We start from the raw sequence: 45,725 nt of genomic DNA, 5'->3' as shown, positions 1-45,725 counted from the left end.
CGGAACACCATCCGCGACCAGTCGCCGGATCAACGCCCAATCCTCCACCGAGATCACCCACCCAATCTGTCTGGGTGGCCTCGTTTTCGCCCGTCGCTAATGCATCAGATTCGCCCGTCGCCGACAGCGAGAACAATCATCGGTGCGCGGTAAGAATCCTGGTGACATCCCGCACACATTCCCCAAGCGAGCGCACACTCGGTTGTACGCCTCACACCACAAACGGGCACTGCCCGGCGAGGGATCCGCTTACTGACCTGCGTCTCGCCCTGGCGGTCACAGACAGCGCCACGGAGCCATCACAATCATGGGACTGGGCCGGTCGGCTGGCAGCACGGCAGCCGTGCAGCACGGCAACCGGCGAGCACATCAGGTCGGAATCCGGGCGGCGAACTCCGTGATCGCCCCCGCGAGCACGTCCGGAGCGGAGTCATTCGCCCCGTGAGCCTGGCCCATCAGGTCGGTCTGCCTGGGTGGTCTGGGTAGGACAGCGGCGAGCTGGGCGCTTCGATCGCGCAGATGACGGGGGCTTTTCTCCCCGGTGATCAGCAGTACCGGCAGCTGGACTCCCGCGAACCGCTGGAGCCCGACCGGCAAGGCATCGAGCATCTCATTGTCGGCGATCTGCCCCTCGGCGAAGTCCGCGAACAGGCGCCGAGCAGGAGGGATCGCTAGGAGAAGTGTGGTGAGCGGTCTGGGCATCCCGACGAGGTCCGTCAGATGAATCCGCATGGCGCGCACCGGATGACCGTCGTCGAGCGCCGTCCGGGCACGCTGGAGCGCTGCGGCGCCCTTCACGCTGTGGGTGACGTCCAGGGGCGGCTCGTAGAGGACGAGCGCGGAGAAGGGACTGGGATCAGCAAGCGCCGCCTCGATCGCCACCACAGCTCCCGACGAGTGGCCCACGAGCACGACCGGCTCGCGGGCCGATGTCGCCACCGCGCGTGCTTCGGCCACCTCGATCTCCACCGCGGCGGCGCCCCGTGCCGGGGGCGTCAGCCGGTACGTCGGGCGTGTGTAGCGCAGCACGCTGAAGGACGCGGCCAAATGGTCCGCTACGCCCTCCCACGTGCGATTGCCGGTACCGCCATGCACGATGACGATCCGGCGACCAGTTCCCTGTGTCACGACCTCGATGTCGCCGGCCGGACCGGGCACGCGCGACAGAGTCTCGAGGGGCGCGTCCACCCGGGCGCGGGCGACGGGACATTCGTCGATCCGAGGTCGGCTGCACGTCATCGTCTGCCACGCGCCGAGTGTAGCCGCGCGAGGAACACGTCCGCCCGGCCGAACGGCGCACGCCTCCTACCCCCTACGCGCGCTGCCCGGATGGGGATCCTCGACCCGGGTAATCCTTCCGCTGTCTGTTGTGTGTGTGCTGATCGCTTATCCCTCCGCTCCCCGCACCCGCGAATGCGACCGGACGCTTCGTTAGCGGATTTGGCGGGTTCGTCCGTCGGCTGAGGCTCGGAACGTACCCGGGTTACACGTCGGGCACGTCCAGCGGGCGGGACTATCGTCAGCTTTGAGCCCGTGCCGGCGCCCGAGCCGGAGCAGGGCGCAAGGAGCAGCTCATGACGACGAGTGTCCAGCTCTCGAATGGCCGGCTGATGCCTCAGATCGGTTTCGGCGTGTATCTCGTGTCCGATGTCGCGGTCTGCGAGGCGAGCGTGAAGACGGCGCTCGAGGAGGGATACCGGCTGATCGACACGGCGATCCTGTACCGCAACGAGCGTGCCGTCGGCCGCGGCATCCGCGCGTCCGGCGTGCCTCGTGACGAGATCCTTCTCACGACGAAGATCTGGCCGAACGACTACCGATACGACAAGGCCCGCGGGGCGATCGCGGGCTGCCTGGAACGCCTCGACGCCGGCTACATCGACCTGCTCCTCCTGCACCAGCCCGTGGGCGACGTGCGCGGAGCCTGGAACGCCCTTGAGGAAGCCGTCGATGAGGGAACCGTCCGAGCCGTCGGCGTGAGCAACTTCACCGCGGCGGATGTCGAGAAGCTCCTCGGTTACGCGCGCATCGCGCCGGTCGTGAATCAGGTGGAGCTGCATCCGCACTGGCAGCAGCCCGACCTGCTCCCGACTCTCGCGAAGCACGGAATCGTGGCCGAGGCGTGGTACCCCCTCGGCCACGGGTCGAAATCGCTCCTCGCCGAGCCCGCGATCGTGGCGGCGGCGACCGCACACGGAAAGTCCCCCGTGCAGGCGATCCTGCGGTGGCACGTGCAGCGCGGGTTCGTCGCGATCCCCAAGTCGACGAACCCGGCTCACATCAAAGCGAACCTCGAGGTATTCGACTTCGAGCTCAGCGACGCCGAGATGGACGGCGTCGACGCGCTCGGCAAGACCAACCCCATGTTCCGCATGCCACGGTGGGCGATGGCCACCGCCATGCCGCTCATGCGATCCCGCGCCTTGGAATAGCGCTCAGGAACTTCGCGCCCACGCTGGACCGCTCAAGACGTCGACCGGCCCCGCGGCTCTCGCGGCGCAGCAATCGGACGGTCATCAAGTCAGCGGCGGGGTCTGCTCCGCTGCAGCGCTCGCGGCCGCGCCACTTCCGCGCATTGCCCGGACATGGATGGCAGATGGACGTACTCTGAGCCGCACGCGGCGTACCTCCATCGGGCATTGCCCGTTTACGGATCCTCGTCGCACAGTGCGGGGGACAACTCGCCCACCGGCAAGTCCGAATCTGAGCAGACGGATGAGAGAGTGCTCGCATGGATCAGGCGCCCACGGGCCAATTCTCTGGAGCGGGGGCGTTGACCACGCGTGTTGCGGTTACCCACACCGGTGGCTGAGGATGGGAAAGCCGCTGGCAGCTGGTCACGAAGTACCTATCGCGTCTGAAAGAGTTGTACGACGGCGCGCAGATGGACTCCAACACGGACCTCTGGGCCATCGTGAACAGCTTCATGATCGATTGCTTTCACCTCACTGAAGCCTTTTCGCATGGGGCGGGCCTCACCGCACAAGCCAACGCGGCCGCAGATGCCAGCTCAGAGATACATCTCTGCCGCGACTACGCGAACACCTGGAAACACTTCTACCGGAATCGCAACGTTCGCGTCGTATACATCTGGAAAACGGGCGACTCCGAGAGCGGGGGCCAATTCGTCGAGATTGGTTACAGACTGCGTGATGAGCCAGATTCAAGTCAGACGATCGTCGATGCCTACATCCTTGCGCGAACCGCCTGGGACCACTGGCGCACGTTCATGTCGCAAGACGGCCTCCCAGAGCCGACCGGCCTCACTCAGCCATACCTGGACAAACTGCTCGCGCCGTGACTAGCGGCAGCTCGCGTCTTAGCCTCGCCCGTCGCATTCGGTTGCGGAAGTCACGACGTGCACCCAAGCAGCTCGCAACAGTGCGCACCCGACATCCCTCACACGCGGTGCTCGCATACGGGTGACTGATGCACGAAATGGACAAGCGGGCGCACGGACCCGTCCCACCTTCGTGCAGTGCCCGCATGCGGATCGGTCGAGTGCAGGGGCGAAACGGGGCGGCCCGCTCGATCACGAGGGGACCGCCCCCAGCCCTAATCGCTCGTCTCGTGACCGTCCTCGGCACCCACCACAACGTCGTCATCCTCAGGCGCCGCCTCGTCGTGCGCGTCGCTGTTGCTCTCCGGGCCCTTCTTGCCTGTGACCAATTGTTCGACGTTACTGAGGTCGTAGCCCCACCCGGCGAGTCGAGCCAGGTAGTCCGCGTCGCGAGCGCTGGGTCGTCGCCAGGTGTCGCGGCTGGTAGAGGATTCGATCCCGCCGAGGATGATCGCGAGCGTGACGTGCTGCGCCCGCGTCGGATGCTGAACGAGCAGGACGCCGATGTTGTCCTCGCCGCAGTATGGCACGGACGGTTCAAGGCACAGGAGTTCGTGGGCAAGTGTGTTTCCCGCGCTGATCGCTGAGCCGATCGTGTCGATGGTAGGTGAGCGCGTGCGCGACCCAGGCGGCGGCATCCTTCGGGAGGGTCTTGCGTGACAGGAAGGTCGCGAGCCATTCGCGTCGCACGGTCTCGGCGGATGCCCAGGCCTTGTTGTTCGCGATCAGGGTGCGGCGTTCCTCCTTCTGCTCCTTGGTCATCGGACCAGAGCCAGATCCTGTGCCGGTGGCCTTCTTGAAGCCGGCCGCCTTCGGATCGGCGACGAAGTAGGTCACCTGGGCGTCTCCGTCCCACCCAACCCGCACATACGCTGCGCGACCGTCCACGTCGGCGATGTGCTCCACGGTGGCTGACTCACCCTCGCCGGTGGTGAGGTCGGTGATGCGGGTGTACTCACCCTCATAGAACCAGTCCTTCTCGAGGATCACGAACCCGCGTGCAGTGAGGTCCTCCTCCGCAGCGGCCTTGGCCGTCGCGCGGGCCCTGTCGTCGCGGGCGCGCTGCGCGGTGTGCGCGAACTGGGCAGGGTCGCTGGTGGCGACCTCGATCAGCCGCGCCCGCGCGTCCGCGTCGTCGTCGAACTCGATGAGCACCGCGGCCTGGTCAAGGGTGAGCGCGTGCTGCTGCACGGCGGATGCCGCGACCGGGTTCTCAGCGACGGCGAGGCCGGTCTTGACCTCGGCCTGCTTGGTGCCGGTTCGCTTGGCGATCGTGGCGACCCCGAGACCTTCGAACACGAGCTGCTGGAACGCGGCGGCGCGGTCGGCAGCGCTGAGGGACTCGCGGTGGTCGTTCTCGACCATCTGCTGGATGATGCGCTCCGCTGTCGCGTCGTCGGCGTCGACCACGTAGACCGGGATGACCTCGATGGCGGCGTCGATTGCGGCCAGGGTCCGGCGCTGGCCAGCTCGGACGATCACCTGGTCATCGACACGGCGAGCGAGGACCGGGGTGAGGACACCGTTCTCACGGATGCTCTGCACGAACTCCTTGGTCAGCGGGGCGCTGGGCCGCACGTTCTCTTCGATCACCAGGGACTCGGGTCGAGGTGCTCGATGGTGCCCCGGAGGGTGGCTGTGGTGGACATCTGTGTCTCTCCGTTCAACTCTTCTTGTTCGCCTGACTGGCAGGTGGATCGAGAGTGAGCGGACGCTGCGCAGTGCCGGGTCATGGAATACCGGACTGAGCGCAGCGACCCTTCTATGTCTCGCGTCAAGACCCCTTGCCAGTTGGTTGCCGTTTTCGGCAGTGGCATCAAGAGCGGGCGGGAGCGGTGGAGTGCAGGGTCGTGGAATACCGGACGGAGCGAAGCGGAGGAGGTTATGCCGCGAAAGCCCGGAATGGAGCCGTGGACGGCCGCTACGATGGCGCAGCCGAGAACGGCAGCGTTGGGCTTGCCTCGACTATGGGCGTTTGCGTGATCTGGGTTGATGACGCACCATCGGCGGCGTGCGCTATGACGCTCTCGGCAGGTTCTCGACCGACGGTGTGGACCGCATCGTGGTGGTCAGCTCGCGGTAGATCTGTCTGGCGATGTAACGCTTGAGGGATCGGCGGATGTCTCTGGTGGTCTTTCCTTCCGCGAGGCGGCGGTCCCGATACGCGCGTGTCTGCGGGTCTTTCGCGATGCGGACCCGAGTGACGACGTCCAGTGCCCGATTCAGCTGGCGATCGCCGGAGCGATTGAGTCGATGACGTTTGGTGTTGCCGCTGGACGCCTCGAGAGGAGAAACGCCGCCCAGTGAAGCAAAGGCAGCCTCGCTGCGCACCCGGCCGGGGTGTGAGTAGACGGTGACGAACACGGCAGCTGTGACCGGGCCGATGCCGCAGTTCTGCAACAGGGTGGGTGCGAGTTCGGTGACGCGCAGTTCGAGGGCGTCGCGGTTCTCCTTCATCCGAACGGTCAGAACGAGCACGTCACGCGCGAGACGTACGGCCTCTCCGCGGGCCGTTGCCTCCTCGATGTCATCGGACGGACGTGCACGCCACGACGCGATGAGCGACACCTGCTTGTCCGTGAGCGGCTTGCGCGCATCCAGGCCAAGGTCAACGACTCTCAGCAGCGCGGTCAGAGTGTTCCGGGACGCGGTGCGCTGCGTGTCCATCGATCTGCGAGCCGCGAGAAGAACGCGCAGTGCGCTGCGCACCTTTCCCGCCCGCGGATGGAGAAGCCTGGTGACTTCGCGGCCGAGGACGCTCTGCGTGGCAGCCTCAGCGTCGATCGAATCGGACTTGCCGCGACCACTGCGAGCCGCAGTTCTCGGCGGCTTCGCCTCCACGACAGGGATCGAGACAGCGGTTAGCGCGGCGACGAGACCCGCACCGTACGAACCGGTGCCCTCAACGGAGGCAAGCAAGGCACCGCCGCCAGCGCGGCGACGTGCCCAGTCAACAGCACGCGCCAGCCCCGCGGGGCTGGTCGGGAACTCGTCCGTAGCAATCAACCTCCCCGTGGCCGCCTCAACTATCGCGAGGGTGTGCGTCCTCGCATGTGTGTCGACTCCCACAACGTAGGAGTACTCGTCAGCAACTGTGCACACCGCATATTCCCTTCCTGGATCTATCGGGGCACGCGGCGGGTGATCGATGCGGGGCAGCTCTCTAACGAGTCACGACTCTTCGGCCGGACAACCTTCAGCCATCGCAGCGGACTACCGGTGCCGGCCCCACACGGTGGACGAGTCGCTGCCAAGTCACCGACCACGCGGGACAGAGGGAGGAAGAGTCACGTCGTGCAGAACCGGCCCCAGCCTGTCAGCCGGCCGCGGGCCAGCCGACTCTCATTAGAGAGGGAGGATATGCCGTGAAAGCCCGGCACGGAGCCGCGGCAGCGAACTACGATCGGCCGGACAGGCAGACGAACCCCGGCGTTCCTCACCGATCGCCGCAAAGGCCGCATGTCAGCGAAAACGCCCGCTCGGTAGACTTCGACCGAGGAGGCTTGGTGGCAGTCAGGTCGGCATGGCGCGCGAACGATATCGTCGCGTACGACCGACTGCGAGCGACTGCGAATGTAGCTATCGCGTTGCTCTTCCAACTCGTCGATGACGGCGCGATGACTGCATCAGCCGCGAGCGCTCAGGCCGCGGAGGTTCGGAATGAAGTCCTCCGTGTCGACGGATTCAACCGCGCTGCAGTCGACGCCGCTCAAACCGGCCTCGACACGCGCATCGGTGCGCTCGGCGGCACTCGGTGATCACCGAAGCGCTGTCACAGACCGAACTCGAGGGAGTCTTCGAGCGCAGAATCGTACCTGTTGTGTTCTCACAACCACCGAGCCGCAAAAACCCTGAACTCGTCATCGTGAGTGGGCAGCCGGGTTCTGGCACGGCAGCCGTTGCCGCACGGCTCCAGTCTGAGTCGCCAAGCGGAATGGCTACCGTGAACGCCGACGACCTCCGGGCGTTTCACCCGGGCTTCTTGGAACTTGCGGCCAGCCGATCACCGGACGCCGCGTCGGCCCTGGCAGAGAGTGCCGCGGAGTGGATTCGCCTGTCCCTCGCACACGCTCGAACGAATGGCCATCCGATTGTGCTCGACGGAAGCCTGACCTCGCCGCGCGCGGTACTCGGCCTCGCAGAGCTGTTCAAGGATCACGGGTTCCAATCGCTCGTCGTGATCACCGCTACGCCGCGATCGGAGAGTCTGCTCTCATCGATGTCGCGGTTCCTCCTCGATGCGCGATCGAACACGCGGTCCCCGCTCGTCGACGTCGCCCGTCACGATGCGGCGCTGGAGGGAACGCGGGAGCTCGCGCAGGCGTTGGAGGAATCGGGTGGGGTCGATCGACTGTCTGTCGTGACAGGCCGCGGTGATGTCATCTTCGAGGCTGCCGAAGGAGATTCTCTTACTAGCGCAAGAGAAGCGGTTCTCCGTGGGCAAAGTGTCAGCATGTCGAACGCGGAAGCGATGCGATGGCTCGCGGAGCTGCGCGCGATGACAGACCTCGTCGTCCGCGCGGGCCGCGTCTCGCCGGCGATCGGTGAGGTACTCCTCGAGCTTCACGACGCCGCACTCCAAGATGTACTCCCGCGAATCACACTCCCTCAGGACTCACAAGCGGGCCCCGCCACCGTAGAGAGTCTTGGACGCCAACGCGACGCGTTGCGATCTGTGATGGCGCAGAAGGCACCCGTGATCCGCGAAGATCTTGCGGCTCCGACCATCGCGCCGGACAGCTCAGGGCCGTCGATCGGCCGTTAGAACCTGCGCGAGGCGGTGCGCTAGGACAGCAATCCAGTCGGTCCTTCGCCGGCGACCTGCCCTATTGAGGCCCCAATCAGTGTGCCTGCAATCGTCACGACTAGGAGCAGCACCGCCCATTCGATGGCGCGGACCATTCGAAGTTGAAACAACGACGCGCCAACGCCGACGATGCCCATGACAACCCCTAGCCCGCAAAGCGCGATGAGAACTATCGAAACGGAAAGCAACGCGCCGCTCATCCCGCCCCTCCAGCGTCTTGAACCAGGCGATTGAGAGTGCCGATGAACCCTCGACGGTCGGCCAAGGGATCGGTGATCAGATTCCGGATGGTGTCTCGAACTTCCGTTAGCAGTTCAGCCGGCAGATCAATCAGTGGAGCGGAGCACCAGGCGACATCTGCATCGAGAACGTAGCCGGGGTCACTGGCCTCCTTCCCGGGGTAGTACGTGAACGCGGAGACCGCCGTGCGGTAGACGACCTCCTCAGCGTTGGCTCTGTCGATCATCCCAAGCTCCCTTCTTTCGATCATTCTCAACGGTTGAGTCCTTGCTGACTCGAGAGCTGCCACAACACCGAAAGAGGTGTCGGGGGGTTCACACCGTGATCTCGCCGGGGAGGAGCCACTCGACGCAATCGTTCATTCACTTCGCGCGCTATGGCATCCATGCGCGCGTTCTCGGCGTCCACAGCCGCCTGCTCGCCCATGGCAGCGCGAACTCGCTCCTGCAGTTTGGGATTCTGCGACCAGTGATGCGCCGCTCTCGCCCGATCACAGTCACGCCAAAACTCCGCGAGCAAACCATCCGGAGTGGGAGGGCCGAGCCGCATAGTGCGGATCTCGCCGCGGGTGTACTTCTTGGCGAAGAAGCTGTCCGCCGCAAACCGATTCACTGCCCGCTCCTTGGCGGTCGTGCGGTGCAGCTTCCACGTCGGCAGGCCGTTCGCCCGACGCCAACGGTCCTTCCTCCGCCACCGTTCCTGATACTCTCGGCGCTTCTCAGGGTGCTCCGCGAAGAACGCCTTCTGTGCCGCAAGGCGGTCTTGGGCGTGCCGGCGATAATAGTTCCGGGATCGCTCGCGGGGGCCCGAAGGATCGTCGGCATCGCGAGCCCGGTTGGCGGCGAGGACCTGCTCCCCGTGCGCGGCTCTCCACGCACGCATCCGCTCCCTCTCCGCTGCGCGGTATCCCATAGGGTCAGCGGCAAGTCGTTTGGCGCGCCACTCGCGCATCCGTGCGCGAAGGTGCTCAGGGTTCGCGGCGTAGTACGCGCGGCCGCGCTCCCTCTTGCGCTCAATCGCGCGTTGCCGCTTCTTGCGACGACGCTCCGACTCGCGGTTGTGTTCACGAGCAGCTTCGCGATGTTCTTGCTTCCACAGCCTGTTGTACGCGACGACGTGCTCCTTGTTGCGTTCGCGCCAGGCACGCGTCGACTCTCGCTTGCGATCTGCCGGCGAAGGCGTCGATTCGCCGGCACCGGAGCGAGGCTCGGTCACCGCGGCACCTCTTGAGATGTCGTTGATCGCTCGTGCGTCAGCATCTCGATCAGGTCAGGACGGAACCCCGACCAGTGATTTTCCGGGTCGTCGTCGACCAGGACCACAGGCGCCTCGGTGTATCCGAGATCCTCGGTGATCCAGAGGCGCATCGCCGCGCTCCGCTCTTCACGCAGGTCCACAAGATCGAACCGGATGCCGGCAGCCGTGAGGCACCGGCATGTCAGCGTGCATCGCATGCACTGGGGTCCGGTGGTGCACACCGTTACGTGTGGCGCGGCCTGGGGCTGGGATGACGTATCCCGGTCGCAGTTGGTCACAGTTGCCATCGTCCGCTCCGCTCTGTCTATCCAGAAAGAGGTTCTACACAAGTGAAGCACTAAGTAATACCGTCAGCAAGAGAGCATGCGAAAGTGCAGTGCGGTTAGACACAATGAGGGGGTGAAGGTCGACGTGAAGACAATCGACGAACGCGAGATGACATACGAGTCAGCGACGCAGCAAGTCGGTTCCGCGCTGCGCATTGCTCCGGCATTCATCGCACGACGCGACGACGACGCAATCGGCGTGCGAACGGAACTCCGATGCGAGTACATCGCGTGGGAGGGGCGCTACGTCATTCGACGCGTCACTAACGAAGCGCTCCAGGAGTCAGCGGAACTGAATCACAGCCTCGTTGCGAAGGTTCGTATGCAGGCGATCGTGCAAGCCGCAGCTCCCCATTGCATCTTCCTCACACTCGACGAGGAGTCAGATCCGGATGCCAGGTGGATCAGTGCGGACGCGCTCTCCAGCGCGGAAGGCAGACTTCTTCCTCCCGCGCTCGCGCAGGCGGTCGTTCGCCGCGGCGGGACTGAAGCGCGGATGGAGGCGATCGAGATGCTTTATGGAACCGCGGCGCTCTCCAGCCAGCCGCCCGCCAAGCTGATCCAGAAGGAACTCGGCATCCCCCACCGCACCGCTTCGCAGTGGATCATCGATGCCCGCAAAGCGGGACGCCTCGAGGGCATGAACTACAACGCGGCTCGACCGGCAGGTGCGTAGCGAGCGCAGCGCGGTTTCACCGACCTGCGGTGTCGACCTCCGCGGTGATGCCGAATTCGCCGTGGTACGGGATGCACTTAGCGTTCATGCCCGCCCGATCGCGACGTCGACCTCATGCAGTAGTCACCACGCGCACTCGCGCTGTTCGGAAAGGAACTCCTATGACCATTGAGCAGTTGACCGCCGAGCTTGTGTACGGCGAGCCGCACGAGTCGTATCTCACGCGGCGGGAGGCAGCGACCCGGTGCAAGGTGCCGCTGTCGACGTTCGATAGCCTCCGCCGGCAGAATCGCGTCCCGTTCCCAGACGCCGAAATGGGCAAGCATATGCTGTGGCGCGAGTCCACCATCGACGCGTTCCTCGATGCGGGCGGGACACGTGCCAGCTGACCAGGATCGAGGAGATCGGCGCGACCCGAAGACCGGCCGGCTCCTTCCGGACGGCATTCGCTACCGACGCGACCGCAACAGGTATCAGGTGCGCGTGTGGGCCACCGGCCTCAACGGCGAGCAAAAGGAGCGCTCGTTCTACACTCCGACGCTTGCAGAAGCCAAACGCATTCGAGCGGAAAGCACGGCGCGCCAGCACCCGGACGGGAGCATGACCCTCAATGAGTGGCAGCGCCGATACTGGAGCGTCATCGAGACAACCGTTCGTCCGTCCACCGTGCGTGCGTACGAACGAGGGTGGCGGTTGCGCGTGAAGCCGTGGCTCGGGCACAAGAAGCTCGAGAAGATCACAGCTGGGGACGTGGAAGAAGCGATGACCGGTTGGACCGGCAAGACCTCAACGCGCATCGATGCGCTGTCGGTGCTGAGCCGACTTCTCGACGGAGCAGTGAACGCACGTCTCGTTCCGCTGAATGTGGCTCGACTGGCGAGGCGACCTCGGATGGACCCCGCCGGCAACCCCCGCTCACGCGCTCTCTCTCAGGACGAAGTTGCCGTGGTCCTGGAGTCCATCGAGAGCATCCCGCACCGCCGATACATCGCAGCCCTCGTCTTCACGGGGATGCGAGCGAACGAGGCGGCGGCGTTGCGCACCCAGGATGTGGACCTCGACTATGGCATCATCCGAGTCTCGCGCAATGCCAGTGTCGGACTCGACGGCCAACCTGTTGACTTGACCCCCAAGAGCCACAAGGAGCGCACCGTGCCGATCGCCGCCGCCCTGGCGCCGCACCTGGAGGCGGCCCTCGCTGGGAAGAAGCGCGGGGACCTCGTTTTCACCGGCGTGAAGGGTGGCAAGCTCAATCCTTCAAACGTGAAGCGCGCCGTGAAATGGTCCGCCGTCCGCGACCTTCTTGACAGGTCGGATCTGAAGCTTCACGACCTGCGTCACACGTTCGCAACGCTGCTGTTCGACGCGGGGATGTCGGCCAACGACATCCAGGCCATCCTCGGGCACGCGAGCCTGCAGACGACAGAGATGTACAGCCGCGCACGTGACCACGCAGCACAACGAGCGGTGACCGCCCTCGACTCACTCTTCGGCGCACATCCGGCGCATCAGCTCTCACCACCTCAAACACTGCGAGCTCTCGAGGCACTCCCCCGCAACCATGACAAAGACGCCGCCGAAGCGACTGGCGATACGGGCCACCGAACGGCCGACGAAATCACCAAACCGGCCCAAAACCGGCCCAAACGGCCTCCGCGGAGCGATTCATAGGAAACCCAGAGACAAGAAAACCCCCGCTGGCCGGGGGTTTGATCTTGTAGCAGGAGCGGGGCTTGAACCCGCGACCTCACGATTATGAGTCGTGCGCTCTCACCAACTGAGCTACCCTGCCGCACGGCATCCGGTCGCAAGAAATGGATGCTGCGAGCCCCGAGTCAGGATTGAACTGACGACCCCTTCCTTACCATGGAAGTGCTCTACCACTGAGCTATCGGGGCGTGCCACCCGCGTGCGGGCAACTAGAAGAGGATACCAGAGCGGAGCCTCGCGGCTGAATCGGCGTCAGCCTCCGGCGTGCGCGCGCAGCCACGGGATCGGGTCGATCGCCGTGGTGCCGCCGAGCAGGATCTCGAAGTGCGTGTGCGCCCCGTAGGAGCGTCCGGTGTTGCCGGTGCGGCCGATGACCGTGCCGACGGTCACGTGCTGGCCGGCCGCGACTTGGAGCGAGCCGTACTGCATGTGCGCGTAGCGGCTCGAGACGAGCTGTCCGTCGATGTGGTGGTCGATGACGACCGTCACGCCGTAGGCACCACCCGAGTTGGTCGCGATGCGGACGACTCCATCGGCGATCGCCTGGATCGGGGATCCGGCGCCGGGCGTGAAGTCGACGCCCTCGTGCATGCGACCTGAGCGCATGCCGAATCCGTAGCTGATCGGCACGCCGACCGCGAACGGCCACTGGATGGGCGAGTTCGGGTTGTTGACGAAGAAGTTCGAGAAATTGTGGATGCCGGATTGCTGGGCGAGCTGGGCCGTCGTGACCGTCGCGTAGTTCTCGGTGCGATTCAGCTGCACGTCTTCGGCTGTCGCCGGGGCGACGTAGGCCTGGATCGCATCGGGATCGATGTTGGGGCCCGCGTCGCCGGGAGCGACAACCACGGTGGAGTTGTCGCTGCCGCTCGCGACGGCGACAGCCTCTGCAGGAGTCGTCATGCCGACCGTGAGCAGGCCGACGATGCTCATGACGCCGACCGAGAACGACGCGGCCGTGATGCGCTTGAACGCGGCTCCATTGCTCGGCCGCACGGCTCGCGGTGCCACGCGCGGCTTGCCGGCGGTGGGACGCGAGTGCCGGTGCCCGGTGTGGGGGGCGGTGGGGATCGCCTCGGACTCGGCGTCGGCCTGGATCGGCGTCTCGCCCGTGAACGAGAAGAGGCGTGCCGCGGCTTCGAATTCGTCGACATCGGATGCCGCGTGCCGCTGCTCTTCGGTGGGCTCGGTGACGGGCTGGTCGACCGTGACGGGTTCGGTGACGACGACCGGTTCGAGAAGCTCGAAGGGATCGGCCGGAGTGAGAACCGCATCAGGCAGCGGGGGCGCGACCGTCTCGACCGGCTCAGGCATCTCGCCGGCACTCGGTGCGAACTGATCCGGCTCGTTGACCGGCCGCGGAGCGCGGCGGGCGCGGCGGCTGAGCGGCGGGACGATGAGCGGCTCTGCGGGGACGGCGGGCGCGGGGCTGTCCACAGCGAGCGGCTGGACACTGATCGGCTCGCTCGCGATCGGCTCAACCGCGATCGGCCCAACCGCGATCGGCTCAACCGCGATCGGCTCAACCGCGATCGGCTCGACCGTGATCGCGCTCATGCCGGCGGCGACAGCCGCGACCGCGGTGGCGGCCAATTCGGGCGTCGTCGGCGGGGTGGTCTCCCCCGCGATGGGCGTGTGGTCAGCGTCAGCGAGGGCCGCCGGGGCGGGGATGCCCGAGTCGGCCACCTCAACAGGAGAGGCCGGGATCGCGGCATCCATCGCCATCATCGCCGCGGCGCGGCCCCACACGACTGCCGGACGCTCGGGCGCAGACGCACCGGCGAGCCGCCTCAACTCGGCGCGGGAAGCCCGCTGGGTCTCCGCCGACGCCTGGACCGGCGTGGTGGAGGTGCGGCTGGCGCGCCGTGTGGGCGCAGATTCAGCCAGGGGGGCGTCGAAAGACAAGCGGAAGGGCTCTCGGTCGTGTCGCTTCGGGGGCAACGGTACGGTCGTCGGGCTCTGATCACCTCGCCGTTCGGGCGACGAAGGTAACGATCGGGTAAACACTATCGTGGCCGCCCTGGGAATGCCATGTGCGAGTCGGTTTTCGCCGGTTTTCGACGAGAACCCTCACGAAACTCTCACATTCAGGCTCCCAGAGCCGCCGTCAGCAGTCTCTCGAACAGCGCCGCACCGCTCGCGACCAACAGGTCGCTGTTCGGTCTGCCACCCGCGCCGGCTCCGCCGATCATGCCGCCTGCTTCAGTCACCAGAAGGGCCCCAGCGGCGTGATCCCAGGGATTCAGGCCTCGCTCGAAGTAGCCGTCCAGCCGTCCGGCAGCGACGAAGGCGAGATCCAGGGATGCCGCGCCGATGCGCCGCAGGTCACGTGCCAGCGGCATGACCCGAGCCACACGCGCGAGGTCGCCGGCATGGGTCGCCGGGTCGTAGCCGAACCCCGTGGCGAGCAGCGCACCCGCCGGAGTCGCGGCGTTGACCGTGAGCCGCGCGCCGGCGAGCCACGCCCCGCCCCCCCGCGCGGCGTGGAACAGCTCGCCGTTCGCCGGGCTGAAGACGACGCCGGCGAGCGCCTCCCAGGCGTCGGGGCGCGGGTCGCCTGCCACCGCCGCGATGCTCACAGCCCAGGCGGGGATGCCGTACGCGTAGTTGACCGTGCCGTCGATCGGGTCGACGACCCACGTGACATCGGTGTCGCTGGTGGCGGCGCCGGACTCCTCACCCAGGAACCCGTCGCCAGGGCGTTCCGCCGCCAGCCTCGCGCGGATCAGCGCCTCGACCTCTCGATCGGCCTCCGTGACGATATCGGCCACCGCGGATTTAGTCGCAGCGATCGCGACCCCGTCGAGGCGTCGGCGCCGCGCGAGGTCTCCGGCCTCTCTGGCGATGTCGATCGCAAGGGCACGGAGGTCTTCGGCGAGCGGCATGCGACCACGGTATCGCCGCACGGCGGGTTAGCGTGGGGGGATGCCCCGCGCAGCATCCCCCCACAAGCACGATGTCGTGATCGTCGGAGGCGGCCACAACGCCCTCGCAGCCGCCGCCTACCTCGGCCGGGCCGGCCTCTCCGTCGTCGTGCTGGAGCGTCTCGATCACGTGGGAGGGGCGGCCGTCTCCGAGCGGCCATGGGCCGGAGTCGATGCCCGCCTGTCGCGGTATTCGTACCTCGTGAGCCTGCTGCCCCGGCAGATCATCGACGAACTCGGGTTGCGAGTCGACCTGCGCCGGCGCCGGTATTCGTCGTACACGCCGGATCCTGCGAACCCCTCGCGCGGCATTCTCGTCGACACGGCGGATGCCGCAGCCACGGCACGATCCTTCGCCCGAACGACAGACGATCCGAATGAGGCCACGCGATTCGCCCGCTTTTACGAGCGACTCGGCCCGGCCGCCCGCGCGCTCTTTCCGACGACGACCGAGCCGCTGATGCGCCGGAGTGCGGTGCGCCGGCAGCTTGCCGACGACGAGCTGTGGGCCGACCTCGCGGAGCGGCCGCTCGGCGGAATGATGCGCTCATCGCTCGAGACGGACATCGCCCGGGGAATCGCCCTCACCGACGGACTGATCGGCACATTCTCGTCGGGGGACGATCCGAGCCTGCGCCAGAACCGCTGCTTCCTGTACCACGTCATCGGCGGCGGAACCGGGGACTGGGACGTACCGGTCGGCGGCATGGGCCGCGTCACCGCAGAGCTCGAGCGCGCCGCCCGGGAGGCGGGCGCCGAACTGCGCACCGACGCCGAAGTCACCGCCGTCGCTCCGGACGGCGAGGTGACGCTCGCCGGAGGAGCGACGCTGAACGGCCGGCTCGTGCTGAGCGGCGTCGGACCTGCCGTGCTGGCCCGACTGCTCGCGTCCGCCGGTGCCGATGGTCCTGACGGGCAGGCTCCCGAGGGCGCGCAGGTCAAGGTCAACATGCTGCTGCGACGGCTCCCCCGCGTGCGCGACGACCGCATCGCCCCCGAGGCCGCCTTCGCGGGGACGCTCCACGTCAACGAGACCATGACCCAGCTCGACGCGGCCTTCGCGACAGCATCGGCCGGCGGCATCCCGGACCCGCTGCCCGCCGAGATCTACTGCCACTCGCTCACCGACCCGTCGATCCTCAGCGCTGAGCTGCGCATGGCCGGGGCGCAGACCCTCACGCTCTTCGGACTGCAGGTGCCGCACCGGCTGATCGCCGGGACGGATCGGGATGCCGCGCGCGCGGCGCTGCTCGCGGCGGCCACGCGCACGCTCGACTCGGTGCTGGCCGAACCCATCGCCGACTGCGTCTACGAGGCCGCGGACGGGTCGCCCTGCATCGAGACGCGCACGACCCTCGACCTCGAGGACTCACTCGGCATGATGGGCGGCGACATCTTCCACGGGGCGCTCTCGTGGCCATGGGCCGATGACGACGAGCCGCTCGACACGGCCGCCGCGCGCTGGGGCGTGGGCACCCTGCACCCTCGCATCCTGCTGTGCGGCTCGGGAGCGCGGCGCGGCGGCGCAGTCAGCGGACTGGGCGGTCACAACGCCGCGATGGCGGCGATCGAGTCCTTGCGCGGCTGAGTCCGCGACGACCCGCGACGGATGCCGCGACCTCGCCGTCGCGACGGGGGCTAGGGGCGGGGAGGCAGCGGTGGCGGGGGCGGATAGCCCTCGTAACCCGGGCCCGAGGCGACCGACGAACCTGGCGGAGGCATGGCCGGAGAGTGGGGCATAGGCGTGCCGAACACCCGTGCACCCGGCGACGGATGACCCGTGTAGTAGGCATTCCAGTCGGGCGAGCCGTCAGGCATCATCGGCAGGGGCGTGACTCCGTCGACGTGCATCGGCCAGGGCAGCAGGTCGGGCTGATACGCCGGAGCGGGCTGACCGGGGTCCGCCCGCTTCGGTGCGAACAGCACGTTCACGAGCGGGATCAGCGCGGTGCCCACGGCCGCGAGGATTGCCACGGCGACCACGATGCGCCAGTACAGCTCATTGAAATCCAAGTACTCGCCCAGCACGAGCGGCACGATGAGGAGTGCGGCCAGCCCCACAACGAGCGCGATCGTGACGACCGCGACCGTCTGCGTGAACGCCGTGACATACCGCTGTGACGCCCGGACGAACAGCCGGATGTGCAGGAGCGCGAGCTGCAGGATCAGCACGACGAAGAGGAACTGGACGAATCGGGTGACGCCGTTCCACGAGTAGCGCTCCGGCATCCAGATCAGCACCGCTCCGATGAGCAGGGCCGCAACCCACGAGGCCATGCTCGCGAGGGCGAACCAGGCGGGGCGGCGAGGCGCGAGGTGCGCGTCGAGGATCGCGACGCCCGCGAACGCGACCAGCAGCAGGATCGTGAGGAACGCGCGACCCACGATGCCGTTCTGCGAACCGGCGAGCACCCAGACGACGCACACGATCGCCGCGGCGATCAGCGCGCCGATCGCCACCCAGATCGCAGCCCTCAGCAGCGGCGACGTCGAGGCATCCGAGCGGACCGGGGACGACACTCCACGGGGGTCGGGCATGGTCATGGCGATCCTCTCTGACGGCGCGTCGACACGCCTATCCTGGCACGCCGGCCGCCGATGGCTCAGCCGACCGCGCGAGCCAGATCTTCGACCAGTTCGGCGCCTCCGAGGGCGAGCAGAGCCCGACCGGGCAGGAACAGCTTGCTGCCGCGGATGCCCCCTCCGATCACGACCTCCGGCGCGCTCGCGACCGCGGCATCGACGAGGATCGGCCACCCTTGCGGAAGACCTATCGGCGTGATCCCGCCGTACTCCATGCCGGTGTGCGCGACGGCCTCTTCCATCGGCGCGAACGATGCGGTGCGCACGTCCAGCCGTCTGCGCACGACGCCGTTGACATCGGCCCTGGTCGTGGCCAGCACCATGCAGGCGGCGAACCGGATGTCGCCCCCGCGCTTGCCCTTGACGACGACGCAGTTGGCCGAGGCATCCATCGCCACGCCGTACTGCTCGCAGAAGGCGGCGGTGTCGGCCAAGCCCGGGTTGATCTCGGCGACGCCGACGGTTACAGCGACGTCGGGATCGAGGCGAGCGAGGGCGTCTGCCACGGCCGGGGCGAGCAGTTCGGGATGCCGCGCCGCGGGCAGCACCGTCAGAGACCCGTTGGCAGTCCATTCCATGGAGCCAGGCTAGTGGCGCACCGTGGGCGGTTCTCGTCCCTAGGGAGCGCTGACCTCGAAGGCCACGGCCTCGGGCACGACGGCCTGGGCGTGGAGGTTGATCGCGCCGACGATGAAGGCGATCGGGACCATGCCTGCGCCGATGCTGAGGAGCACGGTTCCGAGCACCTGAAGCCCGATCGCCCCATAGCTGGCCGACCCAGCGGCCCAGATCACCGCACCGAGGACGACGCCCACGACAGCGATGATGATGACGGTGCGAGTGAGCACGGAGAGCGCTGCGAGGGCGCGCTGGCGGTTGATCATGCGGCGAGCATATTGCCCCTCGTCCGCTCCGCGGCTGCCACGCCGCCGACGCCCGAACCGGAAAGCTGCTCAACGCGAGGAAAGCCTCGGCCGATGGCCCCACAAATGACGGATGTCTCGGGACATATGAGACACATGTCGCGAGACATCACATCGTGGCGAGTGAGGGATTCGAACCCCCGAAGTCTAAGACGGCTGATTTACAGTCAGATCCCTTTGGCCGCTTGGGTAACTCGCCAGGTGCGCACCCGCCCGGCTTTCGCAGTCGACCGGAGGCGCGATCAACCATCCTACCTTGTGCGAAAGGGTGCGTGAAACCGTCGGGCTACGTGCCGATGCTGTCGAGATCCAGCGACTGCAGAGCCGACGGAGTGCGCAGCAGCGCGCCCTCGAAACGGCAGGTCGCGGCTGCGACATCCATCGCCGACTGCAGCACCGCACCCCACCCCTCGTCCGTCGACGGCGTGCCTTGTGCCATGACGGCGACCGTCGCCGCGAGCGCGGCATCGCCGGCCCCCATCGTGTCCACGATCCTGCCGGCGAACGTCGACACCGGCCGCGTGACGACCACCTCGCCCGACTCGAGGGTCGCCCCCGATGCACCCTGGGTGGCCAGGACCGCGGATGCGCCGAGCCCGACCAGATGGTCGCGCAGCGCATCCAGAGTCTGGCCGTACAGCAGGGCCGCATCGTCTTCACCGACTTTGACGAGCGCAGACCTCGGCACAAGAGCCTCGAATCCGCGCACGAACTCCGCGCGATCCGACAGCATCCCCGAGCGCGGATTGGGGTCGATCGCGTACGGGGCGGTCGAAGCCGCCAGCGCGTCGGCGAGTTCACTGGTCTGCGCCGCATCGTCGAAGGGGAAGCAGCTCACCGCGACCATCGCGGCATCCCGGATCGCGGCACGCTCGGCATCGCCGAAGTGGATGCGGCGTCCTTGCGCGGCCTCGTTGAACACGTAGACGGGCTCGCCCGTCGAGCTCCGAGTGCTCACGGCCCGCGAGGAGCCGAGAGGCGAGGGCGTGGCGATCAGTTCGACGCCGAAGTCATCGAGATACGACCGGATGTGCGCGCCCGCTGCATCGTCCCCGACCATCGCGATCAGGGCGGAAGGGATGCCGAGGCGCGCCAGCCCGACGGCGACGTTCAGTGCGGCGCCGCCGACGAACTCGCGCACGCCGGCGTCGTCGCGCAGCTCGTCGATGAGCGCGTCGCCGACGACGACCACCCGTTCGGTCATATGCGGCTCCCTGCGGTTTCGAGGACTGATTCGACGAAGGCTTCCGTGCGCCGGCGCGTGCCGTCGATCTTGCGGTCGACGCTCGCGCGCACCTCGTTCGGCGCGAGCGGAGCCGCCAGGCGCACGGTCTCGTGGCACGAGAGGTCAGCGCAGATGTACGTGCCGATGCTGTCGCCCTGAGCGCCGGCGCTCCCGGACTTGCGCGCGGTGAAGAGCGACACCTGATCCGCAGGCTGCATGGTGTGGCACAGGTTGCACATCGCGGAGCGGGCACGCGACATTCCCTCGGCGGCGCGCAGGATTATGCCGGTGGGGTCCTCGCCGACTTCGACGATGACGTATCCCCGGCCCCGGGTGCGCGGATCACGCCATGCGAAGAAGTCCAGGTGGTCCCAGTCGGTGAGCATGAAGTCACTCGGGAGAGCCACAAGTCGGAGCTCGTCATCCGTGGCGTTCACGAACGACGCGCGGACGTCTTCTTCGGTCAACGGGCGCATGCGACCTCCTCGCCGTTTCGTGACAGTCTACGAACCTCGCGCGGGCTGAGGACAGTGCTCTCGACAGTCGTTCCCCTCGGTGGCAGTCTGGTGCCGGACCAGCGACCGCTCGACCCGGTCGCCTGAGCGGACGGAGTGCGCCATGGCCGAAGCATCTTCCATCGTCCGGGTACTGCGGCATCCGCCCGTTCATCGCGAATCTCCCGAGTCTGCAGCGGTCGCCGTGGGGTTTGCGGTCTTCGTCATCGTTTGCACGATCGGCTGCGTGGTCTTCTGGGGCCGCGACCCCGGGATCGTCGGGCCCGGATCGGTCGGCGAGTACACCGAGATCGCCGCTGCCATCGCAGCCACGATCGCGTTCACCGCAGGTCGCATCGCGCTCGCGCGTGCTGCGCGATCTGCCGCTGCAGGCGACCGGATGGATGCCGCGCACCGGCCGGGCTCGAAGTTGAGCTGGTTCGAGGTCGCAGCGGTTGCACTCGCCCATGGCGCCATCGCCCTGCTGCTGTGGGCTGGTCTCGCGCGGGTGCTCGCGGACAGCTTCCGGGGCGCCGTCGTCTTCTCCTACGCTGCGGTCCCGCTCGCCGGGGCCGCGATCGCCCTCACCGCGTACGTCGTCTTCCTCTCGGCGGCGCGTCTGACCCCGCGACTGCTGTCGTTGATCTGGGCGGGACTGCTCGTCGCAGGGGGATTCGCCAGCATGCTGCGCGCGAGCGATCCGACGTGGTGGAAGGCGGATCTCAGCGTCCTCGGCATGGCGCGCGAGGCATCGGGGCCGACCTTCGACCTCACCCTGATCTTCGCGGGATCGATCGTCACCATCATCGCGCGGCAGATCACGGCCGGCCCGTGGACGACGTCGGAGAGAGATGCCCGTGCGCGCCTGTTCGTGCGGCTCGGGCTCACACTCATCGGGGTGCTGCTGGCCTTCGTCGGCCTGCTTCCAGTCGACAGATTCTGGCTGCCCCACACGTCTGCCGCGACAGGCATGGCGGTGGTCTTCGGCGTGATGGTGTTCGGACTGCCGTGGCTCGTCCCCTCGGCGCCGCGCTCGTTCCTGCTGACGGGATGCGTCTTCGCGGCCGCGATCACGGCGAGTGCGGTCCTCTTCGCGACGCGCCACTACAACCTCACGGCCGTCGAACTGGTGTCAGCGGTGCTGATCGTCAGCTGGATCGTCATGCTGTCCAAGGTGATGGTCCTGCTGCCACCGAGTCCGGCGACCCCCGTCGGGGCGAGCGACGTGGGGACCGCGACCGAGAACGGTGCGGTACTCGCATAGCGAAATGCGGCTATTCGCTCCAGCCCAGCCGGGCGGCGACGGCCCCGGCCGCGCGCGTCGGAAACGCCGTCCAGCCGGGCTCGAGGATCTCGCGGCTGAGGTCGAAGAGCGATCGCGCGGCATCCTCGACGGATCCCTCGAGCGCCAGCGCGATCCGCACGCCCCACTCGGGGAAGTCCTGCTCGAACCGGCGCAGCGGATCGATCGTGTCGCGGAGGGTCGTGGACCGGTCCACGAACCGCCCGCGGATCGCTCGAACCAGGCACAGCACCGCCCACGACCGGATGAATTGGCCGGCGTTGAGGATCTCGCCTCTGCGCGCGCGGCCCACGCCGATGAGGAGCTTGACGAACATCAGCTTGGTGTCGTTCTCGGGATCGAAGCGGTCGGCCCCGGCGGCGCGCGCTCTCGCCTGAGCGATGAGCATCGCCGTCGTCTCGTCCTCATCATCGACGACGACGGTCGCGTCCCCCGCGAGGGAGCCTTCGAGCTCACCTGCCTCCGAGAACGCGAATTCGAAGACGTGGCCGTCGTCGTAGACCGCGACGAAGCCGATCTCGCCTTCGCGGGCCGTCAGGACGATCCGGTCCTGATCGGGCAGCCACGACAGGTCGGGGCGCACCTCGGAACCCCGCCCGGCTGCGATCAGCGCGAAGAAGTCATGATCCGACCACTCGTCGCGGCGCACGGCTCCCGCGTTCGAGGCCGACCCCAGAAGCACCAGTCCGATGAGCCCATCGCGACGCAGGACCCCGTCGGCAAGGCCTGCGCTCAACGCCGCGAACCGCTGTGGATCGGTCATTTCGTCTCCTCTGGTGCAGCATCCGACACGATCGGCGGCGGCGCCGCTTCGCCGTCGACGACGTCGCGCAGCGGCTGAACGCGTCCAGGCGGCGTAGCGGATGCCGGCACCTCTATACCCGGAAGCACCCACGCCGCGAACACCGGACCGTCGGCCGACAGAAGGACGCCGCCGTCATCCGCGACCGCGAGCATCGCATCGCCGAAGATCGCCTCGGCGCGCGCCGCTCCCGGCACCATGCCGGCCGGCAGGTCGACGTCGACATCGCCGCGTGCCGCGAGCACGAGCACGCACTCCTCCGCCGACTCGCGCACGAACGCGATGCCGGCGTCGTCCACGTGCACCCAGCGGAGGCCGCCCGTGGCGAGCACGGCACGCGCACGACGCAGACCGATCAGATCGCGGTACAGCGCGATCCGCTGCGCGGTCGAAGGGTCGCCGGCGGTATCCCACGGGATCGGGGTTCGACTGAGCTCGCCATCCGCGCCGACGAGACCGAACTCGTCGCCGGCGAACACGACAGGCAGCCCGGGCAGCGTCATCGAAAGCCCGACCGCCACGGGGATCGTGCCGGGCGCCGCGTTCGTCGCGAACCGTGCGGTGTCGTGCGTGTCGAGGGCCTGCATGCTGCCCAGGCGGACTCGCCACGGGATGCCGGCGGTGAACCTCACGACGGCAGCCACGAACTCGCGGGCGGTGTATCGCGGGATGCCGCCGATCGGCTGACCGAAGAACCACGCTTCGCCCCGCCCGCCCTGCTCGTCGACATGCACAGCGTCCGCGGGCTCGCTCAGCCAGCCCCACAGCGGGCGCGTGAACGAAGCGTACGTCATGGCGCCGTGCCACGCGTCGCCCTGCAGGTCGCTCGCCGCGTCGTTCGTCGACTCGCCGAGCAGGATCATGTCGGCGTTGATGCCCGCCATCCTGGCGCTAACCAGCTGCCGGATCTCGGCGTTGAGATCGACGGCCCCCAGACGCCCGGTCATGTTCGCGACGTCGAGTCGCCAGCCGTCGATCGCGAACGGCGGCGTGAGCCACCGCGCCACGACGGAGTCCTCGCCCTCGATGAAACGCCGGCGCAGCTCGGCCGACGACCAGTCGAACTTGGGCAGGCTGCCATGGCTGAGCCACGACACGTACGTCGTGTTGTCGTCATCCGTGAAGTAGTAGAACTCCTGCTCGGGGGCACCCGGGTGCCCGTAGGCGGCGCGGAACCACTCGTGGGTGTCGCCCGAGTGGTTGCTCGTGAGATCGCCGATGATCCGGATGCCCCGCGCATGAGCTGCATCGATCAGCCGGACATACGCGTCATCGCCGCCGAGAGCTGGATCGACACGATCGAAGCTCGCCGCGTCGTACCGGTGGTTCGATGCCGCCGGGAACACCGGCGTCAGATACAGCAGGTCGACGCCGAGCGAGACCAGGTGGTCGAGCTTGTCGATCACACCATCGAGGTCCCCGCCGTAGAACTGCTGCGAGCGCGCGGGCGAGACCGAGGCGACGGGGTCGCCCCAGCTCGCCGGCACCGCCCACTCCGGCGTCGAACGCTCGTCAGCCGCGCTCGATCGGGCGAACCGGTCCGGAAAGATCTGGTACATGACGGAGTCGAACAGCCAAGCCGGCGGACCGGGGTTTGCGACGAGGGCGAAGTCTTCGGCATCCAGCGTCTCGATCGTGTGGCAGCCGGTCTGGTTGAGCCATTCGACGCGCCCATCCGCGTGCTGCAGCATCCAGCGGTAGCCGTGGCGGGGATTGCGGACGACGATCTCGGCCCGCCACCAGTCCCAGCCCTCTGCCGAGCCGAGCCGGACCGCATCCGCCCACTCCGGTTCATGATCCGGGTTCGAACGCGTGCGCACAGCGGCGAGGGGGCCGTAGTCCACCGGCACCCGAAGCAGCACCCGCACGACATCGCCGAGCCTGGGGGTGAGGTTCGACACGTGGAGCGGCGACCCGTCGTGGTGAGGGGCGACGGAGGTCATGCAACGGCCTTTCCCGAGACAGGCGACGACACCTCCGGACCGGACGGGGTTTGCGGGCCGGGACCCTGACACGGTCCGGTGTGGTGCGGTTCCCGATTCTGGCACGGATGGCGCGCCCATCCGGCGCCACCAGCCATGCCGGTGGGGACCGACAGGCCTCGGCTAGACTTCCGCGCATGGCTGATTCTTCGTTCGACATCGTCAGCAAGGTCGACCACCAGGAGGCCGACAACGCACTGAACCAGGCGCGCAAAGAGGTCGAGCAGCGCTACGACTTCAAGGGCACCGGCGCTTCCATCGAGTGGAGCGGCGACGCGATCCTGATCAAGGCGAACACCGAGGAGCGGGCGAAGGCGGTGCTGGACGTGTTCCAGACCAAACTGATCAAGCGCGGCATCTCACTGAAGAGCCTCGAAACCGGTGAACCCGTCGCGGGCGGCAAGGAGTACCGGATCACCTCGACGCTCAAGGACGGCATCTCGCAGGAGAATGCCAAGAAGATCGGCAAGATCATCCGCGACGAGGGGCCGAAGTCCGTCAAGTCGCAGATCCAGGGCGACGAGCTGCGGGTGCAGTCCAAGAGCCGCGACGACCTCCAGGAGGTGCAGCGGCTGCTGAAGGCGGCGGACCTGGACGTCGACCTGCAGTTCGTCAACTACCGGTAGAGCCGCGACCTGCCCTGACGCGACCTGTCAGGGTCGACGCTCTGGACAGTGAGGCCCGGACCGCTCACGACGGCTGCCGGTGGGACGGATGCCGCGCCTCGAGGTACCCGGCCACCCACCGGTCGAGCCGGGCGTAGGCCATGCTGCGCGCATCATGGCGTGACAGGAACACGTCGTGCAGGGCGCCGGCGATCCGCTCGACCGTGACGGAAGACCCGAGTTTCAGCGCTGCCCGGGCGATGTCGTCGACCACCAGCACCGTGTCGGCGCTCGTCAGCTCGTCTGACCAGCGCGACGGGATCGCCGTCCTCGCCGACAGCAGCACGCACACCGGCGCGGAGATCGCCAGCCCCGAGGCGACCCGGGCATGACCGGCCAGCACCGCGTTGAGCCAGCCCGCGTGCACGGCCATCGTCTGCGGGGGGCGCCACTCGACGTTGATGTCCATCGGGTCATCCGGGTCGGCCACCGCCTCCTGCGCGCGGGTGTAGAAACCGAGGTCCACCTGCGGCGCCGTGTTCAGCGGCCTCATGCGTGCCCGAAGCTCGACTATCGGGGCCAGCGCGGCACGGGTCACGCCGCTCAGCTGGAACTCGAGCCAGGGGCTGTTGAGGATCAGGGCGCTCGCGACATCCGGATGCCGGTCAGCCCATAGGCTCAGGGTCAGTCCCCCTGTCGAGTGTCCCATCAGGACGAGGCGCCGCGACGACCCGGTCCCGCCGGCTCCGCGTCCCATGGCCTCGAGAGCGGACGCGATGTCGTGATCGTAGACGCCGAGTTCGCTCACATACCCGGGCGTCTGTCCGGGTCGCAGGCTCCGGCCGTACTTGCGGAGGTCGAGCGCATAGAACCGAGCGCCTCGATCGACCCAGAACCGGGCGAGGCGTCTCTGGAAGAAGTAGTCCGACCAGCCGTGGACGTACAGCACATCGACATCCGCGAGCGAATGCCGCTCTCCGACCAGCCAGGCCGCCCGCGTCAGCGGATTGGCATCGGGCATGTGCCGGACGATCGTCGCCACGACCTCGCCCTCGTCGTCCTCGCCGAGCGCGAGCGTCCGCTGCTGGAAACCGTCGCCCAGCACGTCGGGAATCCACCCAGCAGGATCGTTCATGGCAGCGACCACCGGCCGGACGGGCCGTCAGCCTCCGACTTGGCGCGAGACGCCCACCATCTCGTCGCGCGGCACGACCTTGATGCGAGCGCGGCCGCGCGGAGCGCCGAGCGAGATCTCGTGCTCGTCGAGTCGGTGCCAGCCCTTCAGGTCGGTCCACTCGACTCCGCGTTCGGCCAGCAGAGCGGGGATCGCCGCTTCTTCAGGGTGCTCCGGCCGCCACCACGATCCCTGATCGTTGATGATGTGCCGAACGGTCTCCATCGCGTCCGACTTGGTGTGGCCGATGAGCCCCACCGGACCCCGCTTGATCCATCCCGTCGCGTAGATGCCCGACACGCGCTCGTTCGAGAAGGGGTGCAGCACCTGACCCTCGTGATTGGGGATGACGCCGTGCCGCTCGTCGAAGGGAACGCCCGAGATCGGCGAGCCGAAGTACCCGACGGCCCGGTAGATGGCCTGCACGGGCAGTTCGCGGATCTCCCCGGTGCCGACGACACCGCCCTCGCCATCGGGCCGTGTGCGCTCCCAGCGGAATCCAGTCACTCGGCCGTCGTCGTCGGCGAGGACCTCGAGCGGCTTCGCGTAGAAGTGCAGATGCAGACGCCGGGACGCCCGTTCGACCGGCTCCGCAGCCGACGCGTAGTTGTCGACGGAAGGGCGCTTGCGCCACGACTGCAGGACACGATCGATGACCATGACCTGCTTGTTGCTCGCGATAGCGTCCTTCGAGGCTTCGTCGTAGTCGAAGTCCTCGGAGTAGACGACCATGTCGACGTCGTGGAGCTCGCCGACTTCGCGCAGCTCGAGCGGCGTGAACTTCACCTGGGCGGGCCCGCGACGGCCGAACACGTGCACGTCCGTCACGTGGGATGCGGCGAGTCCGGCGTGGACGTTGTCGGGGATCTCGGTGGGCAGCAGATCCTCTGCGTGCTTGGCGAGCATGCGGGCGACATCCAGGGCCACGTTGCCGTTGCCGATGACGGCGACGGATGCCGCGTCCAGAGGCCATTCGCGCGGCACATCCGGGTGGCCGTCGAACCAGCTCACGAAGTCGGCCGCGCCGTACGAGCCGATCGCGTCGATTCCCGGGATGCTCAGATCGGCATCCCGTACCGCGCCGGTCGCGAAGATGACCGCGTTGTAGTGGTGCTTGAGATCGTCGAGGGTGACGTCCTCGCCGAAGCGCACGTTTCCGAACAGCCGGATGTCGCCACGGTCCAGCACTTCGCGAAGCGCCGTGATGATGCCCTTGATGCGGGGATGGTCGGGCGCTACGCCGTAGCGCACGAGACCGTACGGTGCCGGGAGCTGCTCGAACAGGTCGATCGAGACGTCGAACTTGCGCTCCGCCTTGAGGATGATGTCGGCGGCGTAGATGCCTGCGGGACCGGCGCCGACGATGGCGAGGCGGAGTTTGGTCATCTGCGGTTCTCTCAGTCTCGTCAGCTGGACCGGTCGGCGACTGCCTCGGCGAAGCGGGTGAGCGCCTCGCGGACCGGACCATCGGGAAGGGGCGCAAGAGCGTCGACCGCGGAGCGCGACCACGCGTGGGCGAGGTCGAGGGTCGCCTGGGTCGCCTCGTGGCCGCGCAGCTCGGCCAGCGGTTCGTCGAGGATCGACGGGTCGGCGCCGTCCGCGATGCGGGCCACACCGTCGTCGATCCGCTCGTGAAGATCGACGGACGCGGCGTCGCTGCGCTGTCCCAGGACGAGATACGGCATCGTCGGCACACCCGCACGCAGGTCCGTGCCGGGGACCTTTCCGGTCTCATCGGCGTCGGCCGACAGGTCGATGACGTCATCGAGCAGCTGGAACGCGACGCCGGCCTTCTCGCCGAACTCGAAGATGGGCTGCTCCAGCTCGCGGGGGCCGTTGCCGAAGATGACGCCGGTCTGCGCGGCGGCCGCGATGAGCGAGCCGGTCTTGTCGGCGAGCACCTGCAGGTAGAACGCGACGGGATCGTCGTCCTCCTGGGGTCCGACCGTCTCGTGCATCTGTCCGAGCACGAGCCGCTCGAACGTGTCCGCCTGCAGCCGGATGGCGCGCTCGCCATGCCGCGCCATGATCTGGCTCGCTCGCGAGAAGAGCAGGTCTCCGGTCAGGATGGCGATGCTGTTGCCCCAGACCGCATGGGCGCTGGGCACCCCGCGACGCTTGTCGGCGGCATCCATCACGTCGTCATGGTAGAGCGAGCCGAGGTGGGTCAGCTCGAGCGCGGTGGCCCCCTCGATGACGTCATCCGTCGCCCCGTCACCGAGGCGGCACGTCAGCAGCGTCAGCATGGGGCGCACGCGCTTGCCGCCCGCCTCGTACAGATAGCGGCTCGTCGTGTCGGCCAGGGCGTCGCTGACGTGCAGTTCCCGCTCGAGACTGCGGTCCACCCGCTCGAGCCCCGCTTCGACCTCGGCCATCAGCCGACGCGATCGCGGGCCCGCGAAGACGCGATCGGTGAGGCTCAGTTTGCCCGCGAGCCGCGCGTTCGACGCTGAGGGAGTCACGGGGATAGCCTACCGGCGGGCCGCGCGCCCACGCCGCGCCTGCGCTCCGGGGTCATCCGGCCTCGGGCTTGTGCGCGCGGTGCAGGGCGACGATGCCGAACGAGAGGTTGCGGTAGGCGACACCCGCCCACCCCGCCTCACGGATCCAGGCGGCGAGGGTGCGCTGATCCGGCCAGTCGCGGATGGACTCGTTGAGGTAGTCGTACGCGGCGGCGTTGGAGCTCACGGTCTTCGCGACGACGGGCAGCACCCGGTCGTTGTAGAACCGGTAGAGGCCGTTGAAGGTCGTCGAGGGGGGATGCGAGAACTCGCACACGACGAGGCGACCGCCGGGCTTGGTCACCCGCAGCAGCTCGCGGAGCGCCTTCTTCGGATCGTTGACGTTGCGCAGACCGAACGACATCGTCACGGCGTCGAACTCGGCATCCGCGAATGGCAGCGCCGTCGCGTCCGCCTGCACGAACGACAGATTCGGGATGCCGCCGCCCGGCGATCCGCCGCCGTGCCGGCGCTCGCCCTCGGCGATCATCCCGGGCGAGAAGTCTGCGGCGATGACATCGGCGCCGCTGCGTGCGAGTGCGACGCTCGACGCGCCGGTGCCCGCCGCGACGTCGAGGATGCGCTGGCCGCGGCGGGGGGCGACGGCGCGGGTCGTCGCGGCCCGCCAGAGCCGGTCGTTGCCCATGCTCAGCACCGTGTTGGTGCGGTCGTAGCCCGGCGCGACCTCATCGAACATCCCGCTCACCCGCGCCGGATCCTTGTGCAGGTCGGCGCGGTGCTGCTCGTGCTCGGGTTCGGTCGGGGTCATCCGTCGAGTCTAGGCGTGGCCCGGGTCGAGCCCGAGTTCGTGCAGGCGGGCGAGCCAGCCGTCTGCCGTCGCGAGATCGAACGGGGCCTGCCGCGCCGCAACCTTGGCTTCCAGGTCGATCGCGAGTGCTTCGAGCTTCTCGACGATGTCGAGCGGATAGCCGTAGGCGACGCGGTGCTCGTCCCACTCGTCGCGGTCGTCGATGAACACGCCGACGCCGTCGCGGTCGACGACGTCGAGGTCCATGTCGATCCCGGTGGGCTCGGCGCCTTCGAAGTGCACGTCCCAGGCGATGTCGATGTACGTCGGCGTGTCGTGCGGCGGCGCGTTCCGCGTGTAGGCGAAGTCTCCGGTGGGCGGCACGAGGGTGACATTCGGATGCCGCGGCACGACCACGCGACCGGGTCGCGCGCTGTCCCACCCGGGAAGCTGGCCGAACCAGTCCCCCCACCGGTCGCGGCCGAGGTAGACGCACTCGTGCACCCAGTGGTCTCCGCCATCCCATTTGCGCCACCGGAACATCAGCCGGGTGCCGGGTGAGGGGCGGGACGGGGTCGAAGCATCGGTCACGGTGCGAGTCTATTTCCGCGGGAGATCTCCACACGCGGGCTTCGCCCGCTGCTCGATCCAGAGTACAGGCGCCTCAACGCGGGCGATGCCCGCATCGACCCGCCTCGACTCTAGGCTTGAGGGGTGACCGACCTTTCTCGCCCGTCGCGACTGGCGGTCGAGACCCGCGAGATCGACCCGGTCGACGACCTCCTCCTGTTCGCCGACCCGCGTGCTCCGCTCGCCTGGCTGCGCCGCAGCGACGGGATCATCGGCCTGGGCGGAATGCTGACAGGGTTCGAGACAGGCGGCACGACACCCGGCCGCGACGGCGGTCCCTCGGCGGCCGACGCGTGGCGTGCGATCTGCGCGGACGCCGAGGTCGACGACCCGGTCGGACTTCACGGCACCGGACTCGTCGCGTTCGGTGCCCTGGCCTTCGACCCCCGCTCGCGATCGTCCAGCCGGCTCATCGTGCCGCACACCGTGGTGGGCCGCCGCGAAGGCCGCGCATGGATCACGCGGATCCGGTCGGTGGCCGATGACGCGCCGCCGCCTCCGCTGCGCGCCGTGCCGTACGGCCCCTACTGGTCCGCGACGCTCGGCCCCGGGGCCCTCGACCCCGAGGGCTATCAGGCGGCGGTTCGCGCGGGACTCGATGCCATCGCGGCACGCGAGGTCGGCAAGGTGGTCCTCGCCCGCGATCTCATCGGCACCGTCCCGGCCAACGCCGACCTGCGCCGGCTGGTGCGCGCGCTTGCCGGCGGGTACCCCGACACCTGGACATTCGCGGTCGACGGCCTGATCGGCGCGAGCCCCGAGACGCTCGTGACCGTGTCGGGCGGGGCCGTGACCGCGCGGGTGCTGGCCGGGACGTTCCCACGCGGTGCGGACGCGGACGACGATGCCGCGGCCTCCATCGCCCTCTCCCACAGCGGGAAGGACCTCGACGAGCACCGCTATGCCGTGCAGAGCGTGCTCGACGCCCTCGCTCCGCACGTCCGATCGGTGCGGGCCGACGAAGAGCCGTTCGCCCTCGAGCTGCCGAACCTGTGGCACCTCGCGACCGACGTCGCCGGCGAGCTCGCCGACCACGCTTCGGCACTCGATCTCGTCGCGTCGCTGCATCCCACCGCGGCGGTGGCGGGCACGCCGACGGATGCCGCGATCGAGCTGATCCGCCGGCTCGAGCCCTTCGACCGCGGCCGCTACGCCGGTCCGGTCGGCTGGGTCGACGCCCACGGCGACGGCGAGTGGGCGATCGCGCTGCGTTGCGCGCAGATCGGCGCGGAGCCGATGCGCGGCCACGGCGACTACTCGGATACGATTCCGGTCGTGGCACATGCCGGTGCCGGGATCGTCGCCGGCAGCGACCCCGAGACGGAGCTGCTCGAGACCCGCGTGAAGTTCCGTCCGATCGTCGACGCCCTCGCGTAGCGCACACCCCCCCCGGGGCCAAGCCGTTCCGAAAGGTTGGGCGCGTTTCGTCTCGCTCCGCTCGCTCAACGACCGGACGACGGGACTCGCCGGCGGTTCCTCAGACCGAGCGCTGGTACGCCCGGATGGAACGCACCGCCCAAAAGAACGCCAGCCCCGCCAGCACGACGAGACCGGTCGCCTGCCACCAGTCGGATTCGGGGTATGTCCCGGTCAGCCCGCCGCGGCCGAGTTCGACCGCCCACGTCATCGGGTTCCAGCGTGAGACGTTCTGCACCCAGTCCGGCATGAGGTCGGCGGGCATCATCGCGGTCGACAGGAACGTCGCCGGAAGCACGATCAGCTGAGACAGGCTGATCAGCGCGATCTGGCTCCGCGCGGTCAGCGCGACCGCGCTCGACGAGCAGCAGAAGATCGTGGCGAGGATCGTCGCGACGACGAGCGCCACCAGCATCCCGCCGATGCCACCGGGGTAGCGCGCGCCGGCGAGCCATCCGATGCCCAGCACGACGACCGACTGCGCCAGGTTGACGATGAGCTGCTGGGCGAGCTGCCCCGAGATGATCGCGGTGCGCGACAGCGGCGAGGTCAGGTACTGGTCCATGACACCGGAGTTGATGTCGTCGATGAACCCGGTGCCCGCCCACGCCCCCGAGTAGAGCACGGTCATCATCAGGATGCCCGGCACGAGGTAGTCGATGTACCCCTCGCCGCCGAACTGCGGCAGCGCACCGAGCGACGAGAACACCGCGCCGAACAGCAGGATCCAGATGATCGGCTGCACGAGCGACATCACGGGTCCCCAGACTTGGCGCCAGGTCGAGAGCAGCCAGCGCCGGAGCACCTGCCCGGTCTGGGTGAACCATCCGGCGCGGACCGGCCGGATCGAGGTGGGGGTGAGAGTCACGGCGGTCATGCTGCTGCTCCTGTCGAGAGGACGGACGCCGGTGCGGCCTCGTCGTAGGTGTGGCCGACGAAGTGCAGGTACACGTCGTCGAGGGTGGGGTGGGATGCCGCGACCTGCCCGTAGCGGATGCCCGCGGCATCCAGCGCGGCGATGACCGAGCCGACGGCGGCGGACGCATCGTCGGTGCGGGCGGCCAGAGTGCCGCCGACCCCCGATGCCTCCACCACGACGTCGCGCAGGCCCGCGAGCCCGGCGACGGCGGAGCGGACGGCGACCGGGTCGGGCTCGATGAGCGATACGCGCACCGAGTCGCCGTGCAGGGCGGTCTTCAGCTGCTCGGGGGTCCCCTGCACCACCGCCCGGCCTCGGTTCACGATGAGCAGCTCATCGGCGAGGCGGTCGGCCTCTTCCATGTAGTGGGTCGTCAGCACGACGGTGAGCGCCTCCTCGCCCGACAGCCTCCGGATCTCGGCCCACATCACTGCGCGCGCCTCGGGGTCGAGGCCGGTCGTCGGCTCGTCGAGGAAGAGCACGGTCGGCCGGTGCACCAGCGCGGCCGCGACATCCAGCCGGCGCCGCATCCCTCCCGAGAAGGTGCTCACCGGTCGGCGCGATGCATCGCTGAGCCCGAAGTCCTCGAGCAGCGCAACGGCGCGGGCACGTGCGTCGGCCGAGGTCGCGCCGCGCAGTCGCGCCGCGATCTCGAGGTTCTCGCGGGCGGTCAGCACGGGGTCGGTGCTCGAGCCCTGCGACACGTACCCGATCGAGGCGCGCACGGCGTTCGGCGCGCGGCGCACGTCGTGGCCCGCGACGCGCGCCGTGCCCGCGGTCGGCGCGGACAGGGTGGTGAGGATCTTGGTGGCCGTCGACTTCCCGGCGCCGTTCGGGCCGAGCAGGCCGAACACGCGACCCTCCGGGACGGTGAAGCTCAGTCCGTCGACCGCGCGGATCTCGGTCCTGCGGCTGCGGTAGACCTTCACGAGTTCGTCCGCGACGATGGCGGACTCTGGGTTTTCAGGCATGGCGGAGCATCCCTTCCTTTTGTGTGGGTTTCAGGCGGTTCCGATGGGGACCGCCGGGGGGTGTGTGCGCGGGACGGCTACTCGGCGGAGGGCTTCCTCGGGCCGAACATCATGCGGGCGAGAAGGATCATCATCACGGCGAAGCCGCCGAGGAACGCGAGCGGCGCCCACCACCAGCCGACCGTGAAGACGAGCAGGACGATCACGCCGAAGGTCACGAGCCAGATGACTGCCGTGTAGATCCCGAATCGCGCGGCAGTCTCGGGCTCGTCCTCGAATCGGTTGCTCACGTCGTGCTGCCACGCCGCACGCGTCCACGCCTTGTGGCGATTCGTCTGCGTCGCGCCGAGGAAGGCGAAGAGGATGATCGAGGCGATGACCCCGAGGGCCGCGAACACGACGCACCACACCGGCAGCGTTCCGAGCGCGATCAGGCCGCCGAATCCCAGGCCGTAGAAGCCCAGGAACGTGGCGAGGCCGTAGCCGCCCGCCCGGCTGGACGGCATGGGGTGGTTGGTCGTCGTCTCCTGCGCCAGCGAGTCCCCGACGATGAGCCCGACACCGGTGGCGGCGACCCCGAGCAGCGCGATGATCGGACCGACCGGCAGCGGGAGCACTTCGGTCGCGCCGAGCACGGCCAGGGTGAGCCCGACAACGAGCAGGATCGACCAGACGACCACCCGTACGACGAACCCGGCCTTGGGCCGCACCCGGTGGCGGAGGAAGGCGGCTTGCGAGGTCTCACGGACAGTCGCCGTGTGCGGCGCCGCGCCATCCGTCTCGCTCAGCAGGTCGCGCACGTCGCCGAGCTCGGCGATCGCCTGGCGCGCGGCATCCGCGGACGATCGGCCCGAAGCCTCGAGTTCGGCGGTGCGGGCGACGAGGTTGGCCCGCACCTCCTCCTTCAGATCCTGCGCGTCGGGAGTCATCTCGATGCCGGCGAACGCCTCGTCGAGCAGGCGATGGATGTCGGAATTCATTGCTGTTCCTTCACGTCGAGAAGAGAGTCGATGATTCGTCGCGTGGCGACCCACGCGGTCACATTGCCGCGGTAGACGGCGCGGCCCGCGTCGGTGATGCGGTAGTACTTTCGCCTGCCGCCCTGCGTCTCGTCGCCCCAGTAGGACTCCACGAGCCCGTCCCTCTCGAGACGGCGGTAGGTGGCGTACAGTGTCGCCTCCTTGATCTCGTGATCGCCGCCGGTCGCGTAGCGAATGGCCTTGTAGATCTCGAAGCCGTACTGGTCGCCGTGACGCAGCACGCCGAGCACGATGGTGTCGGTGTGTCCTCGCAGCAGATCCGCCGCGAATGCGTCTTCCTGTGTCATGGCAAGTACTGTATCACATCAACTATTCTACGACGCAACTATCTTTATGCGATCAATCCGGCGAGCGTAGACTGCGGCCATGTCGTTCGACGTCGCCGCCGAGGCGTACGACAGCTTCATGGGCCGGTACTCCCGGCCGCTCGCCGCGCGTTTCGTCGACAGCGCCGGTCTGCCCCGCGAGGGTCGCGCACTGGACGTGGGGTGCGGGCCGGGAGCCCTCACCGAGCAGCTCGCCGCCCGCTTCGGCGAGACCGAGGTCGCCGGCGTGGATCCCTCCGAGAGCTTCGTGGCCGCCGCCGCGGCGAGACACCCCTGGGCGGACATCCGCCACGGCGTCGCCGAGAGCCTGCCCTTCGACGACGATGTCTTCGATGCCACGCTCGCCGAGCTCGTCGTGCACTTCATGACGGATGCCGCGGCCGGCGCCCGTGAGATGGTGCGCGTCACGCGCCCCGGCGGCGTGGTCGCGGCGTGCGTGTGGGATTTCGCAGGCGGGAGGGCGCCCCTGAGCCTCTTCTACGCGGCGCTCGGCTCGGTCGTCGCGGGAATCAACGATGAGTCGCACCTCGTCGGTGCGCGCTCAGGCGATCTGAGCACGCTGCTGCACGGTGCCGGGTGCACAGCCGTCGAGGACTCCGAACTCACGGTCGAGGTCGCCTACACCACGTTCGAGGACTGGTGGGCTCCTTACACCGTGGGAGTTTCTCTCGCCGGGCAGCAGCTGGCCGCCCTTCCCGACCTCGAGCGCGACGACGTCCGCGAACGCTGCCGGGAGCTGCTTCCCGCGGCTCCCTTCACCATCACTGCGGTCGCCTGGAGCGCGAGGGGCGAGGCCTAGCTGGCCGCGAGGCGCTTCTTCTCGGCGTCCACCATGTACGTCGCCGCCGGCCAGTGCGGGTTGATGTCCTCGAGGGCCTCGAGCAGCAGGTGCTGCACGGCGATCCGCGCGTACCACTTGCGGTTAGCCGGCACGACGAACCACGGTGCGTGCGCGGTCGAGGTGCGCTCGAACACCGTCTGGTACGCAGCCATGTACTTCGGCCAGAGCTCGCGCTCGTCGACGTCGCCGGGGTTGTACTTCCAGTGCTTGTCCGGCCGGTCCAGCCGGCGCATGAGCCGTTCCTTCTGCTCGTCGCGCGAGATGTGCAGCATCACCTTCACGATGCGGGTGCCGGCATCCGTCAGCCGCTTCTCGAATCGGTCGATCGCCCCGTAGCGACGTTCGATCTCATCGGGCGGCGCGAGTTCGCGCACACGCCCGATCAGGACGTCTTCGTAGTGGGACCGGTCGAAGACGCCGATCATGCCCGCTTCGGGGGCACGGCGCTTCACGCGCCACAGGAAGTCGTGCCGTCGCTCTTCGTCGGTCGGCTTCTTGAAAGCAGAGATCGAGACGCCCTGGGGATCGACGGAGCCCACCACGTGGCGCAGGATGCCGCCCTTGCCGGCCGAGTCCATCGCCTGCAGGACGAGCAGCACCGACGCTCGGGTCGCGTCGACGCGGCTCTGCGCATACAGCCGCTCCTGGTACTCGTCGAGCTGCAGCGCCCCCGAGGCGAGATCCTCGGCGGCGTGCTTCTTGCTGCGTTCGTATCCGGGGGTGTCCTCGGGGTCGACGTCGTCCAGGACGAATCCGTCGCCGACGCGCAGCAGCTCGGCGACATCCCCCGTCCAATGCTTCTGGCTGATCGCGATCATGTCCCCATCATGTCGCGCGGGCGGCCCGAAGTGCGGGCCGTCGTGCGAGGACGCGCCGCCTCAGGGCTAACGCGGAAGCGGAACCTCGATGATCTGCCGGCCGCCTGAGGTCGAGGTCAGCGCCTGATCGAGGGCGGAACGGGTCGTCACTCGCTGGTACTCCCAGCCGTACGCGAGCGCGAGCTGCTCGATCCGCACCGAATGCGGGGTGTACAGCACGCGATCCATGTCGGATCGCTCGGCGAGCGCCGCGACCTCGAGGTCGTCGAAGATCGTGCCGCCTCCGTCGTTGCCGACGATGACCTGGATGCGCGGTTCGCGTTCGCCCGGCGGCAGCAGCAGCGCGCCGACGTCGTGGAGGAGCGCGAGATCGCCGAGCAGCAGGCGCGTCATCCCGACCTCGGACCGCGCCTGGCTGGCCAGGGCGATGCCGAGGGCCGTCGCGACGGTGCCGTCGATGCCCGCGAGCCCGCGATTCGCGTGGACCGGCACCTTCTTTCCGCCGAGCACGGCATCCGCGACGCGGACGAGCCGCGACGACCCGAACACGAGGCGATCGTGCGGCCAGGTGGCACGCCAGACCGCGTCGACGAGGGTCGCCCGGTCAAGTGGCGCTCGGATGGCGGCGAGCTCGGCCGTGATCGCGCCGAGCCGCTCCTCCGGCATCTCCGACGCAAGCCCGGCGGCATCGGGCGCGGGTGGCGCCAGATCGACGGATGCCGCGCGCGACGCCTGCAGCCACGCCCCGAGCCACTGCCGGTCCATGTCGCCCGGGGCGACCGCGACCGCGTCGACGGCGGTCGTCGCGCCGTTCAGGTTCATGGGCTCGCCGGGTCCCCGTACCGCGATGACCTCGAGGTCTGGGTCGGACAGGAGTGCTGCCGCTTCGCGGCTGAGCGTCGGATGGCCGAGCACGATCACGCGCTCGACGGCGCCGCCGAGCGCCGGGTCGGTCAGCAGCGATCGGTACCCGTGCACCAGGTTGCGTCCGAACCGCGCGCCGCTGACGATCTCGGCGACCAGCGGCCATCCGCCCGCGTGCGCGAGCTGCTCGGCCGGAGCGCCGGCATCCGCGCCCGCGACGACGAGCGTGCGTGGGCCCCGCGCGATGACGTACGGCTCGTTCTCCGGTTCGAGCGGGATGTCGGCCTCGCCGATGCCGCCGCCGCCCTGGTAGAGCGCGCCCGAGGCCTCTTCCTCCGCCGGGATGTCGACAGGCGCGCCGTCGGGATCCTCGTCGACGGCGACGGTCAGCTCCACGGCCGGCAGGCCGAACCAGCCGGGCAGGGCGCCGGCGAGCGGCTCGCGGTACGGCAGGTTCAGATGCACCGGACCCGCGGACCACATCCCGGCGCCGAGAGCCGCGGCGACGGCCTCTTCGGCCACCCGGCGCAGCATGAGGCTCTGCTCTCCGTCGCCCGTGGGGTCGATCTCGTCCGGCACGTGAAGATCCGCCTCGTACCGCACCGTCGGCGCGAACATGCCCGGCTGACGGGTGGTCTGGTTGGCTCCGATTCCTCGCAGCTCGGGCGGCCGATCCGCGGTCAGCAGCAGCAGCGGAACCCCGGCGTGGTGAGCTTCGAGAGCGGCCGGAAGCAGATTCGCGACAGCTGTGCCCGACGTGCAGACCAGAGCGGCCGGCATCCGGGTCTCGCGTCCGATGCCCAGCGCCGTGAAGCCGGCCACGCGTTCGTCGATCCGCACATGCAGCCGCACGGATCCCCGGCGCTCCAACTCGGCCGCGACGAGGGCGAGCGCCTGGGATCGGGATCCCGGGCTCAGGACGACATGCTCGACGCCCAGTTCCACCAGGCGGGTGAGGAGCGCCGCAGCGGCATCGGTCGCGGCAGACGCGAGTCGCGGTGCCTCGCCCGTCACGGTCAGGTGACGGCGCCGCGCTGACCGCGGCTGTCGTCGTCGCCGTCCGTCGGACGCGCCGGCGGCTCGGTGGCGGGAGCTCCGGGTGACGGTGTCGCCGCGGCACCACCCGAGACGGCGGGACCCTCCGGCGGCGTCCAGCGCGGGTCGTCGTCTTCGGCGTCGAGCTGGGCGAGCTCTTCCTCGAGGCGGCGGATGCGCTCGTCCTGGTCGCTGACGGTGCCGATCCGGCCGAGGAATTCAGGGTCGTCGTCGGGAGCGCGGCGGGCGGTCCTGCTCACGCCGCGAGCGCGTCCGACCGCAAGCCAGAGGATTCCGCCGAGGACCGGCAGCAGCACGACGATGAGCACCCAGATCGGCTTGCTGACGCCGCGATGCCGGATCGGCGGCTGGATGGCGCAGTCGACGATGGTGAAGACCCAGAAGGCCGTCAGCACCAGGGCCGAAATGAGCAGCACCCGAACCACGGTTCCATCCTAGGCGGCTCACGCGCCTGTGGCCCGGTCGTGACCGAACCGTCGCCGTTCGCTCGGATTCGGCGGCCGGACGCGCGACTTAGACTTGACGGATGAAAGCGCGCTCGGCTCTCGTCTACACCGTGCTGCGGCTGCTCGCGTTCATCGTGCCGTTCGCGATCCTGATGCTGTTCCCCGTGATGCGCGAGTACTACTGGCTCGCCGCCATCTTCGCGGCGCTGATCGGCCTGAGCCTCTCGGTGATCTTCCTGCGCAGGCCGCTCGACGAGATCTCGACTGGTCTCGCGGAGCGCCGCGCCCGTGCCCGTGCTGCCTCGAGCGTGGAGACCGACGAGAGCGCAGAGGACGCCGCGGCAGACGCGGCCGAAGGACGCGCCGCCGCGGACTGAGGACTCAGGCGACGAACGCCCAGCACAGGAACGCGCCGTACGCGACCGAGGTCAGCGACATGAGCCCGAGGGCCACGACCAGTTCGCGCGGCGCACGGTAGGACCACACGATGAGGATCGCCGGCAGGGCCGACAGCAGTGCCAGCAGCGTCAGCCAGGCGATCGGGTAGAACAGTCCGAGGAAGCATGCGATCACGAACGCGACCAGCACGATCACCGTGAACAGCCACCGCGTCGCGGTGCGACCGATCAGGACGGTCAGGGTGCGCTTGCCCGCCTTGCGGTCCTGGTCGATGTCGCGGAGGTTGTTGGCCAGCAGCACCGCGCATGCGAGGAGTCCCGCACCGACGGCACCGAACCATGCCTCCTGCGGCAGCGCGAACGCCTGCACCCACGTGGTGCCGAGCGTCGCGACGAGCCCGAAGAAGACGAAGACGAACAGCTCGCCGAGGCCGTAGTAGCCGTACGGGCGCTTTCCGCCGGTGTAGAGCCATGCGGCGAGGATGCAGACGGCACCGACGGCGATGAGCCACCACTGCTGGGTGCGGACCACGATCGCAAGGCCCGCGATCGCCGCGATCAGGAAGAAGACCAGCGCGACCGTCAGCACCGCACGCGGCTTGACCTTCCGGGACGCGGTCAGGCGCGTGGGACCGACGCGGACGTCATCGGTGCCCCGGATGCCGTCGCTGTAGTCGTTCGCATAGTTCACGCCGATCTGCAGCGACACCGACACGATCAGGCAGAACAGCGCGATGACCCAGTGGAACACGTCTGTCACGAGCATGGCCGCGCCGGTGCCGATCAGGATCGGTGTCACCGCGAGCGGCAGCGTGCGAAGACGCGCTGCCGAGATCCAGTCCCGGGTGGTCGCCGGCTCGACGTGCCGCGGATCGCGGGCCTCGTGAACCTTCTGCGGGTTGCCTCGCGACGGCTGCTTGGAGGGTCCGGGGCGCTTGCGCTTCTTGCTGGGGGTGCCTGCCACGAGCACAGATCTTACGGCGCGCGTCGATGCGCACCGTAACAGGGTGCGGCGGTGTGGACAAGTCGAGATGCGCAACCCCCTGGTGTGCGTCGACGTCGTCGTCGAAACTGGCGGCATGCTGACCATGGGATCGACCGTCCTGACGGTCGAGGACATCACACGCGCCGGCGACTTCTGGCGGGCTGCGCTGGGTTACGTCAATCGCCGCGAGCCGTCGGATGACTGGGTGATCCTCGATCCGCCGTACAAGGAGAGCTGGGATGCCGCCGGTGCGAGCATCGCGCTGTCGGTGACCGGATATCCGCAGCACTATCCGCCGCGCATCCATCTCGACCTCTATGCCGACGATCAGGACGCTGAGATCCAGCGGCTTGTGAGCCTCGGTGCCCGCGAGGTCGAGTGGGACTCCTATCCCGAGGATGCCGACTGGATCGTCCTGGAGGACACCGAGGGCAACAGGTTCTGCGTCGTGCAGACCTGACCCGGGTCAGTGCAGCGCCGCCACCGCGGAGCGGATCGCCTCGCGGTCGGGCTTGCCGCTGGGAAGCGTGGCGAGGTCGTCGACGAGCACCAGCCGGCTCGGGCGTGCGTGCGGCCCGATCTCGCTCGACACGGCCTGGCGGGCCTCTTCGAGCTGCACCGACTCGCTCCGCCGAAGCGCCTCGCCTCGCGGGACGACGACGACGGATGCCTCGCCCCAGCGCGGGTCGGACACGCCGACGACGACGGCCGACTCTAGGCCGGGAATCCCCCGCACCACTCGTTCGACACGGTCGAGTGACACGTTGAGGCCGCCCGAGACGATGACATTGTCGATGCGTCCGCGCACCCGCAGCACGTCGTCCTCGATCAGCCCGGCATCGCCGGTGAGATACCACCGCGTGCCGTCGGCGGTGCGGTGGAACACGGCATCCGTCATCTCGGGGTCGCCGACGTAGCCGTCCGCGAGGACAGGGCCTGAGATCTGCACCTCGCCCTCGACGATGCGGACCGAGACTCCGCGCAGTGCCACACCGTCGTAGACGCATCCCCCGCTCGTCTCGGTCGAGCCGTAGGTGCGGACGACCCGCGCTCCCGCGGCCTCGGCGCGCTCGAGTGCGATCGCGGGCAGCCCCTGCCCGCCGACGAGGATGGTCTCGAACGAGCGGAGTGACGCGAGCACAGTGGAATCGGTCTCGGCGGCATCCAGAAGTCTCGTCAGCTGCGCGGGAACGAGCGAGGTGAAGGTCGGGATGCGGACGCCGCGCTCTGTCGAGACCATCATGAGCGCTGCGGCCGCGAAGGACTGCGGAGTGAACGATCCGCTCAGGATCGCGGGCTCACGGTCGGCGACGATGGACCGGACCATCACCTGCATGCCGGCGACATAGCTCGCCGGCAGCGCGAGCAACCACATGCCCTCCCCCACCCGTTCCGCGGTCGCGAGGGCGCTCGCCGTGAGGGCGTCGCGGCTGAGCACCACGCTCTTCGGGATGCCGGTGGATCCGGACGTCGTGACCACGACGGCGGTGCCCGGGCGCACCTCGCCGGGCAGCACGTTGACTCCCCCCAGGCCGAGCGCGGGCCCCGCGCCGTGCAAGGCGCTCTTGAGAGCGCGCAGGATGTCGCGAGGATCGTCGCCGATGACGGGCTCGAGTCTCATGCGCGCCCCGGGTTTCGACTCGCGGCGGCGCTCGCGGGGTTTCGACTCGCGGCGCTTCGCGCGGCTCGCTCAACCTTGACCCGTGCCGCATCAACGCCGCTCCGCGGCATTGAACCGGCCCGCGTCAATACTGCCATGGGTAAGGCGCCCAATCCGGGTCTCGCTTCTCGAGGAACGCATCGCGGCCCTCGACTGCCTCGTCGGTGCCGTACGCAAGGCGCGTCGCCTCGCCCGCGAACACCTGCTGGCCGACCAGGCCGTCGTCGACGGCGTTGAACGCGAACTTCAGCATGCGGATGGCCGTCGGCGACTTCGTCAGGATCGTGCGGGCCATCGCGATCGCCTCGCGCTCCAGATCGGCGTGCGCCACCACCCGGTTCACGGCGCCCATCTCGTACGCGCGCTGCGCCGAATACTCCTCGGCGAGGAAGAAGACCTCGCGTGCGAACTTCTGACCGATCTGGCGGGCGAAGTACGCCGAGCCGTAGCCGGCGTCGAAGGACCCGACATCCGCATCGGTCTGCTTGAAGCGCCCGTGCTCGGCGCTGGCGATCGACAGGTCGCACACCACGTGCAGCGAGTGCCCGCCCCCAGCCGCCCAGCCGGGGATCACCGCGATGACCACCTTCGGCATGAACCTGATCAGGCGCTGCACCTCGAGGATGTGCAGGCGGCCGACGGATGCCGCGGGTGCGGCGCCGGTCCCCGAGCTCGTCGGAGAGCCGATGCGTTCCGTCTCGCCTTCGGCTTGCCCAACGTCCGGGGCGGGGCCGCCGCCCGGCTCGTACCGGTAGCCGTCGCGTCCCCGGATGCGCTGGTCGCCTCCCGAGCAGAATGCCCAGCCGCCGTCCTTGGGGCTCGGACCGTTGCCGGTGAGGAGGACGGCGCCGATCCGCGGGTCCTGGCGGGCGGTGTCCAGCGCGCGGTAGAGCTCATCCACGGTGTGCGGGCGGAAGGCGTTGCGCACCTCCGGACGATCGAAGGCGATGCGCGCGATCCGGCCGTCCTTCGACACGTGCGCGGTGATGTCGGTGTAGGAGTCGTCGCCGGGTGGCGGCATCCATTCATCAGCGTCGAAGAGCTCCGAGACCATGGGGTTCAGCCTACGACCGCCGGATGCCGCGGCTCACACGCCGTTCTTCGCGTCGCGCCACCGCAGCCACGAGGTGACGAGGTCGTAGTCGTAGTCGGGTCCGCCGAACCCGAGCGTGAACATGCGCGTGCCGCCGTCGTACAGTGTGTCGGCGGTGTCCTGGCTTCGCCGCTCGAGCTCGTTCGAGATCACGAGGGAACTCGTGTCCCGGCCCTCCTTCTCGGCCCAGCGCTCGATCACCGAAAGCTTGTGCGCCAGCCCGTCGGGACGCACGAAGCTGTGCCAGATGTCGGCGTGCCGGGCGACGAGACGCAGCGTCTTCTGCTCGCCGCCGCCGCCGATCATCACCGGGATCCTGCGGGTCGGCGCGGGATTGAGCTTCGCCCACCTCGCCTCGATCCGCGCCAGACCCTCGGCGAGGTCGTTGAGACGGGTGCCGGGCGTGCCGAACTCGTAGCCGTACTCGTCGTAGTCGCGCTCGAACCAGCCGGCGCCCGTGCCGAAGATGAACCGGCCCTCGCCGCCGCGCGCCGACATGTGGTCGATCGTGCGGGCCATGTCCGCCTGCAGGTCGGCGTTGCGATAGCTGTTGCAGTTGACGAGCGCGCCGAATTCGACCCGCTCCGTCTGCTCCGCCCAGGCGCCGAGCATCGTCCACGACTCGAAGTGCATACCGTCGCGGTCGCCGTAGAGCGGGAAGAAGTGATCCCAGTTGAACAGGATGTCGACACCCATGTCTTCGAGATGGGTGACGGCATCCCGGATCTGCGGGTAGGTGACCTGCTGGGGGTGCAGCTGCACGCCGAGGCGCACGGGAGTGTCGAGGAGCATGTCGCAAGCCTAGAAGCCCTGCACCATGCCGGCGGCCGCGGAGCGCGACATCCGCCAGGTCTTGACGATGCCGTCGACGATGTTCCAGCCCGCGATCACGACGATGGCGAAGCCGGTCAGGATCGAGACGATGGAGTACACCTCGGCCGCCGAGTCCTCGGGGATCACCGTGGTGAAGAACGCTTCGTTCAGCAGCGCGTTCTGCGACAGCAGGTAGAGCGCCGGGACCGCGCCGGAGAGGGCGATCAGGGCATTGGCGAATGCCAGTTCCTTCGTCCATCGGCGCGTGCGGAACAGCACGACGGCGAAGATCGCCTCGGCGACGATCAGTGCGAGCAGGCCGGCGATCCACCACGGCCACAGTCCCGGGCTCAGGATCGGCAGTGGCGCGCCGTCGATGCGGACGAATCCGATCAGCTGATCCCACAGCACGGCGACCGCGGCGGCGGCGAGGAAGACGAGCGTGACCACGAGGTCGGCCACCCCCACGCCGACGGGCCGAGGCTCGGGGAGATGATCGAGACTCCACTCGGGCAGGGCCCCCCGGGGCCGCCCTGAGCCCGCGCGCTCGAGAAGCGCGAACACGAGCGTCACCCAGAAGCACAGGTGCACCGCGATCGACAGGGCGCCGACGACCGCCGACCCGATGACGGCGCCGATGGAGGCCCCGGCGATGAGCTGCCCGAGCGTGATTCCCGCGACCCCGAGCGGCAGGACGATGCACAGCAGCAGCTTCAGCAGCCGCCACCAGACCAGATACAGGCGCGGCCCGATGAGATACAGGCGGCGGTCGGTGTATCCGGCGGCGAGCACATCGGGATCGCCGAACTCGGTCAGCACGACGCGCTCGGCGGCATCCCTCGACTCGCCCTGTTCGACCCGCGCGTCGATCTGGTCGTCGATCGACGCGCGCAGCTCGGCTGCGAGGTCAGCGCGCTGCTGTTCGGGTACCGTGCGCATCGCCGCCGCGATGTAGCGATCCGTGAGGGTGGTGCTGCCGTTCATGTCAGTTCTCCTGGGGGAGTGCGTCGATCGCCCCGGCGATCGACCGGAATTCTTCGGTGAGCTGTGCGGCCAGGCGTGCGCCCGCCGCGCTGGTGCGGTAGAACTTGCGAGGCCTCGCCTCGTCGGTGTTCCACTCGCTCGTGAGATGCCCTTGTTTCTCGAGGCGCCGCAGCAGCGGGTAGAGCGTGTTGGCGTCGGTGTCGAAGCCTCGGGCGCCGAGCTGCTCGAGCAGCCCGTAGCCGTAGCCGGGCCGCTCGAGCAGCCGCAGGCATGCGAGCACGACCGTGCCGCGCCGCAGCTCCTGCAGGTGGGTGTCGAGTGCCTCGGTCTCGCTCATGCCTCACACTATACTGTGTGACACACACTATAGTCAACCGCACATCGTTGTTTGAGCTGTATTCGCCACTTGCCTACCGCGCATGCTGGTGCAAGCCCCTGACGAGCACGCCATCCGGGCGCAACACTCGACCGTGGGAGGCGTGATGAGAATCAGCGATACGAGTGACCTGTGGTGGAAGACCGCCGTCATCTACTGCGTCGACGTGGAGATGTTCTTCGACAGCGACGGCGACGGAGTCGGCGATCTCGCGGGCCTGGCGCGGCGGATCGACTACCTCGCCGACCTCGGCGTGACCTGCCTGTGGCTGATGCCGTTCTACCCGTCCCCCGGTCGGGACGACGGCTACGACATCACCGACTTCTACGGCGTCGACCCTCGACTCGGCAGCCATGGAGACCTCGTCGAGGTCATCAGAACCGCGAACGACCGCGGCATCCGGGTCATCGTCGACCTCGTCGTGAACCACACGTCCGACAAGCACCCGTGGTTCGTCAACGCCCGCCGC

At 68.5% G+C, this 45,725-nt stretch carries 49 protein-coding genes and 3 tRNA genes (1 of these 52 running past the window's edge); 14 read left to right on the top strand and 38 right to left on the bottom strand.

Going from position 1 to position 45,725, the window contains the following annotated elements; all coding sequences use genetic code 11:
• Nucleotides 1–369: 369 nt before the first annotated feature.
• A complete protein-coding gene (locus ABD212_RS12945) occupies nucleotides 370–1,158 on the bottom strand; it encodes an alpha/beta fold hydrolase (RefSeq protein WP_344095255.1) in 789 nt (262 codons plus the stop codon).
• Nucleotides 1,159–1,574: 416 nt separating this feature from the next.
• On the opposite strand from ABD212_RS12945, the gene ABD212_RS12940 reads away from it, so the two are divergent.
• Complete coding sequence (locus ABD212_RS12940) at nucleotides 1,575–2,432, top strand: aldo/keto reductase (RefSeq protein WP_344095252.1); 858 nt, start codon at nucleotides 1,575–1,577, stop codon at nucleotides 2,430–2,432.
• A gap of 452 nt (nucleotides 2,433–2,884) precedes the next feature.
• Entirely contained in the window at nucleotides 2,885–3,301 is a 417-nt protein-coding gene (locus tag ABD212_RS12935) for a hypothetical protein (protein WP_344095250.1), read from the top strand.
• 254 nt (nucleotides 3,302–3,555) lie between these two features.
• Here the strand turns inward: ABD212_RS12935 and ABD212_RS12930 are convergent, their stop codons facing one another.
• From ABD212_RS12930 to ABD212_RS12920, 3 genes are all read right to left on the bottom strand, one after another.
• Nucleotides 3,556–3,870: a hypothetical protein gene (locus ABD212_RS12930; protein ID WP_344095248.1), complete on the bottom strand. Its 315-nt coding sequence runs from the start codon at nucleotides 3,868–3,870 to the stop codon at nucleotides 3,556–3,558.
• Nucleotides 3,871–3,877: 7 nt separating this feature from the next.
• Nucleotides 3,878–4,933 carry a ParB/RepB/Spo0J family partition protein gene (locus ABD212_RS12925; RefSeq protein WP_344095246.1) on the bottom strand — a complete coding sequence of 352 codons (1,056 nt, stop codon included), beginning with the start codon at nucleotides 4,931–4,933 and terminating at the stop codon, nucleotides 3,878–3,880.
• A gap of 423 nt (nucleotides 4,934–5,356) precedes the next feature.
• Nucleotides 5,357–6,442: an IS110 family RNA-guided transposase gene (locus ABD212_RS12920; protein WP_344095244.1), complete on the bottom strand. Its 1,086-nt coding sequence runs from the start codon at nucleotides 6,440–6,442 to the stop codon at nucleotides 5,357–5,359.
• Nucleotides 6,443–7,094: 652 nt separating this feature from the next.
• On the opposite strand from ABD212_RS12920, the gene ABD212_RS12915 reads away from it, so the two are divergent.
• On the top strand, nucleotides 7,095–8,105 hold the full coding sequence (locus ABD212_RS12915) for a zeta toxin family protein (RefSeq protein ID WP_344095242.1): 1,011 nt from the start codon (nucleotides 7,095–7,097) through the stop codon (nucleotides 8,103–8,105).
• Nucleotides 8,106–8,125: 20 nt separating this feature from the next.
• Here ABD212_RS12915 and ABD212_RS12910 read toward each other — a convergent pair whose 3' ends face one another.
• The 4 genes from ABD212_RS12910 to ABD212_RS12895 are packed head-to-tail and all read right to left on the bottom strand — an operon-like array spanning nucleotide 8,126 to nucleotide 9,931.
• Nucleotides 8,126–8,347, bottom strand: a complete 222-nt coding sequence (locus tag ABD212_RS12910; protein ID WP_344095240.1) for a hypothetical protein — start codon at nucleotides 8,345–8,347, stop codon at nucleotides 8,126–8,128.
• On the bottom strand, nucleotides 8,344–8,643 hold the full coding sequence (locus tag ABD212_RS12905; RefSeq protein WP_344095238.1) for a hypothetical protein: 300 nt from the start codon (nucleotides 8,641–8,643) through the stop codon (nucleotides 8,344–8,346). The genes ABD212_RS12910 and ABD212_RS12905 overlap by 4 nt, the downstream gene beginning before the upstream one ends.
• Nucleotides 8,640–9,602, bottom strand: a complete 963-nt coding sequence (locus tag ABD212_RS12900) for a hypothetical protein (protein WP_344095236.1) — start codon at nucleotides 9,600–9,602, stop codon at nucleotides 8,640–8,642. The genes ABD212_RS12905 and ABD212_RS12900 overlap by 4 nt, the downstream gene beginning before the upstream one ends.
• Entirely contained in the window at nucleotides 9,599–9,931 is a 333-nt protein-coding gene (locus ABD212_RS12895) for a glutaredoxin domain-containing protein (protein WP_344095234.1), read from the bottom strand. Before ABD212_RS12895 ends, ABD212_RS12900 begins: the two co-directional genes overlap by 4 nt.
• A gap of 112 nt (nucleotides 9,932–10,043) precedes the next feature.
• Here ABD212_RS12895 and ABD212_RS12890 point away from each other — a divergent pair, with 112 nt between their 5' ends.
• From ABD212_RS12890 to ABD212_RS12880, 3 genes are all read left to right on the top strand, one after another.
• A complete protein-coding gene (locus tag ABD212_RS12890) occupies nucleotides 10,044–10,646 on the top strand; it encodes a hypothetical protein (RefSeq protein WP_344095232.1) in 603 nt (200 codons plus the stop codon).
• A 161-nt stretch (nucleotides 10,647–10,807) separates the two neighbouring features.
• Nucleotides 10,808–11,035 carry a helix-turn-helix transcriptional regulator gene (locus ABD212_RS12885; RefSeq protein WP_344095230.1) on the top strand — a complete coding sequence of 76 codons (228 nt, stop codon included), beginning with the start codon at nucleotides 10,808–10,810 and terminating at the stop codon, nucleotides 11,033–11,035.
• 94 nt (nucleotides 11,036–11,129) lie between these two features.
• Entirely contained in the window at nucleotides 11,130–12,317 is a 1,188-nt protein-coding gene (locus tag ABD212_RS12880) for a tyrosine-type recombinase/integrase (RefSeq protein WP_344095228.1), read from the top strand.
• A gap of 47 nt (nucleotides 12,318–12,364) precedes the next feature.
• Here the strand turns inward: ABD212_RS12880 and ABD212_RS12875 are convergent.
• The 4 genes from ABD212_RS12875 to ABD212_RS12860 all read right to left on the bottom strand — a co-directional run bounded on the left by ABD212_RS12875 (nucleotide 12,365) and on the right by ABD212_RS12860 (nucleotide 15,241).
• A tRNA-Met gene (locus tag ABD212_RS12875) sits at nucleotides 12,365–12,438 on the bottom strand.
• Between the two features lie 34 nt (nucleotides 12,439–12,472).
• A tRNA-Thr gene (locus tag ABD212_RS12870) sits at nucleotides 12,473–12,544 on the bottom strand.
• 64 nt (nucleotides 12,545–12,608) lie between these two features.
• Complete coding sequence (locus ABD212_RS12865) at nucleotides 12,609–14,105, bottom strand: peptidoglycan DD-metalloendopeptidase family protein (protein ID WP_344095226.1); 1,497 nt, start codon at nucleotides 14,103–14,105, stop codon at nucleotides 12,609–12,611.
• A gap of 338 nt (nucleotides 14,106–14,443) precedes the next feature.
• Nucleotides 14,444–15,241, bottom strand: coding sequence for an inositol monophosphatase family protein (locus tag ABD212_RS12860; RefSeq protein WP_344095224.1), 798 nt, complete (start codon nucleotides 15,239–15,241; stop codon nucleotides 14,444–14,446).
• A gap of 40 nt (nucleotides 15,242–15,281) precedes the next feature.
• Between ABD212_RS12860 and ABD212_RS12855 the strand changes: the two genes are divergently transcribed.
• On the top strand, nucleotides 15,282–16,868 hold the full coding sequence (locus tag ABD212_RS12855) for a phytoene desaturase family protein (RefSeq protein WP_344095222.1): 1,587 nt from the start codon (nucleotides 15,282–15,284) through the stop codon (nucleotides 16,866–16,868).
• 50 nt (nucleotides 16,869–16,918) lie between these two features.
• Here ABD212_RS12855 and ABD212_RS12850 read toward each other — a convergent pair whose 3' ends face one another.
• The 6 genes from ABD212_RS12850 to ABD212_RS12825 all read right to left on the bottom strand — a co-directional run bounded on the left by ABD212_RS12850 (nucleotide 16,919) and on the right by ABD212_RS12825 (nucleotide 20,487).
• Complete coding sequence (locus ABD212_RS12850) at nucleotides 16,919–17,824, bottom strand: hypothetical protein (protein WP_344095220.1); 906 nt, start codon at nucleotides 17,822–17,824, stop codon at nucleotides 16,919–16,921.
• A gap of 59 nt (nucleotides 17,825–17,883) precedes the next feature.
• A complete protein-coding gene (locus ABD212_RS12845; RefSeq protein WP_344095219.1) occupies nucleotides 17,884–18,441 on the bottom strand; it encodes a YbaK/EbsC family protein in 558 nt (185 codons plus the stop codon).
• 39 nt (nucleotides 18,442–18,480) lie between these two features.
• Nucleotides 18,481–18,747: a hypothetical protein gene (locus ABD212_RS12840; protein ID WP_344095217.1), complete on the bottom strand. Its 267-nt coding sequence runs from the start codon at nucleotides 18,745–18,747 to the stop codon at nucleotides 18,481–18,483.
• A gap of 156 nt (nucleotides 18,748–18,903) precedes the next feature.
• Nucleotides 18,904–18,985 (bottom strand) — tRNA-Tyr (locus ABD212_RS12835).
• 87 nt (nucleotides 18,986–19,072) lie between these two features.
• The gene (locus ABD212_RS12830; RefSeq protein ID WP_344095215.1) at nucleotides 19,073–19,990 is read right to left on the bottom strand and encodes a PfkB family carbohydrate kinase; all 918 of its coding nucleotides are present in this window, start codon (nucleotides 19,988–19,990) and stop codon (nucleotides 19,073–19,075) included.
• Nucleotides 19,987–20,487, bottom strand: a complete 501-nt coding sequence (locus ABD212_RS12825) for an FBP domain-containing protein (protein WP_344095213.1) — start codon at nucleotides 20,485–20,487, stop codon at nucleotides 19,987–19,989. Before ABD212_RS12825 ends, ABD212_RS12830 begins: the two co-directional genes overlap by 4 nt.
• 142 nt (nucleotides 20,488–20,629) lie before the next feature.
• On the opposite strand from ABD212_RS12825, the gene ABD212_RS12820 reads away from it, so the two are divergent.
• Nucleotides 20,630–21,769 carry a hypothetical protein gene (locus tag ABD212_RS12820; RefSeq protein ID WP_344095211.1) on the top strand — a complete coding sequence of 380 codons (1,140 nt, stop codon included), beginning with the start codon at nucleotides 20,630–20,632 and terminating at the stop codon, nucleotides 21,767–21,769.
• Between the two features lie 10 nt (nucleotides 21,770–21,779).
• Here the strand turns inward: ABD212_RS12820 and ABD212_RS12815 are convergent, their stop codons facing one another.
• Both ABD212_RS12815 and ABD212_RS12810 read right to left on the bottom strand, forming a co-directional pair.
• The gene (locus ABD212_RS12815; protein ID WP_344095210.1) at nucleotides 21,780–22,571 is read right to left on the bottom strand and encodes a hypothetical protein; all 792 of its coding nucleotides are present in this window, start codon (nucleotides 22,569–22,571) and stop codon (nucleotides 21,780–21,782) included.
• Nucleotides 22,568–24,553, bottom strand: coding sequence for a glycoside hydrolase family 13 protein (locus tag ABD212_RS12810; protein ID WP_344095209.1), 1,986 nt, complete (start codon nucleotides 24,551–24,553; stop codon nucleotides 22,568–22,570). The genes ABD212_RS12815 and ABD212_RS12810 overlap by 4 nt, the downstream gene beginning before the upstream one ends.
• A gap of 176 nt (nucleotides 24,554–24,729) precedes the next feature.
• Here ABD212_RS12810 and ABD212_RS12805 point away from each other — a divergent pair, with 176 nt between their 5' ends.
• Entirely contained in the window at nucleotides 24,730–25,218 is a 489-nt protein-coding gene (locus tag ABD212_RS12805) for a YajQ family cyclic di-GMP-binding protein (RefSeq protein WP_344095207.1), read from the top strand.
• A gap of 64 nt (nucleotides 25,219–25,282) precedes the next feature.
• Here the strand turns inward: ABD212_RS12805 and ABD212_RS12800 are convergent, their stop codons facing one another.
• Genes ABD212_RS12800 through ABD212_RS12780 form a run of 5 tightly spaced genes read right to left on the bottom strand, consistent with a single transcriptional unit; the run spans nucleotide 25,283 to nucleotide 30,211 of the window.
• On the bottom strand, nucleotides 25,283–26,332 hold the full coding sequence (locus ABD212_RS12800) for an alpha/beta hydrolase (RefSeq protein WP_344095205.1): 1,050 nt from the start codon (nucleotides 26,330–26,332) through the stop codon (nucleotides 25,283–25,285).
• 27 nt (nucleotides 26,333–26,359) lie between these two features.
• On the bottom strand, nucleotides 26,360–27,757 hold the full coding sequence (locus ABD212_RS12795; RefSeq protein ID WP_344095203.1) for an FAD-dependent oxidoreductase: 1,398 nt from the start codon (nucleotides 27,755–27,757) through the stop codon (nucleotides 26,360–26,362).
• 20 nt (nucleotides 27,758–27,777) lie between these two features.
• A complete protein-coding gene (locus tag ABD212_RS12790; protein WP_425561272.1) occupies nucleotides 27,778–28,839 on the bottom strand; it encodes a polyprenyl synthetase family protein in 1,062 nt (353 codons plus the stop codon).
• A 46-nt stretch (nucleotides 28,840–28,885) separates the two neighbouring features.
• Nucleotides 28,886–29,641, bottom strand: coding sequence for a demethylmenaquinone methyltransferase (locus ABD212_RS12785; RefSeq protein ID WP_344095199.1), 756 nt, complete (start codon nucleotides 29,639–29,641; stop codon nucleotides 28,886–28,888).
• Nucleotides 29,642–29,650: 9 nt separating this feature from the next.
• The gene (locus ABD212_RS12780) at nucleotides 29,651–30,211 is read right to left on the bottom strand and encodes a DUF402 domain-containing protein (RefSeq protein WP_344095197.1); all 561 of its coding nucleotides are present in this window, start codon (nucleotides 30,209–30,211) and stop codon (nucleotides 29,651–29,653) included.
• A gap of 123 nt (nucleotides 30,212–30,334) precedes the next feature.
• On the opposite strand from ABD212_RS12780, the gene ABD212_RS12775 reads away from it, so the two are divergent.
• Entirely contained in the window at nucleotides 30,335–31,627 is a 1,293-nt protein-coding gene (locus tag ABD212_RS12775; protein ID WP_344095195.1) for an isochorismate synthase, read from the top strand.
• A gap of 100 nt (nucleotides 31,628–31,727) precedes the next feature.
• Here the strand turns inward: ABD212_RS12775 and ABD212_RS12770 are convergent, their stop codons facing one another.
• The 4 genes from ABD212_RS12770 to ABD212_RS12755 form a co-directional block, all read right to left on the bottom strand.
• Nucleotides 31,728–32,543, bottom strand: coding sequence for an ABC transporter permease (locus ABD212_RS12770; protein ID WP_344095194.1), 816 nt, complete (start codon nucleotides 32,541–32,543; stop codon nucleotides 31,728–31,730).
• Nucleotides 32,540–33,556 (bottom strand): ABC transporter ATP-binding protein, encoded by a 1,017-nt coding sequence (locus ABD212_RS12765; RefSeq protein ID WP_344095192.1) that lies wholly within the window; start codon nucleotides 33,554–33,556, stop codon nucleotides 32,540–32,542. The genes ABD212_RS12770 and ABD212_RS12765 overlap by 4 nt, the downstream gene beginning before the upstream one ends.
• A gap of 77 nt (nucleotides 33,557–33,633) precedes the next feature.
• Nucleotides 33,634–34,536, bottom strand: a complete 903-nt coding sequence (locus ABD212_RS12760; protein WP_344095190.1) for a permease prefix domain 1-containing protein — start codon at nucleotides 34,534–34,536, stop codon at nucleotides 33,634–33,636.
• Nucleotides 34,533–34,883, bottom strand: a complete 351-nt coding sequence (locus tag ABD212_RS12755) for a PadR family transcriptional regulator (RefSeq protein ID WP_344095188.1) — start codon at nucleotides 34,881–34,883, stop codon at nucleotides 34,533–34,535. The genes ABD212_RS12760 and ABD212_RS12755 overlap by 4 nt, the downstream gene beginning before the upstream one ends.
• Nucleotides 34,884–34,962: 79 nt before the next feature.
• Here ABD212_RS12755 and ABD212_RS12750 point away from each other — a divergent pair, with 79 nt between their 5' ends.
• Entirely contained in the window at nucleotides 34,963–35,721 is a 759-nt protein-coding gene (locus ABD212_RS12750) for a class I SAM-dependent methyltransferase (RefSeq protein WP_344095186.1), read from the top strand.
• Here ABD212_RS12750 and ABD212_RS12745 read toward each other — a convergent pair.
• From ABD212_RS12745 to ABD212_RS12735, 3 genes are all read right to left on the bottom strand, one after another.
• Nucleotides 35,718–36,581 (bottom strand): PPK2 family polyphosphate kinase, encoded by an 864-nt coding sequence (locus ABD212_RS12745; protein WP_344095184.1) that lies wholly within the window; start codon nucleotides 36,579–36,581, stop codon nucleotides 35,718–35,720. The two genes, ABD212_RS12750 and ABD212_RS12745, sit on opposite strands and share 4 nt — an antisense overlap.
• A gap of 66 nt (nucleotides 36,582–36,647) precedes the next feature.
• Entirely contained in the window at nucleotides 36,648–38,459 is a 1,812-nt protein-coding gene (menD, locus tag ABD212_RS12740; protein WP_344095182.1) for a 2-succinyl-5-enolpyruvyl-6-hydroxy-3-cyclohexene-1-carboxylic-acid synthase, read from the bottom strand.
• Between the two features lie 2 nt (nucleotides 38,460–38,461).
• Nucleotides 38,462–38,926, bottom strand: a complete 465-nt coding sequence (locus tag ABD212_RS12735; RefSeq protein ID WP_344095180.1) for a PLDc N-terminal domain-containing protein — start codon at nucleotides 38,924–38,926, stop codon at nucleotides 38,462–38,464.
• 101 nt (nucleotides 38,927–39,027) lie between these two features.
• Between ABD212_RS12735 and ABD212_RS12730 the strand changes: the two genes are divergently transcribed.
• Nucleotides 39,028–39,324 (top strand): DUF4229 domain-containing protein, encoded by a 297-nt coding sequence (locus ABD212_RS12730; protein ID WP_344095178.1) that lies wholly within the window; start codon nucleotides 39,028–39,030, stop codon nucleotides 39,322–39,324.
• 4 nt (nucleotides 39,325–39,328) lie between these two features.
• Here ABD212_RS12730 and ABD212_RS12725 read toward each other — a convergent pair whose 3' ends face one another.
• Complete coding sequence (locus tag ABD212_RS12725; RefSeq protein WP_344095176.1) at nucleotides 39,329–40,309, bottom strand: 1,4-dihydroxy-2-naphthoate polyprenyltransferase; 981 nt, start codon at nucleotides 40,307–40,309, stop codon at nucleotides 39,329–39,331.
• A 115-nt stretch (nucleotides 40,310–40,424) separates the two neighbouring features.
• On the opposite strand from ABD212_RS12725, the gene ABD212_RS12720 reads away from it, so the two are divergent.
• Nucleotides 40,425–40,790 carry a VOC family protein gene (locus ABD212_RS12720; RefSeq protein WP_344095267.1) on the top strand — a complete coding sequence of 122 codons (366 nt, stop codon included), beginning with the start codon at nucleotides 40,425–40,427 and terminating at the stop codon, nucleotides 40,788–40,790.
• Between the two features lie 6 nt (nucleotides 40,791–40,796).
• Here ABD212_RS12720 and ABD212_RS12715 read toward each other — a convergent pair whose 3' ends face one another.
• From ABD212_RS12715 to ABD212_RS12695, 5 genes are all read right to left on the bottom strand, one after another.
• Nucleotides 40,797–41,951 carry an AMP-binding protein gene (locus ABD212_RS12715; RefSeq protein WP_344095174.1) on the bottom strand — a complete coding sequence of 385 codons (1,155 nt, stop codon included), beginning with the start codon at nucleotides 41,949–41,951 and terminating at the stop codon, nucleotides 40,797–40,799.
• Nucleotides 41,952–42,075: 124 nt separating this feature from the next.
• A complete protein-coding gene (locus ABD212_RS12710) occupies nucleotides 42,076–43,044 on the bottom strand; it encodes a 1,4-dihydroxy-2-naphthoyl-CoA synthase (protein ID WP_344095172.1) in 969 nt (322 codons plus the stop codon).
• A gap of 33 nt (nucleotides 43,045–43,077) precedes the next feature.
• The gene (locus ABD212_RS12705; RefSeq protein WP_344095170.1) at nucleotides 43,078–43,875 is read right to left on the bottom strand and encodes an LLM class F420-dependent oxidoreductase; all 798 of its coding nucleotides are present in this window, start codon (nucleotides 43,873–43,875) and stop codon (nucleotides 43,078–43,080) included.
• A 9-nt stretch (nucleotides 43,876–43,884) separates the two neighbouring features.
• Nucleotides 43,885–44,880, bottom strand: a complete 996-nt coding sequence (locus ABD212_RS12700; protein WP_344095168.1) for a permease prefix domain 1-containing protein — start codon at nucleotides 44,878–44,880, stop codon at nucleotides 43,885–43,887.
• Nucleotide 44,881: 1 nt separating this feature from the next.
• Nucleotides 44,882–45,217, bottom strand: a complete 336-nt coding sequence (locus ABD212_RS12695; RefSeq protein ID WP_344095167.1) for a PadR family transcriptional regulator — start codon at nucleotides 45,215–45,217, stop codon at nucleotides 44,882–44,884.
• A 145-nt stretch (nucleotides 45,218–45,362) separates the two neighbouring features.
• Between ABD212_RS12695 and ABD212_RS12690 the strand changes: the two genes are divergently transcribed.
• Nucleotides 45,363–45,725, top strand: the 5' portion of a protein-coding gene (locus ABD212_RS12690) for an alpha-amylase family protein (protein ID WP_344095165.1). 1,299 nt of this gene lie beyond the right edge of the window; the window shows 363 of its 1,662 coding nt (coding positions 1–363); its start codon is at nucleotides 45,363–45,365; its stop codon lies beyond the right edge, outside the window.

Source organism: Microbacterium deminutum (genome assembly GCF_039530205.1).
Lineage (GTDB): Bacteria > Actinomycetota > Actinomycetes > Actinomycetales > Microbacteriaceae > Microbacterium > Microbacterium deminutum.
This window is presented reverse-complemented; position numbering and strand designations above follow the sequence as displayed.

Excerpts from the sequence above, each read along its gene's own strand:
- ABD212_RS12940 (WP_344095252.1), top strand. The coding sequence starts at position 1,575 with ATGACGACGAGTGTCCAGCTCTCGAATGGCCGGCTGATGCCTCAGATC.
- ABD212_RS12935 (WP_344095250.1), top strand. The coding sequence starts at position 2,885 with ATGGACTCCAACACGGACCTCTGGGCCATCGTGAACAGCTTCATGATC.
- ABD212_RS12910 (WP_344095240.1), bottom strand. The coding sequence starts at position 8,347 with ATGAGCGGCGCGTTGCTTTCCGTTTCGATAGTTCTCATCGCGCTTTGC.
- ABD212_RS12895 (WP_344095234.1), bottom strand. The coding sequence starts at position 9,931 with ATGGCAACTGTGACCAACTGCGACCGGGATACGTCATCCCAGCCCCAG.
- ABD212_RS12885 (WP_344095230.1), top strand. The coding sequence starts at position 10,808 with ATGACCATTGAGCAGTTGACCGCCGAGCTTGTGTACGGCGAGCCGCAC.
- ABD212_RS12860 (WP_344095224.1), bottom strand. The coding sequence starts at position 15,241 with ATGCCGCTCGCCGAAGACCTCCGTGCCCTTGCGATCGACATCGCCAGA.
- ABD212_RS12855 (WP_344095222.1), top strand. The coding sequence starts at position 15,282 with ATGCCCCGCGCAGCATCCCCCCACAAGCACGATGTCGTGATCGTCGGA.
- ABD212_RS12850 (WP_344095220.1), bottom strand. The coding sequence starts at position 17,824 with ATGACCATGCCCGACCCCCGTGGAGTGTCGTCCCCGGTCCGCTCGGAT.
- ABD212_RS12845 (WP_344095219.1), bottom strand. The coding sequence starts at position 18,441 with ATGGAATGGACTGCCAACGGGTCTCTGACGGTGCTGCCCGCGGCGCGG.
- ABD212_RS12840 (WP_344095217.1), bottom strand. The coding sequence starts at position 18,747 with ATGATCAACCGCCAGCGCGCCCTCGCAGCGCTCTCCGTGCTCACTCGC.
- ABD212_RS12830 (WP_344095215.1), bottom strand. The coding sequence starts at position 19,990 with ATGACCGAACGGGTGGTCGTCGTCGGCGACGCGCTCATCGACGAGCTG.
- ABD212_RS12825 (WP_344095213.1), bottom strand. The coding sequence starts at position 20,487 with ATGCGCCCGTTGACCGAAGAAGACGTCCGCGCGTCGTTCGTGAACGCC.
- ABD212_RS12820 (WP_344095211.1), top strand. The coding sequence starts at position 20,630 with ATGGCCGAAGCATCTTCCATCGTCCGGGTACTGCGGCATCCGCCCGTT.
- ABD212_RS12815 (WP_344095210.1), bottom strand. The coding sequence starts at position 22,571 with ATGACCGATCCACAGCGGTTCGCGGCGTTGAGCGCAGGCCTTGCCGAC.
- ABD212_RS12810 (WP_344095209.1), bottom strand. The coding sequence starts at position 24,553 with ATGACCTCCGTCGCCCCTCACCACGACGGGTCGCCGCTCCACGTGTCG.
- ABD212_RS12805 (WP_344095207.1), top strand. The coding sequence starts at position 24,730 with ATGGCTGATTCTTCGTTCGACATCGTCAGCAAGGTCGACCACCAGGAG.
- ABD212_RS12800 (WP_344095205.1), bottom strand. The coding sequence starts at position 26,332 with ATGAACGATCCTGCTGGGTGGATTCCCGACGTGCTGGGCGACGGTTTC.
- ABD212_RS12795 (WP_344095203.1), bottom strand. The coding sequence starts at position 27,757 with ATGACCAAACTCCGCCTCGCCATCGTCGGCGCCGGTCCCGCAGGCATC.
- ABD212_RS12785 (WP_344095199.1), bottom strand. The coding sequence starts at position 29,641 with ATGACCCCGACCGAACCCGAGCACGAGCAGCACCGCGCCGACCTGCAC.
- ABD212_RS12770 (WP_344095194.1), bottom strand. The coding sequence starts at position 32,543 with ATGACCGCCGTGACTCTCACCCCCACCTCGATCCGGCCGGTCCGCGCC.
- ABD212_RS12765 (WP_344095192.1), bottom strand. The coding sequence starts at position 33,556 with ATGCCTGAAAACCCAGAGTCCGCCATCGTCGCGGACGAACTCGTGAAG.
- ABD212_RS12760 (WP_344095190.1), bottom strand. The coding sequence starts at position 34,536 with ATGAATTCCGACATCCATCGCCTGCTCGACGAGGCGTTCGCCGGCATC.
- ABD212_RS12755 (WP_344095188.1), bottom strand. The coding sequence starts at position 34,883 with ATGACACAGGAAGACGCATTCGCGGCGGATCTGCTGCGAGGACACACC.
- ABD212_RS12750 (WP_344095186.1), top strand. The coding sequence starts at position 34,963 with ATGTCGTTCGACGTCGCCGCCGAGGCGTACGACAGCTTCATGGGCCGG.
- ABD212_RS12745 (WP_344095184.1), bottom strand. The coding sequence starts at position 36,581 with ATGATCGCGATCAGCCAGAAGCATTGGACGGGGGATGTCGCCGAGCTG.
- ABD212_RS12730 (WP_344095178.1), top strand. The coding sequence starts at position 39,028 with ATGAAAGCGCGCTCGGCTCTCGTCTACACCGTGCTGCGGCTGCTCGCG.
- ABD212_RS12720 (WP_344095267.1), top strand. The coding sequence starts at position 40,425 with ATGCTGACCATGGGATCGACCGTCCTGACGGTCGAGGACATCACACGC.
- ABD212_RS12715 (WP_344095174.1), bottom strand. The coding sequence starts at position 41,951 with ATGAGACTCGAGCCCGTCATCGGCGACGATCCTCGCGACATCCTGCGC.
- ABD212_RS12710 (WP_344095172.1), bottom strand. The coding sequence starts at position 43,044 with ATGGTCTCGGAGCTCTTCGACGCTGATGAATGGATGCCGCCACCCGGC.
- ABD212_RS12705 (WP_344095170.1), bottom strand. The coding sequence starts at position 43,875 with ATGCTCCTCGACACTCCCGTGCGCCTCGGCGTGCAGCTGCACCCCCAG.
- ABD212_RS12700 (WP_344095168.1), bottom strand. The coding sequence starts at position 44,880 with ATGAACGGCAGCACCACCCTCACGGATCGCTACATCGCGGCGGCGATG.
- ABD212_RS12695 (WP_344095167.1), bottom strand. The coding sequence starts at position 45,217 with ATGAGCGAGACCGAGGCACTCGACACCCACCTGCAGGAGCTGCGGCGC.